The organism is Bradyrhizobium sp. Leaf396, from assembly GCF_001424605.1.
In the GTDB taxonomy this organism is placed as follows: Bacteria; Pseudomonadota; Alphaproteobacteria; order Rhizobiales; family Xanthobacteraceae; genus Bradyrhizobium; species Bradyrhizobium japonicum_C.
Map to the genome: position 1 here is coordinate 286684 of NZ_LMQJ01000034.1, position 57671 is coordinate 344354.

50 protein-coding genes and 1 pseudogene (2 of these 51 only partly in view) are annotated in these 57671 nt (G+C 64.8%); 20 read left to right on the forward strand and 31 right to left on the reverse strand.

Features of this window, described 5'->3' with window-relative positions; genetic code table 11:
* Positions 1-161 carry the beginning of a bifunctional diguanylate cyclase/phosphodiesterase gene (locus tag ASG57_RS26015; RefSeq protein ID WP_057198107.1) on the reverse strand. It extends 1534 nt beyond the left edge of the window, so 161 of the gene's 1695 nt are visible here — the first part of the coding sequence; its start codon is at positions 159-161; its stop codon lies off the left edge, out of view.
* Positions 162-382: 221 nt separating this feature from the next.
* Here ASG57_RS26015 and ASG57_RS26020 point away from each other — a divergent pair, with 221 nt between their 5' ends.
* A complete protein-coding gene (locus tag ASG57_RS26020) occupies positions 383-643 on the forward strand; it encodes a hypothetical protein (RefSeq protein ID WP_024336959.1) in 261 nt (86 codons plus the stop codon).
* Between the two features lie 6 nt (positions 644-649).
* On the opposite strand, the gene ASG57_RS26025 is transcribed toward ASG57_RS26020, so the two are convergent.
* The 3 genes from ASG57_RS26025 to mtgA all read right to left on the reverse strand — a co-directional run bounded on the left by ASG57_RS26025 (position 650) and on the right by mtgA (position 2475).
* On the reverse strand, positions 650-1309 hold the full coding sequence (locus ASG57_RS26025; protein WP_057198233.1) for a hypothetical protein: 660 nt from the start codon (positions 1307-1309) through the stop codon (positions 650-652).
* A 142-nt stretch (positions 1310-1451) separates the two neighbouring features.
* The gene (rpmF, locus tag ASG57_RS26030; protein WP_007598106.1) at positions 1452-1634 is read right to left on the reverse strand and encodes a 50S ribosomal protein L32; all 183 of its coding nucleotides are present in this window, start codon (positions 1632-1634) and stop codon (positions 1452-1454) included.
* 166 nt (positions 1635-1800) lie between these two features.
* On the reverse strand, positions 1801-2475 hold the full coding sequence (mtgA, locus tag ASG57_RS26035) for a monofunctional biosynthetic peptidoglycan transglycosylase (RefSeq protein ID WP_024336957.1): 675 nt from the start codon (positions 2473-2475) through the stop codon (positions 1801-1803).
* A 161-nt stretch (positions 2476-2636) separates the two neighbouring features.
* Here mtgA and ASG57_RS26040 point away from each other — a divergent pair, with 161 nt between their 5' ends.
* Both ASG57_RS26040 and ASG57_RS26045 read left to right on the forward strand, forming a co-directional pair.
* The gene (locus tag ASG57_RS26040) at positions 2637-3560 is read left to right on the forward strand and encodes a polyprenyl synthetase family protein (RefSeq protein WP_057198109.1); all 924 of its coding nucleotides are present in this window, start codon (positions 2637-2639) and stop codon (positions 3558-3560) included.
* A gap of 9 nt (positions 3561-3569) precedes the next feature.
* Positions 3570-4262 (forward strand): DUF1345 domain-containing protein, encoded by a 693-nt coding sequence (locus tag ASG57_RS26045; RefSeq protein WP_057198111.1) that lies wholly within the window; start codon positions 3570-3572, stop codon positions 4260-4262.
* A 43-nt stretch (positions 4263-4305) separates the two neighbouring features.
* On the opposite strand, the gene ASG57_RS26050 is transcribed toward ASG57_RS26045, so the two are convergent.
* Positions 4306-6120 carry a caspase family protein gene (locus ASG57_RS26050; RefSeq protein WP_057198113.1) on the reverse strand — a complete coding sequence of 605 codons (1815 nt, stop codon included), beginning with the start codon at positions 6118-6120 and terminating at the stop codon, positions 4306-4308.
* Between the two features lie 446 nt (positions 6121-6566).
* Here ASG57_RS26050 and ASG57_RS26055 point away from each other — a divergent pair, with 446 nt between their 5' ends.
* From ASG57_RS26055 to ASG57_RS26065, 3 genes are all read left to right on the forward strand, one after another.
* On the forward strand, positions 6567-6941 hold the full coding sequence (locus tag ASG57_RS26055; RefSeq protein WP_024336953.1) for a nuclear transport factor 2 family protein: 375 nt from the start codon (positions 6567-6569) through the stop codon (positions 6939-6941).
* Positions 6942-7097: 156 nt separating this feature from the next.
* Positions 7098-7955: a class A beta-lactamase gene (gene bla / locus ASG57_RS26060; RefSeq protein WP_024336952.1), complete on the forward strand. Its 858-nt coding sequence runs from the start codon at positions 7098-7100 to the stop codon at positions 7953-7955.
* A gap of 48 nt (positions 7956-8003) precedes the next feature.
* Complete coding sequence (locus tag ASG57_RS26065; RefSeq protein ID WP_057198115.1) at positions 8004-9611, forward strand: Na+/H+ antiporter; 1608 nt, start codon at positions 8004-8006, stop codon at positions 9609-9611.
* Positions 9612-9663: 52 nt separating this feature from the next.
* Here ASG57_RS26065 and ASG57_RS26070 read toward each other — a convergent pair whose 3' ends face one another.
* From ASG57_RS26070 to ASG57_RS26085, 4 genes are all read right to left on the reverse strand, one after another.
* Positions 9664-10476 carry an N-acetylmuramoyl-L-alanine amidase gene (locus ASG57_RS26070; protein WP_057198118.1) on the reverse strand — a complete coding sequence of 271 codons (813 nt, stop codon included), beginning with the start codon at positions 10474-10476 and terminating at the stop codon, positions 9664-9666.
* A 276-nt stretch (positions 10477-10752) separates the two neighbouring features.
* Positions 10753-12036, reverse strand: a complete 1284-nt coding sequence (gene ispG / locus ASG57_RS26075; protein ID WP_024336949.1) for a flavodoxin-dependent (E)-4-hydroxy-3-methylbut-2-enyl-diphosphate synthase — start codon at positions 12034-12036, stop codon at positions 10753-10755.
* A 13-nt stretch (positions 12037-12049) separates the two neighbouring features.
* On the reverse strand, positions 12050-13003 hold the full coding sequence (locus ASG57_RS26080; protein WP_024336948.1) for a DMT family transporter: 954 nt from the start codon (positions 13001-13003) through the stop codon (positions 12050-12052).
* Positions 13004-13038: 35 nt separating this feature from the next.
* Entirely contained in the window at positions 13039-13533 is a 495-nt protein-coding gene (locus ASG57_RS26085) for a Fur family transcriptional regulator (RefSeq protein ID WP_024336947.1), read from the reverse strand.
* Between the two features lie 156 nt (positions 13534-13689).
* Between ASG57_RS26085 and ASG57_RS26090 the strand changes: the two genes are divergently transcribed.
* From ASG57_RS26090 to ASG57_RS26100, 3 genes are read left to right on the forward strand one after another with little or no spacing between them, the layout of a single operon-like run.
* Complete coding sequence (locus ASG57_RS26090) at positions 13690-14172, forward strand: MarR family winged helix-turn-helix transcriptional regulator (RefSeq protein WP_024336946.1); 483 nt, start codon at positions 13690-13692, stop codon at positions 14170-14172.
* Positions 14165-15334 carry an HlyD family secretion protein gene (locus tag ASG57_RS26095; protein ID WP_024336945.1) on the forward strand — a complete coding sequence of 390 codons (1170 nt, stop codon included), beginning with the start codon at positions 14165-14167 and terminating at the stop codon, positions 15332-15334. Before ASG57_RS26090 ends, ASG57_RS26095 begins: the two co-directional genes overlap by 8 nt.
* Positions 15335-15361: 27 nt before the next feature.
* Positions 15362-16918 (forward strand): MDR family MFS transporter, encoded by a 1557-nt coding sequence (locus ASG57_RS26100; RefSeq protein WP_057198120.1) that lies wholly within the window; start codon positions 15362-15364, stop codon positions 16916-16918.
* 167 nt (positions 16919-17085) lie between these two features.
* On the opposite strand, the gene ASG57_RS26105 is transcribed toward ASG57_RS26100, so the two are convergent.
* The 5 genes from ASG57_RS26105 to pcaF form a co-directional block, all read right to left on the reverse strand.
* On the reverse strand, positions 17086-18150 hold the full coding sequence (locus ASG57_RS26105; RefSeq protein ID WP_028145798.1) for a phosphotransferase: 1065 nt from the start codon (positions 18148-18150) through the stop codon (positions 17086-17088).
* Between the two features lie 76 nt (positions 18151-18226).
* Positions 18227-19915, reverse strand: a complete 1689-nt coding sequence (locus ASG57_RS26110) for a methyl-accepting chemotaxis protein (RefSeq protein ID WP_024336943.1) — start codon at positions 19913-19915, stop codon at positions 18227-18229.
* A gap of 243 nt (positions 19916-20158) precedes the next feature.
* Positions 20159-20761, reverse strand: a complete 603-nt coding sequence (gene pcaG / locus ASG57_RS26115; RefSeq protein WP_156402821.1) for a protocatechuate 3,4-dioxygenase subunit alpha — start codon at positions 20759-20761, stop codon at positions 20159-20161.
* The gene (gene pcaH / locus ASG57_RS26120) at positions 20762-21463 is read right to left on the reverse strand and encodes a protocatechuate 3,4-dioxygenase subunit beta (protein WP_057198237.1); all 702 of its coding nucleotides are present in this window, start codon (positions 21461-21463) and stop codon (positions 20762-20764) included.
* Positions 21464-21692: 229 nt separating this feature from the next.
* Positions 21693-22901, reverse strand: a complete 1209-nt coding sequence (gene pcaF / locus ASG57_RS26125; protein WP_057198122.1) for a 3-oxoadipyl-CoA thiolase — start codon at positions 22899-22901, stop codon at positions 21693-21695.
* 215 nt (positions 22902-23116) lie between these two features.
* Between pcaF and mutS the strand changes: the two genes are divergently transcribed.
* The gene (mutS, locus tag ASG57_RS26130; protein ID WP_057198124.1) at positions 23117-25855 is read left to right on the forward strand and encodes a DNA mismatch repair protein MutS; all 2739 of its coding nucleotides are present in this window, start codon (positions 23117-23119) and stop codon (positions 25853-25855) included.
* A gap of 86 nt (positions 25856-25941) precedes the next feature.
* Here mutS and ASG57_RS26135 read toward each other — a convergent pair.
* The 6 genes and pseudogenes from ASG57_RS26135 to ASG57_RS26160 all read right to left on the reverse strand — a co-directional run bounded on the left by ASG57_RS26135 (position 25942) and on the right by ASG57_RS26160 (position 32119).
* A pseudogene (locus tag ASG57_RS26135) lies at positions 25942-27553 on the reverse strand (methyl-accepting chemotaxis protein).
* A 186-nt stretch (positions 27554-27739) separates the two neighbouring features.
* Entirely contained in the window at positions 27740-28519 is a 780-nt protein-coding gene (locus ASG57_RS26140; protein ID WP_057198126.1) for a hypothetical protein, read from the reverse strand.
* Positions 28520-28706: 187 nt separating this feature from the next.
* Positions 28707-29216 (reverse strand): OsmC family protein, encoded by a 510-nt coding sequence (locus tag ASG57_RS26145; protein ID WP_024336937.1) that lies wholly within the window; start codon positions 29214-29216, stop codon positions 28707-28709.
* Positions 29217-29270: 54 nt separating this feature from the next.
* The gene (locus ASG57_RS26150; protein WP_024336936.1) at positions 29271-30056 is read right to left on the reverse strand and encodes an ABC transporter ATP-binding protein; all 786 of its coding nucleotides are present in this window, start codon (positions 30054-30056) and stop codon (positions 29271-29273) included.
* A gap of 4 nt (positions 30057-30060) precedes the next feature.
* Positions 30061-30906: an ABC transporter permease gene (locus tag ASG57_RS26155; protein WP_024336935.1), complete on the reverse strand. Its 846-nt coding sequence runs from the start codon at positions 30904-30906 to the stop codon at positions 30061-30063.
* A 241-nt stretch (positions 30907-31147) separates the two neighbouring features.
* Positions 31148-32119, reverse strand: a complete 972-nt coding sequence (locus ASG57_RS26160) for an aliphatic sulfonate ABC transporter substrate-binding protein (RefSeq protein WP_057198239.1) — start codon at positions 32117-32119, stop codon at positions 31148-31150.
* 187 nt (positions 32120-32306) lie between these two features.
* Here ASG57_RS26160 and ASG57_RS26165 point away from each other — a divergent pair, with 187 nt between their 5' ends.
* Positions 32307-35096, forward strand: a complete 2790-nt coding sequence (locus tag ASG57_RS26165) for a [protein-PII] uridylyltransferase (RefSeq protein ID WP_024336933.1) — start codon at positions 32307-32309, stop codon at positions 35094-35096.
* Between the two features lie 121 nt (positions 35097-35217).
* Here ASG57_RS26165 and ASG57_RS26170 read toward each other — a convergent pair whose 3' ends face one another.
* Complete coding sequence (locus ASG57_RS26170) at positions 35218-35748, reverse strand: methylated-DNA--[protein]-cysteine S-methyltransferase (protein ID WP_057198241.1); 531 nt, start codon at positions 35746-35748, stop codon at positions 35218-35220.
* A gap of 98 nt (positions 35749-35846) precedes the next feature.
* Between ASG57_RS26170 and ASG57_RS26175 the strand changes: the two genes are divergently transcribed.
* Complete coding sequence (locus ASG57_RS26175; RefSeq protein WP_200948587.1) at positions 35847-36203, forward strand: DUF1304 domain-containing protein; 357 nt, start codon at positions 35847-35849, stop codon at positions 36201-36203.
* A gap of 134 nt (positions 36204-36337) precedes the next feature.
* Positions 36338-37561, forward strand: coding sequence for an ABC transporter substrate-binding protein (locus ASG57_RS26180; protein WP_024336930.1), 1224 nt, complete (start codon positions 36338-36340; stop codon positions 37559-37561).
* A 95-nt stretch (positions 37562-37656) separates the two neighbouring features.
* Here ASG57_RS26180 and ASG57_RS26185 read toward each other — a convergent pair whose 3' ends face one another.
* Positions 37657-38082, reverse strand: a complete 426-nt coding sequence (locus ASG57_RS26185) for a DUF1330 domain-containing protein (RefSeq protein WP_057198131.1) — start codon at positions 38080-38082, stop codon at positions 37657-37659.
* Between the two features lie 184 nt (positions 38083-38266).
* Here ASG57_RS26185 and ASG57_RS26190 point away from each other — a divergent pair, with 184 nt between their 5' ends.
* Positions 38267-40483 (forward strand): transglycosylase domain-containing protein, encoded by a 2217-nt coding sequence (locus tag ASG57_RS26190; protein ID WP_024336928.1) that lies wholly within the window; start codon positions 38267-38269, stop codon positions 40481-40483.
* Positions 40484-40651: 168 nt separating this feature from the next.
* Here the strand turns inward: ASG57_RS26190 and ASG57_RS26195 are convergent, their stop codons facing one another.
* The 4 genes from ASG57_RS26195 to ASG57_RS26210 all read right to left on the reverse strand — a co-directional run bounded on the left by ASG57_RS26195 (position 40652) and on the right by ASG57_RS26210 (position 44819).
* A complete protein-coding gene (locus ASG57_RS26195; protein WP_024336927.1) occupies positions 40652-41491 on the reverse strand; it encodes a M48 family metallopeptidase in 840 nt (279 codons plus the stop codon).
* 217 nt (positions 41492-41708) lie between these two features.
* A complete protein-coding gene (locus ASG57_RS26200) occupies positions 41709-43037 on the reverse strand; it encodes a polyhydroxyalkanoate depolymerase (protein ID WP_024336926.1) in 1329 nt (442 codons plus the stop codon).
* 121 nt (positions 43038-43158) lie between these two features.
* Entirely contained in the window at positions 43159-43977 is an 819-nt protein-coding gene (locus tag ASG57_RS26205; protein WP_024336925.1) for an ABC transporter permease, read from the reverse strand.
* A 38-nt stretch (positions 43978-44015) separates the two neighbouring features.
* Positions 44016-44819 carry an ABC transporter ATP-binding protein gene (locus tag ASG57_RS26210; RefSeq protein WP_057198133.1) on the reverse strand — a complete coding sequence of 268 codons (804 nt, stop codon included), beginning with the start codon at positions 44817-44819 and terminating at the stop codon, positions 44016-44018.
* A gap of 107 nt (positions 44820-44926) precedes the next feature.
* On the opposite strand from ASG57_RS26210, the gene ASG57_RS26215 reads away from it, so the two are divergent.
* The 3 genes from ASG57_RS26215 to ASG57_RS26225 all read left to right on the forward strand — a co-directional run bounded on the left by ASG57_RS26215 (position 44927) and on the right by ASG57_RS26225 (position 48251).
* Positions 44927-46249 (forward strand): ActS/PrrB/RegB family redox-sensitive histidine kinase, encoded by a 1323-nt coding sequence (locus ASG57_RS26215; RefSeq protein WP_024336923.1) that lies wholly within the window; start codon positions 44927-44929, stop codon positions 46247-46249.
* Between the two features lie 102 nt (positions 46250-46351).
* A complete protein-coding gene (locus tag ASG57_RS26220; RefSeq protein WP_024336922.1) occupies positions 46352-46906 on the forward strand; it encodes an ActR/PrrA/RegA family redox response regulator transcription factor in 555 nt (184 codons plus the stop codon).
* A 355-nt stretch (positions 46907-47261) separates the two neighbouring features.
* Positions 47262-48251: a c-type cytochrome gene (locus ASG57_RS26225; protein WP_024336921.1), complete on the forward strand. Its 990-nt coding sequence runs from the start codon at positions 47262-47264 to the stop codon at positions 48249-48251.
* A gap of 74 nt (positions 48252-48325) precedes the next feature.
* Here the strand turns inward: ASG57_RS26225 and ASG57_RS26230 are convergent, their stop codons facing one another.
* Both ASG57_RS26230 and ASG57_RS26235 read right to left on the reverse strand, forming a co-directional pair.
* On the reverse strand, positions 48326-48817 hold the full coding sequence (locus ASG57_RS26230; protein WP_057198243.1) for an MmcB family DNA repair protein: 492 nt from the start codon (positions 48815-48817) through the stop codon (positions 48326-48328).
* Between the two features lie 113 nt (positions 48818-48930).
* Positions 48931-50532: an alpha-amylase family glycosyl hydrolase gene (locus ASG57_RS26235; protein ID WP_057198136.1), complete on the reverse strand. Its 1602-nt coding sequence runs from the start codon at positions 50530-50532 to the stop codon at positions 48931-48933.
* A gap of 157 nt (positions 50533-50689) precedes the next feature.
* Here ASG57_RS26235 and ASG57_RS26240 point away from each other — a divergent pair, with 157 nt between their 5' ends.
* On the forward strand, positions 50690-51358 hold the full coding sequence (locus ASG57_RS26240; protein ID WP_024336918.1) for an MBL fold metallo-hydrolase: 669 nt from the start codon (positions 50690-50692) through the stop codon (positions 51356-51358).
* Between the two features lie 68 nt (positions 51359-51426).
* On the opposite strand, the gene ASG57_RS26245 is transcribed toward ASG57_RS26240, so the two are convergent.
* Together ASG57_RS26245 and ASG57_RS26250 are read right to left on the reverse strand one after the other, a co-directional pair.
* Positions 51427-52611: an extracellular catalytic domain type 1 short-chain-length polyhydroxyalkanoate depolymerase gene (locus ASG57_RS26245; RefSeq protein WP_024336917.1), complete on the reverse strand. Its 1185-nt coding sequence runs from the start codon at positions 52609-52611 to the stop codon at positions 51427-51429.
* A gap of 140 nt (positions 52612-52751) precedes the next feature.
* Positions 52752-54164, reverse strand: a complete 1413-nt coding sequence (locus ASG57_RS26250) for an MFS transporter (protein ID WP_057198137.1) — start codon at positions 54162-54164, stop codon at positions 52752-52754.
* 191 nt (positions 54165-54355) lie between these two features.
* Between ASG57_RS26250 and ASG57_RS26255 the strand changes: the two genes are divergently transcribed.
* Both ASG57_RS26255 and ASG57_RS26260 read left to right on the forward strand, forming a co-directional pair.
* Positions 54356-55591: an LLM class flavin-dependent oxidoreductase gene (locus ASG57_RS26255; protein WP_057198139.1), complete on the forward strand. Its 1236-nt coding sequence runs from the start codon at positions 54356-54358 to the stop codon at positions 55589-55591.
* Positions 55592-55726: 135 nt separating this feature from the next.
* Positions 55727-57103, forward strand: coding sequence for a cytochrome P450 (locus tag ASG57_RS26260; protein WP_057198141.1), 1377 nt, complete (start codon positions 55727-55729; stop codon positions 57101-57103).
* Between the two features lie 120 nt (positions 57104-57223).
* Here the strand turns inward: ASG57_RS26260 and ASG57_RS26265 are convergent, their stop codons facing one another.
* Positions 57224-57671 carry the 3' portion of an SDR family NAD(P)-dependent oxidoreductase gene (locus ASG57_RS26265; RefSeq protein WP_057198143.1) on the reverse strand. 392 nt of this gene lie beyond the right edge of the window, so only the last 448 of its 840 coding nucleotides appear in the window; its start codon lies off the right edge, out of view — the gene reads right to left on this strand; it ends in the stop codon at positions 57224-57226.

A 57671-nucleotide genomic window follows, 5' to 3' on the forward strand; every position in this document is an offset into this window, starting at 1 on the left:
GCGAATTCGGCGCCGGTCGCCAGCCGCTCGGCCGGAATACCGGGAAAGATGCTGGTGACCTGCTCGCCCCAGGCGATGGAATCGCTGGCGATGTCCCAGGCGAACACGGCCTGGCCAAGCGCGGCCAGGATGTCTGAGGCTTGCGGCAGTGTGGGGATCAAAATCGCCTCGTTTCGGGACAGTGGAGAAGTCCTGAGCCGGCACAGGATAGAGCCAGATTCGCCCCCGACCCTAGGCAAAGTTGATAAACAATTTGGAAACCACGTTTCCCTGGCGTGGGGAACCAAGCCGGCCCGGCCGGCATAGGCCTTGCGAGTACAGGACTCGCACCGGCGCTCGCGTCCCGAAACGCGACAATCTCGCCGGGTCAACGGTGAATGCGATGTTGAGTACCGATGGGTCTGACGCGGCGGACAACGGCACGGGCACGGCTCTGGTGGCGGTGATGCCGACGTTGCAATGGGTTCACAAGGCGCCCCTGCCGCGGCCCGACCCCAGCTTCATCACTCAGCTCATCGCCAACGCCGAATGTCCGCCCCAGACGAGCCGATTCCGCCGTGCCTCTTCCGAGGATGCGCGGACGGCATATGGCAGCAAGCGTCCGCTCGGAAGCGTCGCCGCACGAACACGGCAGGTGGCCTGAGGCCGATCAGCGCGGCGGCGTATCAGACGCGGGTGGCGTACCGTTGCCCGGCTGAAGATGGGGCGAGGGTATTTCCGGCGAGGGAGCGCCCTGCGCCGGCTTCGGTGCGGGATGATCCATCAGCACGGACTCGGCGACGGATTGCGCCGAGGGGGCGGGCGGCTCTACCGGTGCCGGCGCCGGTTGCGGCGCGATCACCGGCTCGAACTTGGAGGGAGCCTCCGCATCATCCGCCGGCGTCTCCGCCTTGCGCTTGACCTTGCGTGGCGCGGGTACTGTCGTCTCGGCGACATAGGTGACGCGCCGGCGCGTACGCTGGGCAATGCCGCCGAGGAAGTCGGCCATCGCCAGCAGCACCAGCAGGAAAAAGGTGGAGTTGCTGAATTTGGGCCACATCACGAATTCGGCCGCAGCAGCACCGAACACGATCAGCGACAGCAAGTGATCCATCAGGAATTTCGAGCCCGGCCGCGCGCCCTTGACCACTTCGAGCAGCAGCAACACCACGCCCAGTGCGAGCAGGAGGTCGGCGAGTGTGACCGGCCAGACCTCGCCGGACATCATCGGCACCGTGAACAGCACGTCCGTAAAGGACACGGTCGGCATCAGGAAGGCGATGATGTTGTAGACCGCAAGCGGAATCAGAAGCAGCGGGAAACCGACCATCGGCGAGATGCCTTCTCGATCAAGATATCCGGACAGAGCAATGCAGCGGCGAAGCATTCGCTCCGCCGCCGTCACCGTCTAGCTCATGGGTTGGCCAAAATCAGGCGGGCCCAATCCTCCCGCCTGAAGAAAGATCCTGCCCTCAGGACTCTTTCTTCTTCAGGACCTGACGGCCCTTGTACATGCCGGTCTTGAGGTCGAGATGGTGCGGACGACGGAGCTCGCCGGAGTCCTTGTCTTCCACATAGGTCGGCTTCTTGATGGCGTCTGCCGAGCGGCGCATGCCACGGCGCGACGGCGAGGTTTTTCTTCTCGGAACGGCCATTTCAATATCCTCTAGGGATTGGTGTTCAGGGCATCGTCCGCGAAGGACGGCTCAGCACCCGCAATACGAGGCGAGCTGAATGCCGATCAAGGCCGGGCTTATAGAGGAAGGCAGGCCGTAAAGCTAGGCTCTTGGGCCGGAAAATACGCCCGGAATGGGTCCGAAATCAGCGATTTTCCCGCCAGCAGGTCGCAAGCGAGCTTGCCTGCCCCCGCGCCATATAGGTGGCCGCCAGCCGCCGGACACCTGGGCCAGGGCTCCGGGCACTGCGTTTGACGGGATTCGGCAGGATCGAGGCCAGAAGCGCGGCCTCGCGTGGAGAGAGGCTTCCGGCCGACTTGCCGAAGGCATAGGCGCTGGCCGCCTCGACACCAAATTGCCCCTGCGGGCCCAACTCGGCGATGTTGAGGTAAATTTCGAGAATCCGCGGCTTGGGGAGGACGAGATCGATCCAGAGCGCCAGCGGGAATTCCAGTGCTTTGCGGACGAAATCCCGCCCCTGCCAGAGGAACAGGTTTTTTGCGACCTGCTGGGTTATGGTGGAGGCGCCCCGGAACGGGGTGCCGTCCTCCTGCGCATCGTCGATCGCCTCGCGCAGCGCACCCCAGTCGATGCCGTGATGCTTGCAGAAATGGGCGTCTTCGGCCGCCACCACGGCGCGCGGCAGGTAGGGCGACATGTTCGCCAGATCGATCCACTCTCGGTGCATCGGCGCGCCGCGAAGCGCGCGCCAGGCCATCAGCGTCGAAACGGGATGCCCGGTGCGGTAGAACGGCGCAATGACATAGGGCGCAAGAGCTGCGACTGCGAGCACCAGGAGAAGGATCTTGACGATGCGCAAATCGACCTTTCCGGCGCTCGATGAAACGCGGCCATGGGCTGAGCCATTAAGTCTGTGATAATCCGGACCTTTTCCAGCACTTTTTAGGCCTTCCAAACGATTGACTGGGGCCGGTTCATAAAGGATTGTCCCGCCGAATTTTAGTTCTGGAGCCTTTCTTGATGACCGGCACGTCCCCGTCCGATTTCGCCAAACGTCTGGACAAGACCGCTGATGACACCGAAGCCCTGCTCGGGCGCCTGCTGTCTGACGACATCCTGCACGACGAGATCGCCCGGCCCAAGCGACTGATGGACGCAATGCGCTATTCGACCCTGAATGGCGGGAAACGCCTGCGGCCGTTCCTGGTGGTCGAGAGTGCCGCGGTGTTCAGTGTGCCGCGCGAGGCGGCCCTGCTGGTGGGCGCCGCGCTCGAATGCATCCACTGCTATTCGCTGATTCATGACGATCTGCCGGCAATGGACAATTCCGACCTGCGTCGCGGTCGCCCGACGTTGCATAAGAAGACCGATGATGCCACCGCGATCCTCGCCGGCGACGGCCTCCTGACGCTCGCCTTCGACATCATCACCCGCGACGAGGTCCATCGCGACGCCAATGTGCGGCTGTTGCTGACGCGCGCGCTGGCGCGCTGCGCCGGCATCGGCGGCATGGTAGGCGGGCAGATCCTCGATCTCGCCGGCGAGGGCCGCTTCGGCGGAAACGAGCCGATCGATGTCGCCCGCATTCAGCAGATGAAGACCGGCGCGCTGCTGCGCTACGGCTGCATCGCGGGCGCCATCCTCGGGCAGGCCTCGCAGAAGGAATATCAGGCGCTCGACGATTACGGCCGCGCGCTGGGCGAGGCCTTCCAGATCGCCGACGATCTGCTCGACGTCGAGGGCGATGCGGCCGCGCTGGGCAAGCCCTCCGGCCAGGACGCAGCGCTCGGCAAGACCACCTTCGTCACCCAGCTCGGCATCGAAGGCGCCAAGCAGCGCGTGCGCGATCTGCTCGCGCGGGCGGACAGCGCCGTGTCGATCTTCGGCGACCGCGCCGGGGTACTGCAGGCTGCGGCGCGCTTCGTCGCCGAACGGAAGAACTGACGCGCGACGATGGCGGCCGGCGGCAAAGAGGATCCCGTCCTCGTCCGCTTCCGCCAGATGTCGCGGCCGGTGCGGCTGATCTATGCGCGGCCGCGGACCTTCGTCGCACTCGCTGTCGGCATCCTGGTCTGCCTGCTGTTGCCGGGGACGTACCGGCTGGTGACACGGCTCCTGCTCGGCTGGAATGCGCTGATCGCGGTCTATCTCGTGCTGGTCTACGCCATGATGGTCTGCAATGACCACCAGCACATCCGCCGCGCCGCCGCGATGCAGGACGACGGCCGCTTCGTGATCCTGCTCGTGACGGCGACCGGCGCCTTCGCCAGCATCGCGGCGATCGTCTCCGAGCTCGGCATCCCGCATCGGGGAGTCCTGGAGCTCACGATCGCGATCACCACAATCGCGTTGTCGTGGGCTGCCGTGCACACGACCTTCGCGCTGCATTACGCGCATGACTATTACCGCAACGCCAAGCCGGGCGGCCTGCAATTTCCGAGCGGCGACGAGAAAGACCACGCCGACTATTGGGACTTCGTCTATTTCTCGTTCGTGATCGGCATGACCGCGCAAGTCTCCGACGTAGGCATCACGGACAAGACAATCCGCCGCACCGCTACGGCGCATGGGATCGTGTCGTTCATCTACAACACCGCGTTGCTCGCGCTGACGGTCAATATCGCGGCCAGCGCGATCCCAAACTGATCCAGTCGTCCCGGCCGACGCCGGGACGTCATTCGAGGGCGCTTCAGTAGCAGACCTCGGCATTGGCGTCGTTGCCGGGGCCGCCGCCGCCGCGATATTCGAGACGGCAACCGCGGTGGACCGGACGACAGCCGGTGCTGTTGCAGAAAATCTGCCCGCCACTCGAGGCGCGGCTGCCGCCAGCGGCAGCGGCGATGCCGGCAGCAGCACCATAGCCACCTGCAGCGCCAGCAGCCGCACCGCCGGCCTGACGACGCTGCCGTGCAGGACGCTCATCACGGTCGTCGCGCTTGGCCGACGCGGGCTTGGCCGGCTTGGCCGCACGCTGCTTTTCGCACTCATTGTCGTCGTTGACGGCATAGCCCTGGCGGCAGACGATTTTCGTGCACTTGTCGCCGTCAGCCTTGAAGCCATGCTCGCAGACCAGCGGACAGACGCGCGACGGCTTCGATTTGACCGCATCGAGCGCATCGGTGCTCGCCACCTTCACGTCGAGCTTGGTGCCGGCGTAGCGATTGAACTGCGACAGCGATCGCTGCGCGGACGTATTCCAATTGCCGTCGGCTTGGCCGGAGAAGCAGCCTACGCGGCCGAGTTCGGCCTGCACCGAGCGGTTGAGATCGGCTGGTGCGATCGCCGGGGTCAGAGAGGCCACGCTGGTGCCTGCGGGGCTCGCTGTGCTGGCCGGTGCAGCACTCGGCGCCGCGGCGGCGAGGTTGACACGCTGCTGCTCGGCCGCAGCCGCCTGCTGCTGCGCCTGCTCCTTGGCCTTCTGCGCGGCAAGCTGCGCCTGTTCGGCGGCCTTCGCATCGGCCGCGGCCTTGGCCTGCGCTTCCTTCTGGGCGCCGAGCGCGGCAAGACGATCGCGCTCCGCCTCGGCCTGCTTCGCCTTCGCGATGGCTGCCGCATGGGCCTGTTCGGCGCTGATCTTCTCGATCTGAAGCCTGGCAAGGCTCGCATAGAAGCCGTCGGGATGCTGGGCGAGGAAGGCTTCCCACGCCGGCCTGCTGCCAACCTGAAGCGCAAGCTCGTAGTCCCGCCGGATATCGGCTTGGGGATTCGCCGGCGCTATAGCGGCCACCTTGACCGGCACCAGCGGCATGTCCTCGCCGCCGAGGGAACCGTAGACGAACGGCTCCTGCTTGTTGCCCGTCGACCTGAGCACCTCATCGCGCACGAAGCCGAAGGCACGGCGGACGTCGAGACCGGGTGTTGTCAGATGCTTCGAAAGCGCAACCGTGAATGGACTGTTGACACCGTCGCCATCCTGCGCCGTGAAGCCGGCCTTGGCCGAATAGGCAATCAACGTGTTGGGGCTGGTCGGCTCGACCTGGGCGAGGCCCCGGCCGAAGCCACGCGATGCAATCGTGCGCTTCATCCGCTTGCCGAACGGATTGTCGCGGCAGGCATCCAGGATCACCAGACGAAGCTGCTTTGCAGGCTCGACCGCGACCAGGACACGGTCGAGCGAGAGCGCCTCGTCGTAGACGTCGGTATCGCGCTCGAGCTTGGCATCCACCGGAATCAGGTAGTTCGAGCCCTCGACCTCGATGCCATGGCCGGCATAGTAGACCACGGCGATATCGGCATCGCGGGTCGCGTCGGCGAAGTCGCGCAGCACGCGCCGCGTGTCCTGCGCCGACAGATCGTGCCGGGAATCGACGACGTCGAAGCCGGCCTCCTTCAGCGTCCTGGCCATCACGGATCCGTCGTTGACGGGGTTGGCGAGCGACGGCGCGTGCTGATAGGCCGAATTGGCGAGCACCAGAGCGACGCGCTTCCCGGCAAGGGCGGGCCCGGCGCCGACCAGCAGCCCGAGGGCGACGAAAAGCGGACAAAGTCTGAGCAAAATGCGCATGACACCACTTCCGATAGTTCCGGGCCGGCTGGGCCCCTTGGACCGCTTTAGCAGCATCCGCCGCAGGCGCTTGTGATGGAGGTCACGAAGGCCACCGACGACGGGCCGACAGCCCCTTTTTGGTTTGTCGCGCCAGTGCTGTCGCGGTTCGCCGGCAGATGCGGGCGAGCGGGTTCCCCTCAGACAACCCCGATGTGCTCCCGATATTGCGGCAGTTCGTCCGCAATTTCATGCCAGAGCGGCTTTGAGTCCACGAAAATGTGGGCATCCGTGGCGGATCGAGGGGAGAATCGAGCAGGGCTCCATACGACAGGGACCGCCCCTCCTTCACGGGCCAGGAATAGGGCAACGAGCCGGACGACGACAATGGGCATCGCGGGTGGTGTCGTCGCATCTTGATGTGTACGACTAGGACTGCCCGAAGCCATCATGCAAAGGAATGACCCATGAGCCCAAACCGGTCGAGCGTCGAAGCCGTCGTGCAATCCTATTTTGACGGACTTTATGAGGGCGACGCCGAAAAGCTCGGCGCCATCTTCCATCCCTCCGCCGATCTGCGCTGGGTCGAGAAGGGCGAGCTCCAGGTTCTGACGGTGCCTGACTGGCTCGATCGCGTCCGCAAGCGCGCCTCGGCCAAGGCAGAAGGCAAGCCACGCGAGGATTTCATTGTCACGATCGACCGGTCGGACGACAAGACCGCCTTCATCAAGGTCAGATGCCAGCTTCCGCCGCGGTATTTCACCGACTATCTGGTCGCGATGAAGCTCGCCGACGGCTGGCAGATCGTGTCGAAATCGTACCGGTATGACCTGAGGGAGTGAAAAGGCTCGACCTTTAGCTGCCCGAAATCGGACGCACTCGCTGTCCATTTTCCGTCATTGCGCGCGAAGCGACGCAATCCAGAGTCTTTCCGCGGAGACAGGCTGGATTGCTTCGTCGCTCCGCTCCCTCGCAATCACGATGTCTGAAAACTCTCCATGATTCTCGACCGCCGTTCCCTGCTCGCCTCACTCTGCTGGATGGCTGCCGCCCCCGTGCTGGCCGCGGACGCGCCGCCGGAGCTCGAAGCCTACGAGCGCGAGAGCGGCGGGCGGGTTGGGCTCTATGCGGAGAATCTTGCAACTGGCAGAAAGCTCGCCTGGCGCGCCGACGAGCGGTTCGTGATGTGCTCGACCTTCAAGGCCTCGCTTGCGGCCTGCGTGCTGGCGCGGGTCGATCGGGGCGAGGAGCAGCTTGCGGCCATGATCCCTTTTGGCCAGACCGACCTGCTCGATTACGCACCGGTGGCGAGGCAAAACCTCGCGGCCGGCGAGATGTCCGTCGCTGAAATGTGCAAGGCGATCGTCGAGCTCAGCGACAACACTTGCGCCAATCTGCTGCTGGCGCGGATCGGCGGCCCTTCCGCCCTGACCGCATTCTGGCGATCGATCGGTGACACCATTTCACGCCTCGACCACGACGAGCCTGAACTCAACCGTTCACCGCCCGGCAATCCCCAGGACACCACGACGCCAACAGCGATGGCGGGCAATTTGCGGCGGCTGGTGACGGGCGCGGCGCTGTCGCCAGGCTCGCGTGCCCAGCTCACCGACTGGATGGTGAACTGCAAGACCGGGGCAAACCGGCTGCGTGGCGGGCTCCCCGCGAGCTGGAAGATCGGCGACAAGACCGGCTACAACGGCAAGGACGCGGCGGGCGACGTCGCGGTGGCTTGGCCGAAGCCCGAGACGCCGATCCTGATCGCGGCCTATGTCCAAGGCGGCTCGCCGACCGCGGAGCAGATCGCGGCCGTGTTCGCACGAATGGGGCGCATGGTGACGGAACGGCTCGCGTAAGCCACGCGGATTGACGTTGCGATCGCTTCCGGGTGAAGACAGACCGTCATGGAAGCGAAATTTCAGACTTTCCTCATCCTGCTGACCGTGCTGGCAGGTACCGCTCTCGTCGCGCGCCGCTTCAACATCGCGCCTGCCATTCTGCTGATGCTCTCCGGCGTGGGGCTCGCTTTCGTGCCGGGCATGCCCCCGGTGGAATTGCCGCCGGAGCTGGTGCTCTTGATGGTGCTGCCGCCGCTGATCTACTCGGCAAGCGTCGCCATGAGCTGGCGCGAATTCAGGAACAATCTGCGCCCTATCGTCCTGCTCGCTGTCGGCGCGGTCATCTTCACCGCGGCGCTGGTGGCGGCCGCAACACACTACATGATCGGCCTGCCCTGGACCGTCGCCTTCCTGCTCGGGGCCATCGTCGCGCCGCCCGACGTGGTGGCACCGCTCGCGATCGCGCGCCGGCTCAACATGCCGCGCCGGCTCCTGGTCATCCTCGAGGGTGAAGGGCTCGCCAACGATGCCACTGCGCTGATCCTCTACCGCTTCGCGCTCGCGGCGATCATGGTCGGGAATTTCTCCCTGCCGCTCGCGGCCGGCGAGTTCCTGCTCATCATCGCCAGCGAGATCGCCTTCGGTGTCGGGGTCGGCTGGCTCTCATTGCGCTTCCGCAAATGGTCCGGAGATCCGCAGGTCGAGCTGACGCTGTCGCTGATCACACCTTACGTCTCCTACTGGTTGCCCGAACACGTCGGCGGCTCCGGCGTGATCGCGACCGTCGCCTGCGGCCTCTATGTGAGCTGGAACGGGCCATTGCTGATCTCGTCCGCAACGCGCCTGCAAGGCATCTTCTTCTGGGATCTCGTGATCTACCTGATCGAAGGCATGCTGTTCCTGCTGACCGGCTTCCAGATGCGCGCGCTCTACGAAAAATCGAAGACCTTCCCGCTCGACGACATCCTCATCGCGACGGCCGTGGTCCTGGTCATCGTCGTGGTCGCGCGCTTCGCATGGCTCTATCCCGCAACTTATCTGCCGCGGATGCTCAGCAAATCGCTGCGCAAGCGCGACCCGTCGCCACCATGGCAATGGCCGTTCGTGCTCGCCTTCACCGGCGTGCGCGGCGCGGTGTCGCTGGCGGCCGCGCTGGCGCTGCCGTTCACATTGCCGGACGGCGAGGCCTTTCCATATCGCGACTTGATCCTGTTCGTCGCCTTCGGTGTCATCTTCGTCACGCTGATCGGCGTCGGCCTGACGCTGCCGCCGGTCGTGCGCTGGCTGGGCGTCGCCGAAGCCGGCCGGCATGAGCATGCCGCCGAGCACGACGCCGAGATTGCCGCACGCCGTCAGGCGCTCGATGCCGCGCTGAAATCGCTCGACGCGTTGACCGAGCAGAAGGACGTCTCCGACGAAGTGATGCGGCTGCTGCGCGCTCGCCACGAGATACGCTTGAACCAGCTTCCCGACGCGCTCGATCCCAACCATCACGACATCTCGGCCGCCGGTACCGCGCTGACACGGGAACTGATCGCCGCCGAGAGAGCATTCATCCACAATCTCCTGCGGAGAGGCCAGATCACCGACGAGACGCGACGACGGATCGAGCGCGATCTCGATCTGGAGGAGGCGAGTCTGGCGAACCGGGAATATCGCGAGGCGCTCCTGTAGCTTCTCGTTGTTGCTTCGCTCGCAATGATTGCTGTTGAACCGGCAGATCAAACTACCGCCTCGCGCAAAACTCCCTCATTGCAGCCGCGACGGCTCCGGCGACCGCCTCGTGCCGCTCCGGCGAGTTCATCTCCATTTCCTCGTCGCGATTGATGATCGAGCCGGCCTCGAGCAGCACCGCGGCGCTCCTCGTCCGCGACAGCACGACGAGCCCATCATAGCGATAGACGCCCACGTCCTTGTCGAGCAGCTGGCGCCGGTAGCGGCCCATGACCGGCAGGGTGTATTGGCTGGCATAGCGCAGGCCCTGCTCCTTCAACTGCCTGCCAATGATCCGGGCCAGCATCAGGCTGGTGGCGAAGTGCTGATTCTGTCGCGAGACGAACAGCGAATGACCCGAAAAGCGGTCGCTGAAATAGCTCTTGGCCCCGTCGAATTCCCAGGTCTCGAGCAGCTTGTCCGGCACCGAATCATGATGGACCGACAGGAACAGATCGGCCTTGCCTTCGTTCGCGGCGCTGACGCGCTTGAACAGGCTCGGCCGCGCTTTGCCGTCCGTGACGAGCAGGCGTGTCGCGGCAAATCCTTCGGACTTGAGCTTCGTCGTGATCAGTCTGGCGAGGCGGAAGTTGAAGCCGAACTCCGGATCATTGCGCGCACTCAACGCGCCGTAGGAGTCCGGAGTGTGTCCGACATCGACGACGATTCGAAACTTCGGGATTTCGCATTTGGCAGGTGACAGCTGCTTGGCCTTGGGTCCAACGACCTTTCGCGCGGGAACTGCCTCGCTGCTGCCAACGACCGCAAGCGACGACAGCGGGATCGCCGTGAGCAGCCCGACGATGAAGCTCCGCAGGTGCCTCAAGCGCTACTCCGCCGCTGCGACCTGGGACGATCGACGAAGCCGGCAACGTCCGCCGAAGCGTTCCGGGATCCCCGCAAGCAGGTCCCTCGAGTTGCTGGGACCCTGCTTGCCGGCGAGCAATCTCATGGCGTGCCCCGATCATTGTTGATCGGGCGCATCGTAGCGCGCGACGACAGATACGCAATCTGCGCTGCAAAGCCGTCGTCCCGGACCTGCGCTACGGCCCGCTGCGCTTGTCGGGACGACGGAGGTGTGTGGTGCGCTAGCGGGGTGAGATCACTCCGCCGCAGAGACCGGCACCTTGGCGCCCTGGCCGTAGCGCTGGTCGATGTAGTCGATCACCAGCGCCTTGAAGTCGGCCGAGATGGTCGGACCGCGCAGCGTTCGGAACTTCTTGCCGTCGACGAACACGGGCGCGGCCGGGGCTTCGCCGGTGCCGGGCAGCGAGATGCCGATATTGGCATGCTTGGATTCACCGGGGCCGTTGACGATGCAGCCCATCACCGCGACGTTGAGTTCTTCCACGCCGGGATATTTCGTTTTCCAGGTCGGCATCTCGTCGCGGATGAAATCCTGGATCGAGCGGGCCAGCTCCTGGAAGGTGGTCGAGGTGGTGCGGCCGCAGCCGGGGCACGCCGCAACCAGCGGCACGAAGGTGCGGAAACCCATGGTCTGCAGCAGCTCCTGGCCGACCTGCACCTCACGGGTGCGGTCGCCGCCGGGCTCCGGCGTCAGCGAGATGCGGATGGTGTCGCCGATGCCCTGCTGCAGCAGGATGCCGAGCGCCGCCGAGGACGCCACGATGCCCTTCGAGCCCATGCCGGCTTCGGTCAGGCCGAGGTGGATGGCGTAATCCGAACGGCGGGCCAGATCCTGGTAGACCGCGATCAGATCCTGCACCGCCGAGACTTTTGCCGAGAGGATGATGCGATCCTTCGGCATGCCGAGCTCCTCGGCGCGCGCGGCCGAGAGCAACGCCGACTGCACCATGGCCTCGCGCGTCACCGCGCGCACGTCGCGCGGATTCGGCGAGGCGGCGTTCTCGTCCATCAGCTTGGTCAGGAGCTCCTGGTCGAGCGAGCCCCAGTTGGCTCCGATGCGCACCGGCTTGCTGTTCTTGTTCGCGATCTCGATGATGTCGGCGAACTGGGTGTCGCGCTTGTCCTTGAAGCCGACATTACCGGGATTGATGCGGTACTTGGCGAGCGCCTCGGCGCAGGCCGGATAGGCCGCGAGCAGCTTGTGGCCGATGTAATGGAAGTCGCCGATCAGGGGCGTGGTGATGCCGCGCTTGGCGAGGCCGTCGCGGATATAAGGAACGGCGGCTGCTGCCTCCTCGCGGTCCACGGTAATGCGGACCATTTCGGAGCCGGCGCGCGCGAGCGCTGCGACCTGGGCGATGGTGCTATCGACATCGGCGGTGTCGGTGTTGGTCATCGACTGCACGACGATCGGTGCTCCGCCACCGACGGCGACGTCGCCGACCTTGACCTGGGTGGTCCGATGCCGGGGCGCCGGGCCCGCAATGTCGGAATCGAGAGGGTTTTCGAGCTTGTTCATGGGGGTCCAAATATCAGGTTTTGGTGACGTTCAGCAATGCATCACGCGGCGCCGCGGCGCCTTGGCTCGGACGGTTAACTAGAAAAAGCCCAGCAATTACAAGGAGGGCAGCAGCCCCGAACGCCAGGCTTAGGGTGTCGTGCATGATGAAATAGCTACCGACGACGCCAAACAAAGGGGTGATGAAGGTGAAAGCGGACAATTTGCTGGCGGAGTAAGCCTTCACCAGCGCGAACCAAAGCGTGAACGTGGTTCCAACCACCCAGATCGCCTGGAACGCCATCAGGCCGAGCGACAGCGGGCTGGGCGTGTGCGTGATGGATTCGCCAAACAGCCAGGCCGCCGCTCCCAGAATCGGGATCGAGGTGGCAACCTGGTAGCCCAGCGCCTTCTCCGGCGCGGCGAAGCGCAGCCGCGTGCCCTTGGCGACCAGCGTGGTCGCAGCCCACAGCGCGGCACCGCCGACGATCATGAGGTCGCCGAGCAGAACATGCGCATCGACATTGGGCTGCGGCACGCCGATAGCGAGCGCGACGCCCGCAAAGCTGATGGCCAATCCCAGCCATTGCGAGGCGCCAAGACGTTCGCCAAGCACTTGATAGGAGCCGAGCGCCACGAAGAACGGCGCCGTGTAGAGGAATACCACCGCGCGCGAAGCGGACGTGAAGCGCAGGCCCTGGAAGATCAGCACAAACTCGATGCCGAACATCAGCCCGGCGATCAGGCCGGGCTTCCAGGTGCCGTCACGTTCGAAGAAATTGACGCCACGCAGGGTGCCAATGATGAACAGCACCGGCAGCGCGCCCATCGAGCGGATGGTGGCCTGGAGCATCGGCGGAATGTCGGGCAGCACCAGCTTCACCGCGATCTGGTTGAACCCCCAGGTCAGGCACAGCATGAGCATCAGGGCGATGGCGCCGGCACTGAGGGGACGTGCGGCGGACGTTAGGGCTTGTGGCGAGGGCATGTCTTCCCGAAATCCGGCTTCGCGCCGTTGTTGCTCTAGTCAGTTTTCTGGCAATGCGTGCAGACGCCCGTGATCTCCACCACGGACAATTTGGGAGCGAAGCCTGAACTGCGCGCGGCGGCGTTGAGGTCCTTGGCGAAGGGCGCCGACGAGATCTCGCCGACCAGGCCACAGCGCTCGCAGATCAGGAACGCCACCGCCGAGGTCGTGTCGTGGTCGTGGGCAGCGCAGGCGAGGTAGGCGTTGCGGCTTTCGATGCGGTGCACAAGGCCGTTGGCCATCAGGAAGTCGAGGGCACGGTAGACCGTGATCGGCGCCGGCCGCGCCATCGACTTGGCGAGTTCGTCGATCACCTCATAGGCGCCGAGCGGCCGGTGGCTGGAGAGCAGCGCCCCCAGCACCTGACGGCGAATTGGCGTGAATTTCTGCGCACGCTGCTCGCACACCGCCTCGGCATGCGCCAGTGCATCCGCGGTGCAGCGGCGGTGATCGTGATCGGGCGCGGGAAATGCCGGCTTTGCGAGGGTCATGTGGCCGACTTCTAGCATTTCATCCGGGGAACCCAAAGCACCACCCTGGCAGCGGCTGCCAGCCATGCCGGCATTGCGGGACAGCCACCTGCTAATCAGCCATGAAAAAATCATAAGCTTGCTTATGATATTCGTTGCTTATTGGAGATGAAGCTCATGACCCGAGGGTCGGTCGACCAGAACTTCCTGTTCACGCTCGGTGAGCTCTACCGTCTGCTGCGCGTCTATGCGGACAAGGAGGCCTCGCGCTTCGGCATCACCCGCGCGCAATGGGCGGTGCTCGCCAAGGTCGAGCGCAGCGAGGGCATGAAGCAATCCGAGCTCGCCGATTTGCTCGAAATGCAGCCGATCACGCTGACGCGGCTGATCGACAAGCTCTGCGACAATGACTGGATCGAGCGCCGCAGCGATGCTTCGGACCGCCGCGTCAAGCGCCTCTATCTCAAGAAGGCCGGCCGCCAATTGCTTGGCCGGATGAGCGGGCTGAAGTCCGAGCTTACGGCCAACGCGCTCGACGGCATTACGCCGGCCGACGCCCATCGCCTTCTCACTCAGCTCGAAGCCATCAAGGAAAACGTGCGGACCGCAATCCAGACCAGCGGTGCGGAACAGGCGCGCAAGGAGCAGCGCTATGGCTGATCAAGTCCTCAAGTTCCAGACCGAACAGAAGACCGACAACGCCAAACCAGCCAAGAAGGCGGGCACCGATCCGCGCCGCCGCCTCGTCGCGGGCCTGCGGCGTTACCGCCGCTTCCTGCTCCTGGTGGTGCTACCAATCGTCGTCGCCACCGGCGGCCTCGCGTTTTATCTCAATGGTGGACGCTATGTCGGCACCGACGATGCCTATGTCGGCGCGCAGAAGGTGCTGGTGACGCCGGACATCTCCGGCAAGGTCCTGAAGGTCGTCGTGAAGGAAGGCCAGTCGGTCAAGCGGGGAGACGAACTGTTCGAGATCGACCCAGTTCCGTTCCGCCTGGCGGTGGAGGAGGCCAAGGCACAGCTGGCACAGGCGCGCACGACCTATGACAACCTGGTCGCCAACATCAAGATCTACGGCGACATGCTCAATCTGGCCCAGCAGGGCATCGATCTGAAGCAGCGCGACGTCGAGCGCAAGCAGGCGCTGGTGAAGAACAATTTCGGCTCGCAGCTCGATCTCGACAACGCATCGAATGCACTGGTCACCGCCGGGGCGCAGGCGCAATACATCAGGCAGCAGCTCTCCAACGCCAAAACACAACTGCTCGGCAACCCTGACCTGCCGCTCGAGCAATTCCCGGCCTACGCTCAGGCGAAAGCCAAGCTGGATGACGCGCAGCGCAACCTGGACCACACCGTCTTGCGCGCGCCGATGGATGGCGTGGCGACGCAGGTCGAGCAGATTCAGCTCGGGCGCTATGTGCCCGCCGGCACGCCGGTGTTCTCCATCATCGACGTCGCCCATCCCTGGGTCGACGCCAATCCGAAGGAGAGCGATCTCACTTACGTAACCGAGGGACAGCCGGTGACGCTCGTCGTGGACGCGTTCCCGAACCACGTCTTCAAGGGCAAGATCGGCTCGCTCTCGCCCGGCACCGGCGCGCAATTCGCGATCCTGCCGCCGCAGAACGCCACGGGCAATTTCGTCAAGGTGGTGCAGCGCGTGCCGATCCGCATCTATTTCGACGAGACCGACAGGCATGTGCGGAAGCTGAAGGCCGGCATGAGCGTCTACGCCACCATCGACACCGGCCACAAGCGCTCGCTGGCGGGCCTGTTCGGCCTGTCGGCGACCGCGGGCCAGGACGGCGACAAAGACTGAGCCAGAGACTGCGACAGGACCGATCCGATGTCCGACGCCAAAGCCAGCCTGATGGTCCCCGGCCTGCGCCGCAACATGGTGACGATCTGCGCCATGACCGCGACCATCATGCAGGCGCTCGACACGACCATCGCCAATGTCGCCCTCCCCTACATGCAGGGCACGCTGTCCGCCTCGCAGGACCAGATCAACTGGGTGCTGACCTCCTACATCGTCGCCGCCGCGATCATGACGGCGCCGGTCGGCTGGATCGCCAATCGCTTCGGCCGCAAGCGCATCTTCATCATCTGCTCGGCCGGCTTCACCATGGCGTCGGTGCTGTGCGGCCTCGCGCAGGACATCAACCAGATGGTGCTGTTCCGCCTGCTGCAGGGCGTGTTCGGCGCGGCGCTGGTGCCGCTGTCGCAATCGGTCATGCTCGACTATTACACGCTCCAGGAACGCGCCAAGGCGATGGCGATCTGGGGCATGGGCGTGATGATGGGTCCGATCATGGGACCGTCGCTGGGAGCCTGGCTCACCGAGACCTATTCCTGGCACTGGGTGTTCTTCGTCAACCTGCCGTTCGGCATCATCACCGTGCTCGGGCTGATCGTCTTCATGGACGAGACCAGGAAGGATTTCAGCCTCAAATTCGACTGGTTCGGCTTCGCCGCGCTGGCGGTCGCGATCGGCGCGCTACAGCTCGCGCTCGACCGAGGCGAGCAATTGGGCTGGCTGGACTCCAACGAGATCGTGGCGGAGTTCATCGTCTCGGCCGCCGCCTTCTATTTCTTCCTCGCGCACTCCTTCACGACCTCGACCCCGTTCATCCGCTTCGCGCTGTTCCGGGATCGCAATTTCGTCACCGGCTGCGTGTTCATGATCGTGATGGGGCTCGTGCTGTTCTCGACCATGGCGCTGGCCTCGCCCTATATGCAGAACGTGATCGGCTATCCCATCATCACCGCCGGCCTTCTGCTGGCGAGCCGGGGGCTCGGCACCTTCTTCGCCATGATGCTGGTCGGCCGCATGATGCGTTATTTCGAGGCGCGCACGCTGATCGTCGCCGGGCTGACGCTGACCGCGGGCTCGCTGTTTCAGATGACCGGCTGGACCGACCTGACCCAGGTGCCGGAGATCGTCACCGTCAGCGTCATCCAGGGCTTCGGCTTCGGCCTCGTCTTCGTGCCGCTCTCGACGGTGGCGTTCCTGACCCTGTCGAACGAACTCCGGACCGACGGCACCGCGATGTTGACCCTGATGCGCAACGTCGCAAGCTCGGTCGGCATTTCCATCGTGATCGCGCAACTGACGCAGGGCACGCGGTGGACCTACGCGATCCTGTCCGAGCACATCAACCCCTTCAACCACGCACTCCAGATGCCCGGCGTCAGCGGCCTGATCAATCTGTCCACCGACACCGGCCGCGCCATGGCCGACAAGATGGTCAACGTGCAGGCGCAGATCATCGCCTTCTCCCACGATTACCAGCTGGTGATGATCTTCGTCCTCTGCACCCTGCCGCTCGCCTTGCTGATCGGCTCGACCAAGGCCACCCTGCGCAAGCAGGCGGCGGGACCGGAGCACGCGGTGATCGAGTAGGCAGGCTTCGCGCGGCCTGGTGTCGCGGACACGGCGCAGCGCGTAGCGATGCGCCGCAGGACCGACACGCATTCTGCTGTTGAGTCCAGGCCCCGGCTCAGCAGGGCATCACACCGGACGATGCTTGGCATCGCCGGGAGTGCTGCGCAACGTCCGGGCACGATGGATCAGCCCAGCATCTCCTCGCAGCCTAGATCGTCCACTGCCGCAAACACCCTCTCCAGATTATTCCACCAGATCCCCGGCGGGATGTTGATGCTCCACTGCCAGACCGGCCGCGTGATCTGCCAAAGCACCGCCCAGCGATAATCGCGATCGAGCGCGCCGCGCGTATAGCCGGTGATGCCGCTCTCGATCAGCGTGTCATGGTAGAGACTGAGCAGCGGGCGTTCGAGCGCCTGCCGGCGCTCCGGATACCAATGCATCGCGATCATGTAAGCGAGGTCGTGGGTCGGAACGTTGATGCTCCAGAGATCGAAGTCGAAGATCCGCACGGTGTCGGCAACACCTGCGCGTGGCAGCAGGAAGTTCCAGACATGGGCATCGCCATGGGTGATGCTGAGATGACGGCGTGAGTGGTAGCGCTGGGACAGCCCGTCCGATCGATCGATGAGACGTCGGTAGAGGATGCGGCGTTCTTCGCTGAGGCGATCGCCGAGCAGGTCGGCGAAACGATCGTAGTGGCCGGCGAAGGCCTCCATGCGCTCCGCGCTGTCCCCGGCGCTCGCAAACGTGCCGACGGTGTCGCCGAGGTCGGGATGGTCCCACCATGCCGCATGCCAGCGTGCGAGCGTGGTGACGATCGCGACCGCCTGATCGCGCGACGGCGGCAGCGGCCATTGCCCCGCGGTCGCATGGCTGTCGGTGAGATCTTCGAGCAGGAGATGCCAGGCGAGGTTCTGCTCGTCGAAATGTCCGTCGAAGCAGCGCGGCACGAGCCCAGGCGGCATTCTTGGTGCGAGCCGGGTGTAGTAGTCCACCTCGCGCCGGCCGCCATCTGCGAGCGTCTGCGCGAACGCGGAATTGGGGATTTTCACGATCAGCGAATGCGGGGCGCCGGCGGATTCGCCGACATAGCGCAGGCCGAGACGGATGATGTGTGAGACGACGGTGTCGCGTTGATGCAGCACCTTCACCTCGCGCACGGCGCCTGCGTCCAGCACGCCGCCCCTGCGCAGGGCGGCCGTCAGTTGGGCGGGCTCAACGACCGCCGGCAATTGTGGAGATGTCATGAACCATGATGCCCCTGTCCCTCGCCATACTGCACAATCACGCTCCCGGGCACCAGCGGCCGAGTTGCCGCCGGGCTCAGGCCGCCGCGGTCGAGTCGCGCACGGTACTGACGACGACCGACCGCAGCTGTTCGAGATTGGCCGCCATCCCGGCGATCGCCTGCCTGACCTCCGCGGCGCGCTCGTTGACGGAGGCAGCATCGCGGCTGACATCGCCGATCTTGGCCGAGACCTCTTTGGCAGCGGACGCCGATTCGGAAATCGACCGCGTGATCTCCCGCGTCGCGGCGTCCTGCTCCTCCATCGCGGCGGCGACCGAGGTCGCGACACCGTCGATCTCGACGATGTGGCCTCCCATGGCCTCCACGGCGTCGACTGCGGCCTGCGTCGAGGTCTGGATCTCGGCAATCAGCCGCCCGATCTCCTCGGTGGATTTGGCGGTCTGGTCGGACAGGGATTTCACCTCGGCGGCAACCACCGCGAAACCGCGGCCCGCTTCGCCGGCGCGCGCCGCCTCGATCGTGGCGTTGAGCGCGAGGAGGTTGGTCTGGCCTGCGATGCCGCCGATCAGGTCGGAAACCTCCGCGATCCTCTTCACCGATCCCGCCAGCGCCTGAATGGTCGAGCGCGCCTGCTCGCGCCCGGCGACCGCCGATTTGGTGACGGTGCTGGTCCGTGCGACCTGGCTTGCGATCTCGCGGATCGAGGCGCTCAATTCCTCGGCCGCCGCCGAGACGGCTTGCGAGCTGCCGAGGGCCTGCGTCGAGGCCGCCGCGACCGCCTGCGACTGCGCCGAGAGCGATTTCGCAATCTCGGACAGGCTGGACGCGGCCCGCTCGACGCCTTGCGTCGCCGCGCCCGCAGTGTCGACCGAGCGGCCGGTCTCGCGCTCCACGGTTTCGGCCATCTGGTGCAGGGCGGCGCGCTTGGCAAGCGCCGCCTCCTGCTCCTGCCGCAACTGTTCCTGGCGCAGGCGGGAATTCTCGATAGCCGCCTGCTTGAACACCAGGAGCGCGCCCGCCATCGAGCCGACCTCGTCCTGGCGGCGCGCGAATGGAATGTCGGCGGCGAGATCGCCGGTCGCAAGCTTCTGCATCGTGTCGGTCATTCGCACGATCGGGCGCACGACACCGAGGGCAACGCCGAGCAGGCCAGCGGCAATGAAGCCGAGGACGGCTACGGAGACGCCAAGGAGGATATAGAGCATCGAGCTGTCGCGGTCCGCGGCCAGCTTCTCCATGGCGGCATTCCGCTTGTTGGCGCTCTCGACGATGCTGTCGATCACGGCGCGATGCGCAGTGTAGGCGTCCTTGAGCTGGGCATAGATGCGCTCGGACGCAGCCGCGTCCTTGGCCTTGAGCGCCGGCAGCAGCTGGTCGGATGCTTTCCAGAATTTCTGCACCTGCTCATCGGACTTCGACACCAGCGTGGTCTTGAGGTCCTCCGTGAGACTGGAGGAGACCCAGAACGCCTTGCGCTCGTCGTAATCCTTGCGGAGCTGGACCAGGCGCTCGCCATGCGCGGCCAGTTGATCCGGCTCACGCATCGCGAGGGTGGCCTCGAGGTAAGCCTCGATGATGTATTCCGGCGGCGGCAGGATGTCGGCGATGAGGTCGTTGCCGAGCTTGATGTCGGAATAGAGCGGGCCGCCGACCTTGAGTTCTTTCAAGGTGTAAAGGCTGGTGGAGACCACGGCCGCGAAACCGAGGGCCAGAACGATGCCGAATGCAATGATCGCAGAGGACAACGAGAGACGAAACTTCATGAAATATTCCAGGGCTCGCGCCGAAACCGCGAGGAGCCTAGATCAACATCGTAAATACGGGATTGCCCTTTCGAAAGGACGTCGACGAAAAGCTCCGCAAAACTACGGGCAGCAAAGCACTGAACGATCGCTGTTTGGTCAGCAAGGCTGACACACAGACGAGAGCACAGAGGGGATGCCTGCCACGCGCACTGCGCTGGAAGCGCGCGTGCCCGCCGACTCGCGTCAGCGGTACGCGACGAGTTACACGTCGAAGAACACCGTCTCGTTGTCGCCCTGGAGTCGCAGGTCGAGCCGGTAGACCGGCTTGCCAGCCTCGCGCATCGCAGTGAGCGTGGCCCGGCGGTCAGTCGGCACCAGCGCCAGCACGGGATCGGCAGCGTTGCCGGCCTCGTCGCTGAAATAGATGCGGGTGTAGAGATGCCTGAGCATGCCGCGGCCGAACACCGCAAGCAGAATATGCGGCGCCTGCGGCTTGCCGTCGGAATCCGGCACAGCGCCCGGCTTGATGGTCTCGAACGCGTAGTTGCCATCCTTGTCGGTGCCGCAGCGGGCAAAGCCGCGGAAGCTCGCATTCGGCAGCGCACGCTTGTCCTGGGGATCGGCGAAGCGACCCTGCGCATCCGGCTGCCAGATCTCCAGCATGCAATCCGGCACGGCGACGCCGTCGCCGTCGAACACACGGCCCTCGATGCGGATGCGGTCGCCTGAGACGTCCGGGGTCAGCGTTGAATTGGTGAACGCGTCGTTCCACGCGTATTCGCCGTTGGGCGTCAGGCCGTACTTGAAGAACGGACCGACCGTCTGCGATGGGGTGATCCCGTCGGGCTTCACAGACTCCTGCACTTAGTGATTCTCCATGGGGGTGGCGTTCTTGCCGCGCAGCACGATGTCAAAGCGGTAGCACAGCGCCCATTCGGGCTTGGTGTTCTCGAGATCGAACGAAGAGACCATCCGCGCCCGCGCCTTCTCATCCGGGACCGAATTGAAGATCGGGTCGAAGGGGAACAAGGGATCGTTCGGGAAATACATCTGCGTCACGAGCCGCGTGACGAAGGAATAGCCGAACACCGAGAGATGGATGTGTGCGGGCCGCCAGGCGTTGTGGTGATTGCCCCAGGGGTAGGCGCCGGGCTTGATGGTGACGAAGCGGTAGTAGCCGGAAGCATCGCTCACGGTACGGCCCGCCCCGGTGAAGTTCGGATCGAGCGGCGCCGGATGCTGGTCACGGACATGGACATAGCGGCCGCAGGAATTGGCCTGCCAGATCTCGACCAACGAGTGCGGCACGCCGCGGCCATCCTCGTCGCGGACATGGCCATGGACGATGATGCGCTCACCCAGCGGCTCGCCCGCGTGCTGGCGGGTGAGGTCGTTGTCGCCGTCGCGCACGGTCTCGTGGCCGTAGACCGGGCCGGTCAGCTCTGACAGCGTGTGGCGCATCGGGATCAGGGGCTTGTTCGGCGCGCGCTTGATCGAGCTCTTGTACTCGGGCGACAGCGGCAGCGGATGCGCCTTGTTGCTGTCTGTGGGGTAGATGAAGGTCATGGCGAACTCCTCCCCGGCCATTGTGATCCAGCCGGTCAGCGCTTTCGCCGATCATTATAGGATATAACTAATTGGGGGAAGCGGGTTTCGAGCGCGTCGGTTCCCTGCTTCAGTCATGGCCGGGCTTGTCCGGCCATATCCACGATGTTCCCGGGGCGCCGAGAACGTGCATGCCCGGGACAAGCCCGGGCATGACGTCAGATGGACGGGGCGGACGCTTCGCGCCCGGTCAGTTCAGCTTCTCGATCGCGACCGCGACGCCCTGGCCCACGCCGACGCACATGGTGGCGAGCGCCAGCTTGCCGCCACGCTTTTCCATGCCGTGAACCGCCGTGAGGGCGAGCCGCGCGCCGCTCATGCCGAGCGGATGGCCGAGCGCGATGGCGCCGCCATGCGGATTGACGAAATCGGCATCGTCCTTGACGCCGAGCTGGCGCAGGCAGGCGATACCCTGCGAGGCGAAGGCTTCGTTAAGCTCGATCAGGTCGAAATCGCTGATTTTCTTGCCGAGGCGCTCCATCAGCTTGCGGGTGGCCGGCACGGGGCCGATGCCCATGATGCGCGGCGGCACGCCGGCCGAGGCAAGGCCAAGAATGCGCGCGCGCGGCGTCAGGCCGTGCTTCTTCACCGCAGCTTCGGACGCGAGGATCATCGCGGCGGCGCCGTCATTGACGCCGGAGGCGTTGCCGGCGGTGACCGTGCCGGGATTGCGCACGATCGGCTTCAGCTTGGCGAGGCCTTCCAGCGTGGTCTCGGGACGCGGATGCTCATCCTTGTCGATGGTGATGGGGCCGGCCTTGCCGCCGGGGATCGTGATCGGCGTGATCTCCTCGGCGAAATAGCCGGCCGTGATCGCCGCACCCGCGCGCTGCTGCGAGCGGATGGCGAAGGCATCCTGGTCGGCGCGGGAAACCTGGAATTCCTCGGCGACGTTCTCCCCGGTCTCCGGCATCGCGTCGACGCCGTATTGCGCCTTCAGCAGCGGATTGATGAAGCGCCAGCCGATGGTGGTGTCGAAGATCTCAGCCGAACGCGAGAAAGCTTCCTGCGCCTTGCCCATCACGAAGGGAGCGCGGGTCATCGACTCGACGCCGCCCGCGATCGCGAGCTCGATCTCGCCGGAGCGGATCGCGCGCCCCGCAGCGCCGACGGCATCGAGGCCGGAGGCGCAGAGCCGGTTCAGGGTCTGGCCGGGAACTGAATCCGGCAGACCTGCGAGCAGGAGCGCCATGCGCGCGACGTTGCGGTTGTCCTCGCCGGCCTGGTTGGCGCAGCCGAAGAACACCTCGTCCACCTGCGCCCAGTCGAGGTTGGGGTGCTTGGCCATCAGCGCCTTGATCGGGGCTGCGGCGAGATCGTCGGCCCGCACCTTGGCGAGCGAGCCGCCGAAGCGGCCGATCGGGGTCCGGACGGCATCGCAGATAAAGACGTCACGCATCGTTGTTCTCCCTGAATGCCGCGGTTCGGCCAAATTCTTCAATGTCGGCGGAGTTTTAGGAGGGTGCCCGCGGCAGGTCAATTGACTGATGCCCGCATGTTCCGGGGGACGCGCACACAGGCCGCGCATACCGCGATGCGGACAACGTGGAAAACCTCCCCTTGCCGGCCAAAGCGATAGGAGCAGGTGGCGAAATTTTGTAGGTTGCGCCGCTCATGACGATACAGCAGCCCATCTCCGCCCAAGAGGCCGAATCCGCGCCCGCGCCGCAGGCCGAAGCAGCCGCGCGCGTCACGCCGATGATGGAACAGTACCTGGAGATCAAGGCGGCGCATCAGGGCCTCCTCTTGTTTTACCGGATGGGCGACTTCTACGAGCTGTTCTTCGAGGACGCCGAGATCGCCTCGAAGACGCTCGGCATCGTATTGACCAAGCGCGGCAAGCATCAGGGCGCCGACATTCCGATGTGCGGCGTGCCGGTCGAGCGCTCCGAGGATTATCTGCACCGCCTGATCTCGGCCGGTCACCGCGTCGCCGTCTGCGAGCAGACCGAGGATCCGGCCGCGGCGAAAGCGCGCGGCAACAAGAGCGTCGTGCGCCGCGGCGTGGTGCGGCTGGTCACGCCGGGCACGCTGACCGAGGACACGCTGCTCGACGCGCGCGCCAACAATTATCTGCTGGCGATCGCGCGCGCCCGTTCCTCGGCCGGCGGCGACCGCTTTGGCCTCGCCTGGATCGACATATCGACCGCCGAATTCATGGTCACCGAATGCTCCAGCGGCGAGCTTGCGGCGACGCTGGCGCGCATCAACCCGAACGAGGCGATCGTCACCGACGCGCTCTACAACGACAACGAGATCGGCCAGACGTTGCGCGAGCTGCCGGCGGTGACGCCGTTGACCCGCGACGTCTTCGACGGTGCGACGGCTGAGAAGCGGCTGTGCGACTACTTCGCCGTCGCAACCATGGACGGGCTCTCCCAGCTCACGCGCCTGGAAGCCACCGCCGCGGCCGCCGCCGTCACCTACGTCGATCGTACCCAGGTCGGCAAGCATCCGCCGCTGTCGCCGCCCGCGCGCGAAGCCTCGGGCGCGACCATGGCGATCGACCCGGCCACCCGCGCCAATCTCGAGCTGACGCGGACCCTCGCCGGCGAGCGCCGTGGTTCGCTGCTCGACGCGATCGACTGCACGGTGACCTCGGCCGGCTCGCGCCTGCTGGCCCAGCGCCTGGCGGCCCCGCTGACGGATGCGCCGGCGATCGCGCGGAGGCTCGACGCGGTCAGGGCCTTCGTGGCCGATTCCGCCGCGCGCGAGGACATTCGCAGCATCCTGCGCGGCGCACCCGACATTTCGCGCGCGCTGGCCCGGCTCTCGGTCGGCCGCGGCGGACCACGCGACCTCGCCGGCATTCGCGACGGCATCATCGCTGCGGACCAGGTCCTGGCCCGGCTCTCCGAACTGGATCGACCGCCGCAGGAGATCGCAGCGGTGATGGCGGCGCTGCAGAGGCCGTCGCGCGCTCTCGCATCCGAATTCGCCGGCGCACTCGACGAGCAGCTGCCGCTGATCAAGCGCGACGGCGGCTTCGTGCGCCAGGGCTACGAACCGGCACTGGATGAGGCGCGCAACCTGCGCGACGCCTCGCGCCTGGTGGTGGCCTCGATGCAGGCGCGCTACGCCGACGACACCGGCGTGAAGGGCCTCAAGATCCGCCACAACAACGTGCTCGGCTATTTCGTCGAGGTCACCGCCCAGCATGGCGACAAGCTGATGTCGGCGCCGCTGAACGCCACCTTCATCCACCGCCAGACCCTGGCGGGACAGGTGCGCTTCACCACCTCCGAGCTCGGCGAGATCGAGGCCAAGATCGCCAATGCCGGCGACCGCGCGCTCGGGCTCGAGCTCGAGATCTTCGAGCGGCTCTGCGGCAGGGCGCTCGCGATCAGCGACGATCTGCGCGCGGCGGCACAAGGGTTTGCGCTGCTCGACGTCGCGACCTCGCTGGCCAAGCTGGCAGTCGACGAGAACTATGTGCGGCCCGAGGTCGATGGCTCGCTCAGCTTCGCCATCGAAGCCGGCCGTCATCCGGTGGTGGAGCAGGCCCTGAAGCGCAACGGCGAGCCGTTCATTGCCAATGCCTGCGATCTGTCGCCTGCGCCAGCGCAGAAGTCCGGTCAGCTCTGGCTGCTGACCGGTCCGAACATGGCGGGTAAGTCGACCTTCCTGCGCCAGAATGCGCTGATTGCCTTGATGGCTCAGATCGGCAGCTTCGTGCCGGCCACCCGCGCGCGGATCGGCATCGTCGATCGCCTGTTCTCGCGCGTCGGCGCCGCCGACGATCTCGCCCGCGGCCGTTCGACCTTCATGGTGGAGATGGTCGAGACCGCGGCCATCCTCAACCAGGCCGGCGAGCGCTCGCTCGTGATCCTCGACGAGATCGGCCGCGGCACCGCTACCTTCGACGGCCTTTCGATCGCGTGGGCCGCAATCGAGCATCTGCACGAGAGCAATCGCTGCCGCACATTGTTCGCCACGCATTATCACGAGCTAACCGCGCTGGCGGCCAAGCTGCCGCGGATGTTCAACGCCACCGTGCGCGTCAAGGAATGGCAGGGGAACGTCGTGTTCCTGCACGAGGTGCTGCCGGGCTCGGCCGACCGCTCCTACGGCATCCAGGTCGCCAAGCTCGCCGGCCTGCCGCCGGCGGTGATCACGCGTGCCAAATCGGTGCTGTCCAAGCTGGAGGCACAGGATCGCGGCCAGACCGCGCGCGCGCTGGTGGACGACCTGCCGCTGTTCGCAGTCCCCTCGCGCGCCGCCGCGGAGGCCGCGCCGCCGAGCGAAGCCGAGCAGCTCATGGAGGCGGTGAAGGCGCTTCACCCCGACGAGATGTCGCCGCGCGAGGCGCTCGATGCGCTCTATGCCCTGAAGGCCAAGCTGCCGAAGCCGTAATCGTGCTGAAGCCCGGATGAGGGCAACGACATCCGGGAGGTTTGTTCCCGCATGTCGCTTCGCTCATGCGGGCTACCTATGCAAGGTCAAGCCCGCGCCGCCATCGCCGCGGCTTCCGCGGCGGCGCGCTGCATGCTGGTCGACATCTCGTTCGTCACAGTGCTCTGTTCCTCGATCGCCGCGGCCGTCGACGTCACGTACTCGCTGACATTGTTGATCGCCTGCTTGATCGAACCAAGCGCGCTGACGACATCGCCGGAAATGCTGTTGAGGCTGCCGATCTCCTCGCCGATCTTGTCGGTGGCCTGCTTGGCCTGGTTGGCGAGGCTCTTCACCTCGGATGCGACCACGGCAAAGCCGCGGCCTGCTTCGCCGGCGCGCGCGGACTCGATCGTGGCGTTGAGCGCGAGCAGGTTGATCTGCCCCGTGATGTTGTTGATCATCTCGACGATGCCGCTCATCGCCTGCGGTTTCGCGCGATTTGGTCATCGCCTCGGAAATCTCCCGTACCGACGCATTGAGCTCCTCGGAGCCGGCAGCAACCGATTCCATCATGCCGCGGACGCGTTCGTTGCCCATGCGGACAAGGACCTGTTTGGTCACGTCGGTGGCGTATTTCACCACCTTGAACGGCTTGCCGTTGAGATCGAGGATCGGATTGTAGGAGGCCTGGATGTAGACCTCCTTGCCGCCCTTGCCGATGCGCTTGTATTCGGCCGCCTGGTACTCGCCGCGATTGAGTGCGGCCCAGAACTCGCGATAGCGGGAACCGTCGCGCTCTGAGGCCTCGACGAACATGCTGTGATGCTTGCCCTTGATCTCGGCCAGCGAATAGCCGAGCGCGCCGAGGAAATTGGCGTTGGCGGTGATGATCGTGCCGTCCATGTTGAATTCGATGACGGCCTGGGCCTTGTCGATGGCCGCGATCTGACCGGCGAGATCGGCGTTCTTCAGCTTCTGCGCGGAGACATCGGTCGCGAACTTCACGACCTTGAAGGGCTTGCCCTTCTCGTCGAAGACCGGATTGTATGAGGCCTGGATCCAGACTTCCCTGCCGCCCTTGCCGATACGCTTGTATTCGGCAGCCTGGTATTCACCGCGGTTGAGCGCGGCCCAGAACTCGCGGTAGGCGGCACCGTCGCGCTCCCTGGGCTCGACGAACATGCTGTGGTGCTTGCCCTTGATCTCGTCGAGCGAATAGCCGAGCGCGCCGAGGAAGTTGGCGTTGGCGGTGATGATCGTGCCGTCCATGTTGAACTCGATGACCGCCTGCGAACGGCTCGCAGCTGCCACCTGCGCGCCAAAGTCGAGGTTCCGGAGGCGGATCGAGGCATCGGACCATTCCACCACGATTCCGGCGCGGCTGCCGTCGTCGTTCTTCACGGGCGTTGCGACGAGATCGAACTTCCGTTCACCGATCTGGATCATCGCACGATGCGCCGTGCTGAGGCTCGCGAGCATCCGGCGCTGATGTTGGGGGTTCTTGTGGAACACGTCGATGTTGGTGCCGACGAGCGTGTTCACATTGAAATGCGGCAGCTCCTTCTTGAGATCTGTCTCCGCCTCGCGGAGCAAATCCGTGACGGCATTGTTCATGTAGACGATGTTGAGGTCGTTATCCGCGACCATCACATTGGCACTCACCACCTTGGTCGCCATCAACGTCAATGCGTCGGAATTCGACTTGCGCTTGAACATAGTATCTCCGTATCAACCCGGTTGTGCAAAGGCGCTCCGTAGACTTACGGACCGCAAACGGACGTACTGAACGCTGGACGGGAATTGCCAAGGTCAATGTAAGCAACAAGTTCGAATAAACTTCTAACATCCTCATCGGATATCAGCTGCGCGGGCCTCGCCGAGTGAGTCGGTCGCACGCAACGATCAGCGACTCCTCGCCCACAGCGTCAAATTCCAGATGACGCAGGTCGCGAGCGCGAGGCACAACCCGACGGCGGAGCCGAACCATACGACTGCAACGTGCAGCACAGCGATGGCCATGCCGAATCCGAGCAGGCCCCAGGCGGAGTTGGCAAGCACGGCGGCGGTCGGCCGTCCGCCGATGCGCGGATGCAGGATCACCATGATACTGGAGAACACCACTGGATACAGTGCGATGATGCCGCTGATGCGGGGACCAACCCAGCTCGATGTCGAGACCACGATGGCAACGAGAGTTGCGACCAGCGCAGCGCGCATCGGCACATCGTACCAACGGCGCGTCACCAGCGGCATCTTCACATGACGATAGCCCGCGAGCAGCGGTATGCAGACGCCGAACGCGATCAGATTGGCCGCAAGCCCCGCGGCGAGGGACCAGTCGAATTGGCGGATGATCGATGCAAGCACGATCCAGACCGCGACTGCGCATCCACAACTGACGAGAAGGCCATGTCGCTGCGCCAGCACGACATAGGTGAGTGCGAGAACGATCGTCGCGGCATTGACCGGCAGGCTCGCCAGCGCACTCTGCGCGATGAAGGCCGCGTCGTGATCGAGCGCGAGGAAAACGTAGGAGGGACCGGCCGAAACCGGCAGGGTCGCGACCAGCGCGCCGATCACAGGACCGAAGCGCTCGGCGACGACCGACGCCGTCACCACGAAAGCCGCCGCAACCGCCATGCGCAGGAGAAGAAAGAGAAGGAAGTGGAGGTCGAGGGACATTCTGTCTGTCATTCCGGGACGCTCGAAGCGCGCGCCCGGAATCCATGACCACAGGCCGCCGTGGTTCGAGAGCTGGGAGCAACGACCGTCCCGAAATCGCGACGGCCTGCGCTCATGGCGTCCCGGGCTCGCGCCAAGAGGCATGCCCCCGGGACGACACCAATTGCTGGGATGATGACTTGCGCCCTTACATCCGCTGCATCGACACTGACACCTTCGGGCCGTTCTTGATGGTCTGATAGACCACGCAATAGCGCTCGGTGAGCTTGAGCAGGAGATCGAGCTTGTCCTGCGGCGCGTCGGTGTCGACCTCGAAGCGCAAACGGATCTCGGCAAAGCCGACCGGCGCTTCCTTGTCGATGCCGAGCGTGCCGCGGAAGTCGAGATCGCCCTCGGCATAGACGTTGCCAGTCTTGAGCGGCACCTCGATCGCCGTCGCAACCGATTTCAACGTGACGCCAGCACAGGCAACCAGGGCTTCAAGCAGCATGTCGCCGGAGCAGAGCTCGAGGCCGGAGCCGCCGGTGCCCGGATGCAGGCCGGCCATCGCGATGGCGCGCCCTGTCTCGATCTTGCAGGCGATGCCTTCGCTGGCGGTGGAGCCCTTGGCCTTCAGCGTGATCAACGCAGCCTTGGGATCGGTCTTGTAGCGCTCCTTGATTGGGGCTTGCATCTGGCGCAGTTGCACAGCGTCCATCTTGTTCTCTCCCGGGACATGATACCTCCGATGTACCGGCTCGCAGCAAGATTGTCACCACCACATGGCCCGCCCGGGACCCTCTGTTGCGTCGCGGTCGGGCACGCTGCGGTCGAGCGATCGGTCGAGTGAGGTCAGCACGCTGCGCTTGAAATTCTCGAACAGGGGCGAGTTGCGGTCGCGGGGCCGGCCGAGATTGATCCCGATCTGGTCGAACAGCCTGCCCGGTCGCGGTCGCATTACCAGCACGCGGTCGGCCAGCACCACGGCCTCGTCGACGTCGTGAGTGACGAGGATCAAGGTCGGCCGCGTGTCGGCCCAGAGGTCGAGCAGATGATCCTGGAGATCCCTGCGGGTGAAAGCGTCGAGCGCGGAGAACGGCTCGTCGAGCAGCAGCACCTCCGGCTGCGGCACCAGCGCCCGCGCAATCGCAACCCGCTGCGCCTGCCCGCCGGAGAGCTCGCGCGGCCAGGCCTGCGCCTTGTCGGCGAGCCCGACGCGCTCGAGCGCGCGCGCCACCTTCTCGCGACGCTGGATCGCGGGCAAATCGGCGAGCCCAAAGCCGATGTTGTCGGCGACGCTGAGCCACGGCAGCAGCCGAGGCTCCTGGAAGATGATGCCTATCTTGGCGTGCGGCGAGGTGATGACCTCATCGTCGAGCGTCACCGAGCCTGAGCTGGCACGGTCGAGGCCGGCGATGGCGCGCAACAATGTGGATTTGCCGCAGCCGGAGCCGCCGATGATGGCGATAATCTCGCCTTGCCTGATTTCGGCCGAGAAGCGCGCCAGCGCCTCGACGCCGTTGGGATAGGTCTTGCTGACCCGGTCGAGCGCCAGCATTGCCTCAAGCTCCCGCCGCGCGCGAGAAGGCGTCCTGCCAGCGCAGGAAGGGCGCGGACCCGATCTCGATCAGCCAGTCCGTGAGCTTGCCGAGGACGGCGAAGATCACGATGGCGGCGAGGATCTGCGATGGTTTGCCGAGCTGCTGGCCATCGAGCAGGAGATAGCCGAGGCCTTCGGCGGCGCCGATCAGCTCGGCCGCGACCACGAACATCCAGCCGAGCCCAAGTCCGACGCGCAAGGACACGACATAGGCGGGCAGCACCGCAGGCAACAGGATGCGGCGGATCATGGCGAACCCGGACAGGCGAAAGGTGCGACCGACCTCGACGATCTTGCGATCGACCGACAGGATCGCGCCCATCACGCCCAGGTAGACCGGAAAGAACACACCGACCGCGATCAGTGCGTTCTTCGAGGTCTCCAAGATACCGAGCCAGAGAATGAACAGCGGCACCCAGGCGAGCGAGGGAATCGCACGCAGTGCCTGCACGGTCGGATCGAGCAGCCGGCGCGCCAGCGACCAATAGCCGGAGATGGCGCCGAGCAGCGTGCCCGCAACCACGCCGAACAGGAAGCCGAGGCCGACGCGCCAGAGCGTCGCCGTGATGTGGCGGACCAGCTCCCCGGAGTGGGCGAGCTCGGCGATTTCGACCAGGACGCGCGAGGGCGGCGGCACCAGCCGGCCGTTGGACCAGCCAAACCAGACCACGAGCTCCCAGCCAAGCGCCAGCGAGGCCGGCAGCAGCACACCCAGCATGGGCCGCCCAAAGCGCGACAGCGCCGATGTTGCGGCGGCACGCTCGGCTGTATCAGAGGATTGTCGAAGAACTGGCGCGTCGGAGATCATGGCCATTAGCAAGCGTGTCTGGTGAAGGAATGCAAGGGCGCGCGACATTCTCCGCCGTCGCCCCGGACAAGCGAAGCGCAGATCGAGGCCCATAACCCCAGGACGATGTGGTTACGGGGACCCGGAGTGACGTCTTCCGCGCCAAACGAGTCCCCTTGATTACGGGTCCCGGGTCTGCGCTCACGCTTGCCCGGGACGACAGCGGAGACTGCTGCGCTTGTCCGCCTCTTCTCTGCCGACCTCAATTCGTCGGCAGCGGGACCTGGTCGTCGATCAGGGCGTCCAGCGTCGCCTTGACGTCGACCTTGGGATCGACGACGCCGGCTTGCTGGAGTGCGAGACCGGCGGCGAGGATCGACTCGCGCTGGGGGGCGCCAATGCGGCTGTGGGTGAGCTCGGTGCGGTCCTTCAACTGCTTGTCGACGACCGCCTCGGGGAGTTTCGTGACGGCGATGAAGGTCCTCTTCAGCTCGTCGTAGTTCGCCAGCGAGTACTTCCGCGCTTCCTCGTAAATCGAGAGGACGCGGCGGACGGCCTCGGGATAATCCTTCAAGAACTGCTCGCGCACATTGAGGATGCCCCAGGTGTTGGCGTCGGCCTTGCGGTGGAACAGCCTTGCGCCCTCCTCGACCTCCGCTTGCGCCATCACGGGATCGAGACCGGCCCAGGCGTCGACGTCGCCGCGGATCAGCGCGGTCTTGCCATCGGCATGCTGAAGGAGCACGGGCGTGATGTCTTTCTCCGTCAGGCCGGCGCCGAGCAGCGCACGCACCAGAAAGATGTGCGGATCGGTGCCGCGCGTCACCGCGACGCGCTTGCCCTTGAGATCGGCAACAGCAGCGATCCTGGAGTCCTTGCCTGTCACCAGCGCGGTCCATTCGGGGCGTGAATAGACATAGATCGACTTGATCGGATTGCCGTTGATGCGGGCGACAAGCGCCGCCGAGCCCGCGGTCGAGCCGAAATCGATCGAGCCGGCGTTGAGGAATTCGAGCGCCTTGTTGGATCCGGCCGACTGAACCCAGGTGACCTTGATGCCGTCCTTGGCGAACTCTTTCTCCAGAAGACCCTTTTGCTTCAGGACCATCGATACCGGATTGTAGGTCGCCCAATCGATGCGGATCTCCTTGAGCGGATCCGCCGCCCGTGCCGCGGGGGTCACGGCGAGCGCCACCGCGCCTGCCAACAGAATGCGTCGTGTAATCCTGGTCACGCTCAGCCTCCTCCAAAACTTCATTGTTTTTCAATGAGTTACATCTAGAGGTCAATGAGAAATCTGTCCCTCCAAAGTACCCGAGCTGAGGACAGATTTGCCCGAAGCCGCGCGTTTCCAGCATGGAACGACTATTGCCAGAGATTGGCGGGTGACAGCGCCTTTCACCTCTTATATCCGGAGAGACATGGACAGCATCGCGACTGAGCAGAAGGCCGGGGCGGACGATCGCTTCGATACCGCGCGGATCACCGCCGCGGTCGATGCGCTTGCCGAAAAGCATCAGGGACGCGAGGACGCGTTCCGCACGGCGATGGCGCAACTGCTCAAGGCGGAGCTGATCGCCGCGCGCGCCGCCGCACAGGCGATCCTCCTGAAGGACCGCCACGGCCGCCGCTGCGCCGAGCGGCTGTGCCACGTGCAGGACGAGATCATCCGTATCCTGTACTCTGCCGCGACGCGCCATCTGTACCGCTCGCCGATCCCGAGCGGCGCCGAGCGCATGGCGGTGGTGGCGACCGGCGGCTACGGCCGCGGCCTGATGGCGCCGGAATCGGACATCGATCTGCTCTTCATCCTGCCCTACAAGCAGACCGCCTGGGGCGAGCAGGTCGCCGAAGCGATTCTCTATTGTCTCTGGGACATGGGGCTGAAGGTCGGACACGCCACGCGCTCGGTCGATGAATCGATCCGGCAGGCGCGCGGCGACATGACGATCCGCACCGCGATCCTGGAGACGCGCTTCCTCACCGGCGACAAGCCGCTCTATGACGAGCTGGTCGAGCGTTTCGACAAGGAGGTCGTGCAGGGCACCGCGTCTGAATTCGTCACCGCAAAGCTCGCCGAGCGCGAAGAGCGGCACCGCCGCGGCGGCCAGTCACGCTATCTGGTCGAGCCCAATGTCAAGGACGGCAAGGGGGGTTTGCGCGACCTGCACACGCTGTTCTGGATCGCCAAGTACGTCTACCGCGTCCGCGATACGAACGAGCTGGTCGTGCGCGGCGTGTTCGATGCGCAGGAATATCGCTCCTTCCGTCGCTGCGCGGATTTCCTCTGGTCGGTGCGCTGCAATCTGCATTTCCATTGCAACCGCGCCGAAGAGCGCCTCTCCTTCGACCTCCAGCGCGAGATCGCGGTGCGCCTCGGCTACACCTCGCATCCCGGGATGCAGGACGTCGAGCGCTTCATGAAGCACTACTTCCTGGTGGCCAAGGAGGTCGGCAACCTCACCGCCATCCTCTGCGCCAAGCTCGAGGACCAGCAGGCCAAGCCTGCGCCGGTGCTGAGCCGGATGATGGCGCGGCTGCGCCCCAGCACCGTGAAGCGGCGCGTCCCCGACAGCGACGACTTCATCGTCGACAACAACCGCATCAACGTCGCCGCGCCCGACATCTTCAAGCACGATCCGGTCAATCTGATCCGCATCTTCCGCTTGGCGCAAAAGAACAACCTCGCCTTCCACCCGGATGCCATGCGCGACGTGACGCGCTCGCTCGGCCTGATCAACGCCCAGCTTCGCGAGAATCCCGAGGCCAACCGGCTGTTCATGGAGATCCTGACCTCGGACAACGCGGAGATCGTGCTGCGGCGGATGAACGAGACCGGCGTGCTCGGCCACTTCATCCGCGCCTTCGGCAAGATCGTCTCGATGATGCAATTCAACATGTATCATCACTACACCGTCGACGAGCACCTGATCCGCTGCATCGGCTTCCTGCAGGACATCGAGCGCGGCGGCATCGAGGAGTTCGCGCTCGCCAGCGACCTCTTCCGCAAGATCCGGCCCGAGCACCGCGCCGTGATCTACATCGCGACCTTGCTGCACGACGTCGCCAAGGGCAGGCCCGAGGATCACTCGATCGCTGGCGCCAAGGTGGCCCGCCGGCTGTGCCCGCGGCTCGGCTTCAGTCCGGCCGACACCGAGCTCGTGGCCTGGCTGATCGAGGAGCATCTGACGATGTCCACGGTCGCGCAGTCGCGCGATCTTTCGGACCGCAAGACCATCGAGAATTTCGCCGCCGTGGTGCAGTCGGTCGAGCAGATGAAGCTCCTGACCATCCTGACCACGGCCGACATCCGGGGTGTCGGCCCAGGCGTGTGGAACGGCTGGAAGGCGCAGCTTCTGCGCTCGCTCTATTATGAAACCGAGCCGGTGCTCACGGGCGGCTTCTCGGAAGTCGATCGCGGCAAGCGCCTCACGGCCGCCTATGCCGAATTCCGCAACGCCTTTGCCGAATGGCCGGCGGAAGAGCTCGATGCCTATATCGGACGGCACTATCCGGCCTATTGGCTCAAGGTCGAGCTGCCGCGCAAGATCCGCCACGCCCGCTTCGTCCGCTCCAGCGAGCAGGCCGGCCACAAGCTCGCGATCAATGTCGGCTTCGACGAGGTGCGCGGCGTCACCGAGCTGACGATCTTCGCCGCCGACCATCCCTGGCTGCTGTCGATCATCGCCGGCGCCTGTGCCTCGGCCGGCGCCAACATCGTGGACGCCCAGATCTACACCACGACCGACGGCCGCGCGCTCGACACGATCTCGATCTCCCGGGAATACGATCGCGACGAGGACGAGGGAAGGCGCGCCACGCGCATCGGCGAGATGATCGAGGACGTGCTGGAGGGCAAGTTGCGCCTGCCCGAAGCCGTCGCGCGGCGCACCGTGCGCAGCAAGGCGAGGCCGTTCGTGATCGAGCCGGAAGTGACCATCAACAACCAATGGTCCGACCGCTACACCGTGGTCGAGGTCTCCGGCCTCGACCGGCCCGGCCTGCTCTACGAGCTGACCACGGCGATCTCCAAGCTAAACCTCAATATTGCGTCGGCCCATGTCGCGACCTTCGGCGAGCGCGCGCGCGACGTGTTCTACGTCACCGACCTCCTGGGCGCGCAGATCAACGCGCCGACGCGGCAGGCCGCGATCAAGAGCGCGCTGACTCATGTGATGGCTAGCGACAAGGCGGTTCAGCCGGCGGCGTGAGGCCTCTCGTCATTCCGGGGCGCCGCGATAGCGGCGAACCCGGTATCCATTGAGCCAACGGTTACGCGGATAGATGATCCGGGCTCGCGCCTCGCGCGCCCCGGAAGACGATGGGGGAGACCTAAACCTCCACGCCCTCATGCCGCAACAGCCAGCGCTTGCGCTCCAGTCCGCCGCCGTACTTCACCAACGAACCGTTCGCACCGATCAAGCGATGGCAGGGCAGCACCACGCTGATCGGATTTGAGCCGTTGGCATGACCAACGGCGCGGATCGCCCTGGGCATGGCGATCTTTGCCGCGAGCGCGCCATAGCTCATGGTGGTGCCGGCAGGAATCTGCGCGAGCGCAGTCCAGACCTTCTGCTGGAACGGCGTGCCGGCGATGCGCCACGCAATGCCTGCGATCTGACCGAGATCGCCGTCGAAATAGCGCTCCAGCGCAATCCGCATCGCCGTCGGCGCAGGCTGCTCGCGCAGATCCACCGTGCCGTAGTGGAGGCGCAACAGTTCACGCATGCGCTGCTCGTAGTCTTCCCAGTCGAGCGCGCGCAACACGCCTTCGGCATCGGTGACGAGCAGCGCGGTACCGATCGGCGTCGTCACGCGATCGAGGCCGAAGCGGTCGGGCGAGTTGGTTGAACGAGCGGGCATCGCGGCACCAGGCATCGAAACACACCCGTCGCACTTGCCATGCCGGCCGTGCTAACGTCCACCCGAAAGCTGACGCTTCAGGGGAGGTCAACTTGAACCTGATCGCCAATGTCCTGGTGGCGCTGGTCGCGGCACTGCACGTCTTCTTCCTGATCCTGGAGATGTTTCTCTGGGACAGGCCGCAGGGCCTCAAGGTGTTTCGCAACACGCCGGAGAAGGCCGAGATCACGAAGGTGCTGGCCGCCAATCAGGGCCTCTATAACGGCTTCCTCGCCGCCGGCCTGATCTGGGGGCTTGCGCAGGGCAACCCGACCTTCGCATTCCAGATCAAGGTCTTCTTCCTGCTTTGCGTGATCGTGGCCGGTGCTTATGGCGCCGCGACCGTCAGCACGCGGATTCTGATCGTGCAGGCGCTGCCCGCGGCCGTCGCCCTGGTCGCATTGTTTCTCGCCTGAGACGCTACGGCGCAGCGCCGCCATCCTTGCGTAGCGGCAAACCTTCCTCCACAATCTTCGGCAGCGATGGCGACCGTTGCAATCAACGGAGAAAGACCGTCGGCCGATAATTCCGTCAGGAGGAACGACCCAACATGAACAATCGCAGAGCCTTCATAGCTGCCGCAGCGGCGCTCGCCGTCGCGGTCTCCACCAGCCAGGCCCTCGCCCAGAAGAAATACGACACCGGCGCAACCGACACGGAGATCAAGATCGGCCAGACTGTGCCGTTCTCCGGCGCCTATTCGGTCTATGCCAACATCGGCAAGACCCAGGCCGCCTACTTCAAGATGATCAACGATCAGGGCGGCATCAACGGCCGCAAGATCAACCTGATCCAATATGACGACGCCTATTCGCCGCCGAAGACGGTCGAGCAGGTCCGCAAGCTGGTCGAAGGCGACGAGGTCCTGTTCACTTTCCAGCTGATCGGAACTGCCGCGAACGCCGCCGTGCAGAAATACCTCAACGGCAAGAAGATCCCGCAGCTCCTCGCCTCGACGGGTGCCGCGCGCTTCAACGACCCGCAGAACTACCCCTGGACCATGGCCTATAATCCCAATTACGTGTCCGAGGGACGGATCTACGCCAAGTACATTCTCGCCAATCACCCCAACGCCAAGATCGGCGTGCTCTACCAGAACGACGACATGGGCCGCGACTATCTCGCCGGCCTCAAGAGCGGCCTTGGCGACAAGGCCAACATGATCGTCGGCGAGGTGTCCTATGAGGTGACCGATCCGACCGTCGACTCCCAGGTGGTCAAGCTGAAGTCGATGGGCGTCGACCTGTTCTATGACGCCTCAACGCCCAAGTTCGCGGCGCAGGCCATCAAGAAGCTCGCCGACCTCGGCTGGACCCCGGTGCATATCCTCGACATCAACGCGAGCCCGGTGTCGGCGACGCTGAAGCCGGCCGGCCTCGACATTTCCAAAGGCATCATCTCGACGAACTACGGCAAGGACCCGGGCGATCCCCAATGGAAGGACGATCCAGGCGTGAAGGCCTTCTTCGCCTTCATGGACAAGTACTTCCCCGAAGGAGACAAGCTCAACACCATCAACACCTACGCCTATTCGGTGGCAGAACTGCTGGTGCAGGTGCTCAAGCAATGCGGCGACGACCTGACGCGCGAGAACGTCATGAAGCAGGCCGCCAACATCAAGGGCTTCACGCCGAGCCTTGCGCTGCCGGGTATCAAGATCAACACCGGCCCCAACGACTACCGCGTCAACAAGCAGATGCAGATGATGAAGTTCAACGGCGAACGCTGGGAGCTGTTCGGACCGATCATCGAGGACTCGGGCCCGTCGGGCTAGGCTTCGCGATCATTCCGGGATGGCGCGCAAGCGCCAGACCCGGAACCCCGCGATTCCGGGGTCGATGCCTTCGCGTCGCCCCGGAATGACGTTGTCTACTTCGGTATCTCCCCAAAGTTCTTCCCTACCGGCAGCACAGCGTGCCTGATCAGCCGGGAATCCTCCACCGCGGCCTGGCGATGCTTCACCGCCTCGCGGTAGACGGGGTCACGGATCATCTCGACGAAGGCAGCGACGCTCGGATATTCGGCGATGAAGCAATGGTCCCAGCGTTCCTCCTGGGGGCCGATCAGCATCAACTCGAATTTTCCCTGCCAGACGATTCGCCCGCCAAGGCGTTCGAACACCGGGCCGCTCTCGCGGCCATAGGCCGCATAGGCTTCCGCGCCGCTGGCCTTGCGGCCATCGGGGTAGGCCGCTTCTTTCCGCAAGCGCACAAGATTGAGCATGTGGATCGGGCCGGGGCGATCGTTCTCCCGGAATTGCGCGAAGATCTCCTTGGTCGGGTCGATGTGGCCCATTTGTGCTCCCTTCGTGAGGTTCCAAGTCTGCTTTGTGCCGGCGATCCTAGCGCTGCGGCGCTTCAAGCGGAACTGCGGCGGGTGAATGCCGCACCTCCTAATTGCGCGTTAAGGTCCGGGGTAACCGGGCCTTAAACAGCGACCGCTAGCGTGCGGCGGGGCGAGCTGACCGGGCGTATTGCGTATGGCGTGGGGAAAGAAGAAGGGTGCGCGGAAGGAGCCGCTGTTCGGCTTGCCCGCCGCGCTCGCCGATCTGCGCCTCACTCCGGCCGACCGCATTCCCGGCGGTGACGACAAGCCGAAGAAATCTTCCAAGACATCCGCCAAGCGCAAGAGCGACGATGCCGGCAACGAGCCGCCGCGCGAGCGCAAGGCACCCGCCGGTCGCAGCGGCGCCAAGCGCCGCACGAAGTCGCGTGGAGGCTTCGGCCTCGGCCGACTGGTCTATTGGGGCGCGGTGCTGAGCCTGTGGGGCGTCATCGCAGTGATCGGCGTCGTGATCTATGTCGGCGCCCATCTGCCGCCGATCCAGTCGCTGGAAATCCCCAAGCGCCCGCCGACGATCCAGATCGTCGGGATGGACGGCAGCATCCTGGCGCAGCGGGGCGAGATGGCCGGTGCCAATGTCGCGCTGAAGGATTTGCCGCCGTACCTGCCGAAGGCGTTCATCGCCATCGAGGACCGCCGCTTCTACTCGCATTTCGGCATCGATCCCGTCGGCATCCTGCGCGCGCTGGTCACCAACGTGCTCCATCGCGGCGTCTCGCAAGGCGGCTCGACGCTGACGCAGCAGCTCGCCAAGAATCTGTTCCTGACCCAGGAACGCACCATGCGGCGCAAGCTGCAGGAGGTGGAGCTCGCGATCTGGCTGGAGCGCAAGCATTCCAAGAACGAGATTCTGGAGCTCTATCTCAACCGCGTCTATTTCGGCTCCGGCGCCTACGGCGTCGAAGCGGCCGCGCAGAAATATTTCGGCAAGTCGGCCAAGAACGTCACCATTGCCGAGGCCGCGATGCTGGCCGGCCTCGTCAAGTCGCCGTCCCGCCTTGCGCCGAACCGCAACCCGGAAGGTGCCGAAGCGCGGGCGCAGATCGTGCTCGCTGCGATGGCGGATGCGCAGTTCATCACCGACGCGCAGGCGAAGGCCTCGATCGGCCACCCCTCCTACAACGTGAAGCCCGTCGGCGCCGGCACGGTGAACTACGTCGCGGACTGGATCGGCGAGGTGCTGGACGATCTGGTCGGCCAGATCGACGAGAGCATCAAGGTCGAGACCACGATTGATCCGAAGCTGCAGAGCGTTGCGGAAGCCGCGATCATCGACGAGCTCGCGGCCAAGAGCGTGAAGTTCAATGTCAGCCAGGGCGCACTGGTGGCGATGACGCCCGATGGCGCAGTGCGCGCCATGGTGGGCGGGCGAAACTATTCAGACAGCCAGTACAACCGCGCGGTCACCGCCAAGCGGCAGCCCGGCTCCTCGTTCAAGCCGTTCGTCTATCTGACCGCGCTCGAACAGGGGCTGACGCCCGACACCGTCCGCCAGGACGCTCCCATCGAGGTCAAGGGCTGGAAACCCGAGAACTACACCCACGAATATTTCGGAGCGGTGACGCTGACGCAGGCGCTGGCGATGTCGCTCAACACCGTCGCGATCCGTCTCGGGCTCGAGGTCGGGCCGAAGAATGTGGTGCGCACCGCGCACCGGCTCGGCATCTCCTCCAAGCTCGAGCCGAACGCCTCGATCGCGCTTGGAACGTCCGAAGTCTCCATGGTCGAGCTGGTCGGCGCCTACGCGCCGTTCGCCAATGGCGGCCTCGCGGTGGCGCCGCATGTCGTGACGAGGATCAGGACGCTCAGCGGCAAGCTGCTCTACATGCGCCAGCCGGAGGAGCGCAACCAGGTCATCGACACCCGCCATGTCGGCATGATGAACGCGATGATGCGGGAGACGCTGATATCAGGCACCGCCAAGAAGGCCGAGATCCCCGGCTGGCCGGCGGCCGGCAAGACCGGCACCAGTCAGGATTATCGCGACGCCTGGTTCATCGGCTACACTGCAAATCTCGTCACGGGCGTCTGGCTCGGCAACGACGACAACTCGCCGACCAAGAAAGCGACCGGCGGCGGCCTGCCGGTCGAAGTCTGGTCGCGCTTCATGAAGGCGGCGCATGAGGGCGTGCCCGTGGCGGCATTGCCGAGCGTGCCCGGTGGCTGGGGCCTGTCGAACCTCGCGCACGCGGCCTCGCAGGTGTCGCCGCCGACGCCGGCCGCGCCCGGACCAGCTCCGTCCAGCAACGGCGGCTATCGTCCGCCGCCCCCGACGCGCGCGAATGTGCGGCCCGAACCGGCGGCAGGGCTCGACGGGTGGCTGATGGATCGGCTGTTCGGCGGAAACCGATAGCTCGCACTGAGGTTCTGGGTACCTCACGGCGGCGGGTGCGAAAAACAACCCCATGCACAGTAGGCAGCGCTAGCAAGATCAACAGCTTGCGCAGACCACACTGCAGGTGAACCTCGCGCCGTCAGTCCGATGTCATTCGCGCCGCCAGATCTCGCCGTCGGCCTGGCCCTAATCCTCGACACCGTAGCGGTGCAGATCGTTCCCATACGTGTCGAGCCACTTCTTGGCGCGCTCCATCGACGGGCAGATCTTGCCGCACACGCGCCAGAACCGTGCCGAGTGGTTCATCTCGACGAGATGGGCGACCTCGTGGGCGGCGAGATAGTCGAGCACGAAGGGCGGTGCGAGGATCAGACGCCAGGAGAACGACAGCGAGCCGGCAGAGGTACAGGAGCCCCAGCGGCTGGACTGGTCGCGGATCGAAAGCCGCTTGACGCGAACGCCGAGTTCGGCGGCGTAGGCTTCGGCCGAGCGCTGCAGGTCGCGGCGCGCCTCGCGCTTGAGGAAGTCGCTGACGCGGCGGTCGACATGCTCGAGGCCGCCGGCGACGCAGAGGATGCGTTCACCGCTGTCACGCGTCTCGGTCCATACCGTGCCGCGCTGGCCGGCGCGATGAACAATGCGATGCGGCGTGCCGCGCAGCGGTATCACCGTGCCCGGTTGAAATGGTGCTGCCTTCGGCAAGCGGCCGAGACGGGCCGCGATCCACGCGCCGTGCCGTTGCGCAAAGTCCTTTGCCTCGGCCAAGGTGCCGCGCGGGGGCATCGTGAGGATGGCCTCGCGGTCACTTGGATGAATCCGGAGCGTGTAACGGCGCGCGCGGCGGTGCCGGCGCAATCGGATGGCAAAGAATTGCGATCCGTGGGTGATGACGAGGGTCTTCGGTTCGTGGGGCCGACGATAAAGAAGTGCGCGGGTGGCCATGTCTGTCAGTCCGGGGGGCAGGAGAACGCCCGGATTCTGCCATAACCGCCGCCATGGAAAGCGCTCGGCGCAAAAACAAATCATTTGCCCAATATACAGCGGTCAGGCGTCCGGGAGACCCTACAGACTGGGGTTGGAACCGGCTTTTTTCGCCCTCGCTGGACGCATGCGGCACCCCCAAGGGGTGAGGGAAGACTCACTCCTATAAAGCTACCTAAATACCGCGAATCTAGGGGCAATCTTTCCCTGCCGGAGCCTCCGGCAGCGACCCAAATTTCGGCGGGAAAGCCGAAATTGCTGCTTATTCGGCCGCGAGGGCCTGCAACGAGCTCGGATTCGCCGCCGAAACCATGAAGTCATGGATGCGGGGCACGATCTCCGACTTGAAGCGCGAGCCGTTGAACACGCCGTAATGTCCGACGCCCTTCTGGACGTAATGAACGCGGCGATGATCGGGAATCGCGGTGCACAATGTGTGCGTCGCTTCGGTCTGACCAAGACCGGAGATGTCGTCGTTCTCGCCTTCGACCGTCATCAACGCGACGCGCTTGACCTTGGAAGGATCGACGAGGGTTCCGCGATGAGTCATCTCGCCCTTCGGCAACGAGTGCTTCACGAAAACTGTGTCCACGGTCTGCAGGTAATACTCGGCCGAGAGATCCATCACCGCGAGATATTCGTCGTAGAAGTCGCGATGCTTGTCGACGAGATCGCCGTCACCCTTCACCAGATTGGCAAACAGCTGCTTGTGGGCATCCATGTGCCGGTCGAGATTCATGCTGATGAAGCCGTTGAGCTGCAGGAATCCCGGATAGACATCGCGCATCATGCCCGGATGCGGGAACGGCACCTTGGTGATGACGTGATTTCGGAACCAGTCGATGCCGCGCTCCTGGGCGAGATTGTTCACCGCGGTCGGATTGCGGCGGGTGTCGATCGGGCCGCCCATCAGCGTCATCGAGGTCGGCACGAACGGATCGCGCCGCGCTTCCATGATCGAGACGGCCGCGACGACGGGCACGGAAGGCTGGCACACCGCCATCACATGGGTGTTGCCGCCGAGGACGTGCAGCATCTCGATCACGTAGTCGATGTAGTCGTCGAGATCGAAGCGGCCTTCGCTCAAGGGCACCATGCGGGCATCGGCCCAGTCGGTGATGTAGACCTCATGCGCCGGCAGGAAAGCTTCCACCGTGCCCCGCAGCAGCGTCGCATAATGGCCGGACATCGGCGCCACGATCAGCACGCGCGGCTGCGGGCTGCGTAACGGACGGGCGAACTTGCGATCGAAGTAGAGCAGCTTGCAGAACGGCTTCTCCCACACCGAGCGGATCTCGACGGGGACGCGGATGCCGTTGACCTCGGTATCGTTGAGGCCCCATTCAGGCTTTCCATAGCGGCGCGTGGTGCGCTCGAACAATTCGCAGGCCGCGGCAACTGACTTGCCGACCTCGGTGCGCGTCCAGGGATTGAGGGGATTCTGAAACAACAGCTTGGTCGCGTCGGTGACCGCACGTGCCGGATTGAGAGCGGCATGAGCCATCTCGTACATCCAGTACATCGGCGTCGTCAGGACCGGACTGCCTTCTGCAGCCAGGGGCGGCGCGCCGCCAAACTCACCAATGGGCATCGCTATATTCCTCTTCGCATCGCAACATACTGCCGAATGCGTAATATTGCGTCAATGCATGGTTCCGTACATCTACGTAGCCGAAGCAGCCAAATCTGCCTGAATCCACGATAAAGTGACGTTATTCGCCGCCCGCCAGCAGCGAGCCGTGCTCCCTGGCGCTGCGCAAAAGGGCAAGGAATGCCCAAAAAGATGCACCCAAAAGCACTACATTGATGGCCAACGCCTCCAGCATCAGATCGGTTCGGAAGGTGTGCTCGATGAGGAGCGCGCGCATTCCCTCGAAGGCATAGGTCGGCGGCAATGCCCAGGCGACGTATTGCAGCCAGGCCGGCAGCACGCTGACCGGATAGTAGACGCAGGCGAGCGGAAGAATCGCGAACATCAGGGTCCAGACGATGCTCTCGGCGCCGAGGCCGTTTCGCAGCACGAGACCCGAGACGAAGATACCGACCGACCAGCTCGTGAAGATCAGGTTGCAGAAGAACGCGATCAGCGGCAGGCCGAGGGCATAGACGTTGAAGTGAAACAGGAACAGCGCAAGCAGCGTCATCGGAATCACGCCGATCGCGAGCCGGATCAGGCTCATGGCCATCAGCGACAGGAGAAACTCGATCGGCTTCAGCGGACTCATCATGAGATTGCCGAGGTTGCGCGCCCACATCTCCTCCAGGAAGGAGATGGAGAAGCCGAGCTGGCCACGGAACAGGATGTCCCAGAGGATCACGGCGCCGATCAGCGTACCGCCTGCGCGCGCGAAGAAACTGGCATTCTCGGCGATGTAGAGCTGGAGAAAGCCCCAGGTGATGACCTGCAGCGCCGGCCAGTACAAGAGTTCGAGCAGCCGCGGCCAGGACGACAGCAGCAGATACCAATAGCGCAGGATCATCGCGCCGATGCGATGGACGGAGATGCCGCGGTGGAGGGAGGTGTCGGTCATGGCACTCTCCCGCAGCCCGGATGGAGATTTGCTCCCCCTCACCGCGCCGCCTCCTTCGCGCCGTTCACCCGGCCGCGAGCGACGTCCAGAAACACCTCCTCCAGCGTGGTGCGGTTGTAGCGCGCCATGATCGCCTCCGGCGTATCGTCGTCCTCGACGCGGCCGCGCTTCATGATGATGACGCGGTCGCAAAGCCGCTCGACTTCGAGCATGTTGTGCGAGGCGAGGAGGATGGTGGCGTCGTTGTCCCGGCGATACCGCTCCAGATGCGCGCGCACCCAGTCCGCGGTATCGGGGTCGAGCGAAGCGGTCGGCTCGTCCAGGAGCAGCAGCTCAGGCTGGTTGATCAGCGCCTTCGCCAGCGCAACGCGGGTCTTCTGCCCGGCGGAGAGCTTGCCGTTGGCGCGGTCGATGAAGTCGGTGAGGTCGAGATCCTCGGCAAGCTCGGCGATGCGATCGGACAGGTTCTTCACCGCATAGAGCTTGCCGAACACGGTGAGGTTTTGCCGCACGGTGAGCCGCATCGGCATGTCGACATAGGGGCTCTCGAAATTCATCCGCCCCAGCACGGACGCGCTGTCCTCGGGCATCCGATGCCCGAGCACCTGCACGCGGCCGGAGGTCGGCAGCACCAGGCCCATGATCATGGCGATCGTCGTGGTCTTGCCGGCGCCGTTGCCGCCCAGAAGGCCGGTGATGCTGCCGCGCGGAAGCGAGAAGGAGATGTCGTCGACGGCGCGGGTCTGCTTGTAGACCTTGACGAGGTGATCGATCGCGATGGCCGCAGGCGGGCTGCGATCCGCGACAGTCGGCAGGCTTGAAGCCTCGTCATTCTCCGTCATGCTTGCCGTTCTTCTGCTATTGCAGCGAAGAGCGCAAGGCTTGTAATCCTGGATGGTTCCGCGAGCCGCGCGTTTGTGATCGAGAAGGGACCGCCGCATTGGCAGCCATGACCGAAATTGCCGCTTCCGACTTCCGCCACGCGCAGCGGAATATCCGGCTGGACACGATCCTGCGGCTGCGCTGGCTGGCCGTGCTGGGGCAGCTCGCTGCGATCTTCATCGTGGCACAGGGGCTCGAGTTCAACGTCGAGATCGTTCCCTGCGTCAGCATCATCTTTCTGTCGGCAGCGCTCAACCTGGCGCTCCAGACCGCAGCCAATCCCATGCAGCGGCTGGAGCCGATGCAGGCGGCCGGGCTGCTCGCGCTGAACATCGTGGAGCTGGCCGGCCTGTTGTACTTTACCGGCGGATTGCAGAACCCGTTCTCCTTCCTGTTCCTCGCGCCCGTGCTGATCTCCGCCACCGCGCTGCCGGCCCGCTTTACGTTCGGCCTCGGCGTGCTCGCGGTCGCCTGTGCCTCGATCCTGTTCTTCTTCCATTTTTCACTGCCCTGGGATTCCGACGATCCGCTGGTGCTGCCGCCGATCTATCTCGTCGGCGTCTGGCTCTCGATCGTGCTCGCGATCGGCGTCACCAGCCTCTACTCGTTCCAGGTCACCGAAGAGGCGCGCAAGCTCGTGGACGCGCTGGCTGCCACCGAGCTGGTGCTGACGCGCGAGCAGCATCTGACCCAGCTCGACGGCCTTGCTGCCGCGGCCGCGCACGAGCTCGGCACGCCACTCGCGACGATCTTCCTGATCTCGCGCGAGCTGGAAAAGACGGTGAAGGACCCGAGCATCGCCGCCGATCTGAAGACGCTCCGCGAACAGACCCAGCGCTGCCGCGACATCTTGAGCAAGATCACCCAGCTCTCCTCCACCGGCGCGCCGTTCGATCGCATGAAGCTGTCGGAGCTGATCGAGGAGGTGGTGGCCCCGCACCGCGATTTCGGCGTCGAGATCAAGGTGCGGATCGCGGTGACCGCCGCGGCCGAGCCGGTCGGCTCGCGCAATCCCGCGATCCTCTACGGGATCGGCAACATCGTCGAGAACGCGGTCGATTTCGCCCGCACGACAGTCGAGGTGAACGCCTGGTGGAACAAGGATCATATCGAACTCGTGATCTCGGACGACGGACCCGGTATTCCCCCTGATATTCTGAACCGGATCGGCGAGCCCTATCTGTCGCGGCGGCGCACCCAGGATGACGGCGGCAGCGTACGCCGCGGGCTCGGGCTCGGCGTCTTCATCGCGCGCACCCTGCTGGAGCGCACCGGCGCCAAGGTCTCGTTTACCAACCGGACGTTCCCGGACCACGGCGCGGTGGTCCAGATCACGTGGCCCAGGGAGCGTTTTGAGGCTATCGAGAGCCTCGAAGAAACAATAGGATAGGCGCGACCTTGCGTCGCATAACGGGTCAGATCGACGATTTGTCGCCTTGGCACCGCCCGGTCGCGACGCCATATGTCAACGCGCTGGAGAGAGGACAACACCTTGAACGCCATCGCCGAACTGAACGAACAGACCGACCGCTCGCTGCTCATCGTGGAAGACGACAAGCCGTTTCTGGAACGCCTGTCGCGCGCCATGGAGACCCGCGGCTTTTCAGTGACGTCATGCGATACCGTTTCGGACGGACTTGCGCAGATCGGCAAGTCGGCGCCGGCATTCGCCGTGGTGGACTTGCGGCTCGGCGACGGCAACGGCCTTGATGTGGTCTCGGCGCTGAAGAAGAAGCGCCCGGACGCCCGCGCGATCGTGCTGACCGGCTATGGCAACATCGCCACCGCCGTCACCGCGGTGAAGATGGGTGCAATCGATTATCTCTCCAAGCCTGCGGATGCCGACGACGTGGTCGCGGCACTGCTCTCGACCAATGCGGAGAAATCCGAGCTGCCGAGCAACCCGATGTCGGCCGACCGCGTCCGTTGGGAGCACATCCAGCGCATCTATGAAATGTGCAACCGCAACGTCTCGGAGACGGCGCGGCGGCTGAACATGCATCGCCGTACGCTGCAGCGGATTCTGGCCAAGCGCGCGCCGCGGTAATCCCACCCTCACTCTGGGAAGCGCAGATCTCCAGCCTTCATGGCTGAGGCGGAGATGCTCGACGGGGTCAAAGCGTTGCCGCTTTGGCCCGGCTTGGCCATTTGGCGATGGACATCGGCAGCCAGGCCGAATTTGCCCTTCAGGCCGATGAGCTGCCGGGCTTCGCAGCTCCCGGCGCGTACGCTCCTCGCTCAACACGCCTGAAGCCGGTCTGCGGCTGAACGTGCCGGCCCGATGTCCCCTGCGCCATATCGACAAGGCCGGGTGCTGGCGTCGTGCGCCCCTGAACCCGACGTTAACCTCAGGCGGCGGATCATCGCGCCGACCTGACGCGTCGAATAGTCTCGAGAGAACGATGGTTCACCCCACGCCACTGCTTGCATTGCTTTGCTTCTGGACCGTACGCGCGATTGCCGTCGCCGTCATCGCCGTAGCCGCACCGGGTGCGGGGCGCGCGCAGCAAGCCTCCCCGCCGGTCTGGACGGTGCCGGAAGTCGGCGCGCTGCCTGATGACGCTCATGGCCGGCTCGTGCGGCGCGGGCGCGACCTCATCACGGCGACTTACGCCCATATCGGGCCGGAGGTGCCGGACCCAGCCAAGCGTTATGCCGGCAACAATCTCGCCTGCAGCAACTGCCATCTCGAAGCTGGCACGAAAAAATTCGGCTTGCCGATCTTTGGATTGGTCGAGCTCTTCCCGCAATACAGTGCCCGCCTCGGCGCCGAGATCACGATCGAGGATCGTGTGAACTCGTGCATGGCGCGCAGCATGAATGGCCGCGCGCTGCCGCTCGACAGTCCGGAAATGCAGGCCTTCGTGGCTTACATCAAGTTCCTCTCGTCCGGCGTGCCGGCCGGCAAGGCATTGTCAGGACTCGGCACCGGATCGATGCCTGAGCTCGATCGGGCGGCCGACCCCGTTCGTGGCAAGGCGATCTATGCGAACGCTTGTCTCTCCTGTCACAACGAGGACGGCTCCGGAATACGCCGCAGCCTGCCGAGCGTCGATCTCGGCTACATGGTGCCGCCGCTCTGGGGCCCGGACAGTTTCAATGACGGTGCCGGCATGGCGCGGCTGATTACCGCGGCGAACTTCTTGCACTTCAATATGCCGCACGGCACGGACTACCTGAATCCGCAGCTCACGGTCGAGCAGGCGTGGGACGTGGCCGCCTATATGATCTCTCAACCGCGTCCGAGAAAGGCCGGTCTCGACAAGGACTATCCAGACCTGTCGAAGAAGCCGGTCGATACGCCTTACGGACCGTACGCCGATGGATTCGATCAGCAGCAGCACACATACGGACCCTTCGGTCCGATCCGGGCGGCGCACGCCAGGAAGTAGCCGCGACCGTTGGAAACCGGCGCCTCACGCATCACGAGGACTCCCGATTGCGCCGCGCTTCGATCAGCGCGCCCCTATTCCCAGAAATCCGCGTGACCTTGCGGATCGACCAACCGGTTGATCCGCAAGGCTGCGGCCATCGCAAAGCGCACCGTCATCTGCTTGCGCGTGGCGGCAGCGAGCTTGTGCTCGGGCGCCTCGCAATGCAGGTGCGCGCCATAGGCGTCGGCGATGATCAGGCCGGTGTCTTCAGGGAAGATCTCGCACGGCAGATCCTGCGTGAAGGCGAAGAACAGCCGGTCGCAATGGGCGCGGTATTCGTGCCATTTCTGATCGGCGCGCAGATCCTCCACCGAGGATTTGATCTCGACGATCCAGATTTCGCCGCGCTCGTTCAGCGCCACGAGATCGGCGCGCCGGCCTGAGGGCAGCGGCAATTCGCTGATACAGGAGAAGCCGAGCGACCTCAATAGCCGCGCCGTGCCGCGCGCGACCGCAAGCGCGGTCTCGGATTGACGGCGGTCCGGAGGCGGCACGAGCGAGATGTTGCGGGCGGTGTTGTCCATGGAGGCAGGATAACCGATTCCGTCGGCGCGCACACTGCTCGGTAAAGGGAGATCGCATCCTCCCTATCGCCCGGGCTGGAGCGTGATGGCGCACCAGGCGGCGCGCAGGACAGCTAGCTTGGCGGCGCCACCACCACGCCCTCATTGCCGCGCAGATCCAGCACGCCTTCGATTCGCTCATCTTCGCGATCCAGGAACGTCGACAGCAATATCCTGCTGCCGAAACGCATCGCGCTGGTGGTCACCGAAACCGGTTCAGGACCGAGATTGAGTGCCACGATCACCGCGCGACCTTCGGCCTCGCGGCGGTAGATCAGGAGATCGCCCTGCGCGGCGATCGGATGATAATCGCCGGCGACCAGCGGTGGACAGCCCTTCCGCAATGCGATCAGGCGCTTGTAGAGATTGAGAATCGACCGCGAATCGGCTTCCAGATTGGCGACATTCTCGCTGATATGATCCTCCGGCAGCGGCAGCCATGGCCGCACTTGGGAAAAACCGGCGAAGTTCGACGAATCCCATTGCATCGGCGTGCGGCAGCCGTCGCGGCCGACACCGATGCCGGGCACGTTCTTCTCGAATGGATCGCGCACGTCCTCGGGCGCGATCACGAGCTGATGCATGCCGATCTCATCGCCATAATAGAGTGTCGGCGTGCCGCGCAGCGTCAGCAGCAGCATCGCGGCGACACGGGCCTGCTCGGGACCGACGCGGCTCGCCACGCGCGGGCGATCATGATTGCCGAGCACCCAGTTCGGCCAGGCACCGCGCGGCAGCGCCTTCTCGTAATCCTCGATGATCTTCTCGATCGAGCGCGCGCTCCAGAAGGTCGAGAGCAGCGCGAAATTGAACGGCATCTGCGCGCCGGTGAGATCGTTGCCGTAATAGGCCATGAGGCGATGCAGCGGCAGATAGATCTCGCCGATCAGGACGCGCGCGCCATAGGAATCGGTGACACGCCGCATCTCGGCGATGACATCGTGCACCTCCGGCTGGTCGGTCGAGTACTGCGTCAGGATTCTTTCGTTCGGCGGCCGGCCCTCGACGTAATGCGGGTTCGGCGGGTTGTCGCGGAATTCGGCGTCCTTGATCAGGTGCCAGATCACGTCGACGCGAAAACCGTCGACGCCCTTGTCCAGCCAGAACCGCATCACGTCGTAGATGGCGGCGCGGACGTCCGGATTGCGCCAGTTCAGGTCCGGCTGCCGGGCGAGGAAGGCATGATAGTAATACTGACCCGTGGTCTCGTCGAACTGCCACGCACTGCCGCCGAACTCGGACAGCCAGTTGTTCGGCACGCCGCCGCCTTGTGCCGGATCGCGCCAGATGTACCAGTCGCGCCTGGGATTGTCGCGCGAGGACCGGCTTTCGACAAACCAGGGATGTTGGTCCGAGGTGTGGTTCGGCACGAGGTCGAGGATCAGCTTCAGGCCATTGTCATGAGCGGCCGCGAGCAACGCGTCGAAGTCGGCCATCGTGCCGAACAGCGGCTCGATGCCGATATAATCGGAGATGTCGTAGCCGAAATCGGCCATCGGCGAGGGAAAGATCGGCGACAGCCAGATCGCGTCGACGCCCAACGATTTCACGTAAGGCAGCCTACGCAGGATACCGGCGAGGTCGCCGACGCCATCACCGCCGGAGTCCTGAAACGAGCGCGGATAGATCTGATAGAAGATGCCGTCGCGCCACCAATTCTCGTTGCCGTGAGCCATAGACCACCCGAAATCTGCCGCCTTGCGCGAGAGAACGCCACAGCAACGCCCCGGTTCAAATTGCAGGGCCAATTGGGACGGCCCTGTGACATTTGTTCCGGAAGAGCGGTCCGAATCTTTTGCTTGGCGGCCCGGCAAAAATCGGCATTGTGAGGCCATGACCGAGCAAAACGACACCAAAGCCAAGGCGGGCGCGATCATCGTTCCCGTGACGCTGTTCGAGCAGAACTGCACCATCATCTGGGACGAGCCTTCCAAGAAGGCCGTGGTGATCGATCCAGGCGGGGACGTCCCGAAGATCCTGGACGCGATCAAGCAGACCGGCGTCACCGTGGAGAAGATCTGGCTCACCCACGGCCATATCGATCATGTCGGCGGCGCGGCCGAGCTGCGCGATGCGCTGGGGGTGCCGATCGAAGGTCCGCATGCCGCGGACAAGTTCCTGCTCGACAATGTCGTCGCGAGCGGAGCGCGCTTCGGCATGACCGGAGGGCGCGATTTCACGCCTGATCGCTGGCTCGACGAGGGCGACAGCGTGTCGATCGGCGGCCTGCAGTTCGACATCCTGCATTGCCCGGGTCATTCGCCCGGCAGCGTCGTGTTCTTCAACAAGGATTTGCGCTTTGCCCATGTCGGCGATGTCCTGTTCGCCGGCTCGGTCGGCCGCACCGATCTGCCCGGCGGCAGTCACGCCACGCTGATCAACTCGATTCTCACCAAGCTGCTGCCGCTCGGCGACGATGTCGGTTTCATCTGCGGCCACGGCGCCGGCTCGAGCATCGGCCAGGAGCGGATGACCAATCCGTTCATCACCGGCGAGATGTAAGCGCTACGCGATGGCGGCCACCGCGCGGCCGTCTCGAACTCCGCCGTCATTTCGGGGCGACCTCGGGGCTACTTCATCAAGCCCGCTGCCGTCAGCGCCCGCGTGATGATCTGACCGATATCCAAGCCGCCTGTCTTCTCGCGCTGCGGCTCGACCGGCGCTTCGGCAATCGTGGTGCGGATCGAGCGGGCGAGATGCGGCGCGGAGGTCAGCGCCGGCTTGGTTGCAGGCTTTGTCGCGGGTTTGGCTTCCGCCTTTGCGGCGTCGGCAATCCAGCCGGTGAGGCCGAAGAACTTTGCGATATGGTAGGATGAGGAAATGCCGGCCTCGATCAGGAATGCGCCTTCGACGCCGTAGCGCTGATCGTTGTCGGCAAGGCCAAGCGGCGTGCCGTGCGCCATGTCGGTGATGGCATAGGACTCGACCAGCGTCTCGCCGTCCCTGTCCCACCACGCCTGGCGCGGATAGCCGTCGACGATCGTCTCCGCCATCGGCGCGTCAACGGACAGATCGTGCAAATCCAGCCATTGCTTGACGATCTCATTGGCATTGCCGGGATTGACGGTGCGGTCGGCGCTGCCGTGCCAGACCGAGACCTTCGGCCAGGGCCCCCGATGATCGGAGGCGCTGCGCACGAGGTCGCCGAGCTCGCGCGCCGGACGCGCGGGCGAATGGAACATGCCGTCGAGCGCCTCGCGCAGATTGGAGGCGATGCCATAGGGCAGTCCGGCAATGACCGCGCCGGCCGCAAAGACTTCCGGATAGGTCGCGAGCATCACCGACGTCATGCCGCCGCCGGCCGACAGGCCGGTGATGAAGACGCGCTTGGGGTCGATGCGATGCGCTTTCACCATGTACGCGATCATCTCGCGGATCGAGCGCGGCTCGCCGCTGTCCCGCGCGGTGTCTTCAGGATTGAACCAGTTGAAGCAGGTGTTGGCGTTGTTGGCGCGCTGCTGCTGGGGCATCACCAGCGCAAAGCCATAGTGTCTTGCCAGCGTCGACCAGCCCGCGCCGAGGTCGTAAGCGGCCGCCGTCTGTCCGCAGCCATGCAGCACGACGACGAGCGCGCGCGGCTTCTGCCATTCGGCCGGCACGAACGCGAACATGCGCAAGGCGCCGGGATTGTCACCGAAATCCGTGACCTCTTGCAGCGGACTGGATGAATCCGGGCTGCGGCCTGGCCCGGCAAAACGCAGTCCGTCCAGCCTGGGCAGGCGTCTCAAGAGATCGATGTTCTTGGCTAGCGACACGGCGGCTTCCTGGTGGGCGACGTTCAACGTCCAGCCCAAGCAGATAGTTGCTGCGCTGCAAAATAAAAAGGCCGTGCGCGGTCAATCGCGGCGAAAAGCGCGGAAATGGCGCCGAATCTGCACGTATTAACCGCAATGCCTCAACTTCTTGCTCCGGCGCGGCGAGTCCACAGCAGAAACGTGGCGCAGATCATGATGAATGTCACAAAGAGGGCGAGCGATACCAGGAATCCCGCGCGCGCTGATTGCAGCGCTTCGCCCGCGAAGAACACCGCGCCGATTGCGGCCACACCGGCCGCATTTCCGATCTGCGCCGTCGTGCCGTACATGCCGGAGGCCGAGCCTGCGGCACCAGGTTTTACGGTCGAAAGCACGGCCCCGGACAGTGGCGCCATCACCAGACCCTGACCATAGCCGAAGATGATCATGGTAAGCGCCAGCGCAAGCGCCGTCGGCTGCTCGGCATGGACCGAAACGATCGCGAGCGCCGCGAGGCCTACGATCTGAAGTGCGCAGCCTTCGAGCAGAACCTTGGTGCCGCGATGGCGCGCCCGCACCCCGCTGTGGCGCGAAGCCGCGACGAATGCAATCGCGAGCGGAATGAATGCCATGCCGGCTGCGAGCGGCGGGATGTTCAGGCCACGCTGCATGAACAGCGTCATCACCAGATAGAACGAGAGATTGGCGAAGAAGAAAAAGAACACGGCGCCGAGACCGCGCATGAAGGCGGCGTCCGCCAGCAGCGCGAGATCGATCAGCGGCATGCCGCCGGCGCGTGCGACCGCCTGCTCCAGCTTCAGGAACGCAATGAGAATCAAGCCGCCGATGGCCATCATCGCCCAGAGCCAGGGCGCCCAGCCGACATCGTGCCCGAACAGCAACGGACCGATCAGGCACAACAGTCCCGCGAACAGCACCACGCTGCCCTTGATGTCGAGCTTCGTGTCGGCGCGGCGCGATGTCGATGGCATGATGCGCCAGGCCGCGGCCGCGATGACGAGGCCGCACGGCACGTTGATGAAGAATACCGAGCGCCAGCCGGTGCCGGCGAGATCGACCGTGAGCAGAAGGCCACCGAGCAGGAAGCCCGCGGCGCCGGCAAGCCCGAGCACGATGCCGTAAACGGCGAAGGCGCGATTGCGCGCCTCGTCAGTGAACAGCAGATGCAGCATCGCCAGCACCTGAGGCACCATCAGCGCCGCGGTGGCGCCCTGCGCCAGCCGCGCGATGATCAGTTCGAGGCCGGATTGCGCGAGGCCGCACCACAGCGAGGTCAGGGTGAAGCCGAGCACGCCCGCCAGGAACAGGTTCTTGGTGCCGTGAATGTCGCCGAGGCGGCCGCCGGTGACGACGAGGGTTGCATAGGCGATCAGATAGATCGCCACGACGGACTCGATCTCTGCCGACGTCGCGTGCAGGTCGATGGCGATTGTGGGAATGGCAACGTTGACCACGAAGGCATCGACGCCGAACATGAACTGGGCGGCCACGACGATGGCCAGCACCCACCAGCGGCAGGACGAATCGATTTGCCTTGTGACGATCTGGTGCATTGGCGCACGGCTCTGGAACCTGTCTGTTCTCAGGATTTCAGATCGCACAGGGTATCGCGATTACCTCGCAGGTAAGGACGCTGCACGCATGACCGCATTCCGCCGCACGGGACATCGCGCGATTGCGTTCGTGCCATGAGACACGTAGCCTCATCGGCTCAACAAACAGAAAATCAGCCGGAGAGAACCCCATGGCGCGCCTGAAGTTCGGAGCCTTCCTTGCCCCGCATCATCCGATCGGGGAGCATCCGATGCTGCAGTTCCGGCGCGATCTGGACCTCGTCGAGCAGCTGGACGCGCTCGGCTATGACGAGTTCTGGTGCGGCGAGCATCATTCCTCCGGCTGGGAGATGATCGCCTCGCCCGAGATGTTCCTGGCTGCGGCCGGCGAGCGCACCAAGCGAATCAAGCTTGGCACCGGCGTGGTGTCGCTGCCCTATCACCATCCCTTCAACGTCGCGCAGCGCATGGTGCAGCTCGACCACATGACCGGCGGCCGCGCCATCTTCGGCTCCGGACCGGGCGCACTCGCCTCGGATGCGCACACGCTCGGCATCGATCCGATGACGCAGCGCGACCGCCAGGACGAGGCCATCGGCATCATCCGCCGCCTCTTCAACGGCGAGCGCGTCACCGCCAAGAGCGACTGGTTCACGATGAACGACGCCGCGCTGCAGATCCTGCCCTTGCAGGAGGAGATGCCGTTCGTGGTCGCCTCGCAGATCTCGCCGTCGGGCATGACGCTGGCCGGAAAATACGGCATCGGCATCATCTCGCTGGGATCGATGACGACGCAGGGGCTGATGTCGCTGCAGCAGCAATGGCAGTTCGCCGAGGATGCCGCCAAGAAGCACGGCACCACGGTGAGCCGTGCCGACTGGCGCGTGCTGCTGACCTTCCACATCGCCGAGACCCGCGAACAGGCACGCAAGGAGGCGGGCGCCGGGCTGATGCGCTGGCACAACGAATATAACGTCGGCACGCTGCAGCGGCCGGGCCTCACGGCATTCTCCTCGCCCGACGAGGCCGTCGACAAGACCGCCTTCGTCGAAGGCGCGGCATCCACGATCGGCACGCCCGACGATCTCGTCAAGACGATCAAGAACGTGATGCAGGTTTCCGGCGGCGTCGGCGCCATCATCGGCTTCGTGCACGACTGGGCCAATCCGGAGAACACCCGCAGGAGCTGGGACATGGTGGCGCGCTATGTCGTGCCGGAGATCAACGGCTACATCGACGGCCTGCGCAGGTCGCAGAAATTCGTGATCGAGAACCGCGCGATCTTCGAACGCGCAGGGCAGGCCGTGATGGCGAAGATCATGGAGAACGAGAAGGCCGCCGAGGCACTGAAGGTCACCGGCCCCGGCCGTGTCGCCATTCCCGCCGTCAACGCGCCGGATCTGCAAAAGGAAGCGGCGAAGCGATAGGGAGAATGCCCGGTCGTCATCCCGGCAAAAGCCGGGACGACGATGGTGAGGTGACGTTATCGTACACGGGAGACCGCCGCGCCAGCCTGCCCGGATGTGCTATCCTGGCAAGGCCAGCCAACCGGAGCAATCGTCATGTCGATGCAGAATGTGGCCGCCCCTGCGTTTCCGTTCACCCCGCCGCGACGCAATGAGCTGACCCACATCCCCGGGGACGAAGGCTGGCCGATCATCGGCAAGACCTTTCAGGTGCTCGCCGATCCCAAGGGCCATGTCGAAGCGAACGGCGCCAAATACGGCCTGGTCTACCGCACTCACTTTTTCGGCGAGACCAATGTCGTGCTGCTCGGGCCCGAGGCCAACGAGCTCGTGCTGTTCGACCAGCAGAAGCTGTTCTCCTCGACGCACGGTTGGAACAAGGTTCTCGGCCTGCTGTTTCCGCGCGGATTGATGCTGCTCGACTTCGACGAGCACCGGCTGCATCGCAAGGCGCTGTCGGTCGCGTTCAAGTCGGGGCCGATGAAATCCTATCTCGGCGATCTCGATCGCGGCATTTCCGCGCGCGTCGCGAAGTGGAAGGCACGACCCGGCGAGATGCAGCTCTATCCGGCGATGAAGCAGCTCACGCTCGATCTCGCCGCGGCTTCGTTCCTCGGCACTGATATCGGGCCGGAGGTCGACGAGATCAACCGCGCCTTTGTCGATATGGTCGCCGCCTCCGTGTCGCCGGTCCGCCACCCCTTGCCCGGCACCCAGATGGCGCGAGGGGTGAAGGGACGCAAGCGCATCGTCGCCTATTTCCGGGAGCAGATTCCGCTGCGCCGCGGCAATCACGGCGGCGACGATCTGTTCTCGCAGCTCTGCCGCGCCACCCATGAGGATGGCGCGCTGCTCTCGGAGCAGGACATCATCGATCACATGAGCTTCCTGATGATGGCGGCGCACGACACGCTGACTTCGTCGCTGACTTCCTTCATCGGCGAGCTCGCCGCCAACCCTGAATGGCAAGACAAGTTGCGCGCGGAAGTGCTCGCGCTCGGCCTTGCGCCGGATGCGCCGAGCAGCTTCGACGATCTCGAAAAGATGCCGCTGACGGAGATGGCCTTCAAGGAAGCGCTGCGGATCAAGCCGCCGGTACCCTCGATGCCGCGGCGTGCGATGCGCGATTTCACCTTCAAGGGCTTCAAGGTGCCGGCCGGTACCGCCGTCGGCATCAATCCGCTCTATACACACCACATGAAGGACATCTGGCCGGAGCCGGAGCGCTTCGATCCGCTGCGATTCACCGAGGAAGCGCAACGCAACCGTCACCGCTTCGCTTTCGTCCCGTTCGGCGGCGGCGCGCACATGTGTCTCGGCCTGCACTTCGCCTATATGCAGGCGAAGTGCTTCGCGCGGCACTTTCTGCAGAACATGGAGGTGTCGCTCGCGCCCGGCTACAAGCCGGACTGGCAGATGTGGCCGATCCCGAAGCCTCGGGATGGGCTGCGGGTGAGCGTGAAGCCTGCTTGAGTCAACTCCGTCATTCTGCGGCGCACGAACTGCGAACCATGGTGCGCAATTGCGCACCTGAGAATCTCGAGGTTGCGGGTTCGATGCTTCGCATCGCCCCGGAATGACAGCAGATATCGACTACGCGCCCTGATCGAACGCCTTGCGCAGCGCCACGTAACCCTGCTGCTGCTGGCTCCAGTTGCGGCCGCCGGTCATGGCGCCGTCGACGACGAGGTCGTGGCCGTTGACGAAGCTGGACTCGTCGCTGGCCAGGAACACCGCGGCATGGGCGATGTCGTCGGGAAGGCCGGCACGCGGGATCGGCTGCGCGGTCTTGTAGACCTCGCGCATCACCGCCGGCGTCTTCTCCGCTGCATCGGTCGAGAGCCCCAGCGCCTTGCCGAAGATGCCTGTCGCAATCGCGCCGGGCGAGATCGAGTTGACGCGCACGTTGGACTCGCCAAGCTCCATGGCCACGCATTTGGTGAGATGGATCACCGCTGCCTTCGCCGCGCTGTAGACCATTGAGGACGAGAAGCCGGCGAGGCGGCCGGCGATGCTGCCATTGTTGATGATGCTGCCCGCC

Coding starts and splice junctions, on each gene's coding strand:
- ASG57_RS26020 (WP_024336959.1), top strand. CDS start 383: ATGTTGAGTACCGATGGGTCTGACGCGGCGGACAACGGCACGGGCACG.
- ASG57_RS26025 (WP_057198233.1), bottom strand. CDS start 1,309: ATGGTCGGTTTCCCGCTGCTTCTGATTCCGCTTGCGGTCTACAACATC.
- rpmF (WP_007598106.1), bottom strand. CDS start 1,634: ATGGCCGTTCCGAGAAGAAAAACCTCGCCGTCGCGCCGTGGCATGCGC.
- ASG57_RS26040 (WP_057198109.1), top strand. CDS start 2,637: ATGACCGGCACGTCCCCGTCCGATTTCGCCAAACGTCTGGACAAGACC.
- ASG57_RS26045 (WP_057198111.1), top strand. CDS start 3,570: ATGGCGGCCGGCGGCAAAGAGGATCCCGTCCTCGTCCGCTTCCGCCAG.
- ASG57_RS26050 (WP_057198113.1), bottom strand. CDS start 6,120: ATGCGCATTTTGCTCAGACTTTGTCCGCTTTTCGTCGCCCTCGGGCTG.
- ASG57_RS26055 (WP_024336953.1), top strand. CDS start 6,567: ATGAGCCCAAACCGGTCGAGCGTCGAAGCCGTCGTGCAATCCTATTTT.
- bla (WP_024336952.1), top strand. CDS start 7,098: ATGATTCTCGACCGCCGTTCCCTGCTCGCCTCACTCTGCTGGATGGCT.
- ASG57_RS26065 (WP_057198115.1), top strand. CDS start 8,004: ATGGAAGCGAAATTTCAGACTTTCCTCATCCTGCTGACCGTGCTGGCA.
- ispG (WP_024336949.1), bottom strand. CDS start 12,036: ATGAACAAGCTCGAAAACCCTCTCGATTCCGACATTGCGGGCCCGGCG.
- ASG57_RS26080 (WP_024336948.1), bottom strand. CDS start 13,003: ATGCCCTCGCCACAAGCCCTAACGTCCGCCGCACGTCCCCTCAGTGCC.
- ASG57_RS26085 (WP_024336947.1), bottom strand. CDS start 13,533: ATGACCCTCGCAAAGCCGGCATTTCCCGCGCCCGATCACGATCACCGC.
- ASG57_RS26090 (WP_024336946.1), top strand. CDS start 13,690: ATGACCCGAGGGTCGGTCGACCAGAACTTCCTGTTCACGCTCGGTGAG.
- ASG57_RS26095 (WP_024336945.1), top strand. CDS start 14,165: ATGGCTGATCAAGTCCTCAAGTTCCAGACCGAACAGAAGACCGACAAC.
- ASG57_RS26100 (WP_057198120.1), top strand. CDS start 15,362: ATGTCCGACGCCAAAGCCAGCCTGATGGTCCCCGGCCTGCGCCGCAAC.
- ASG57_RS26105 (WP_028145798.1), bottom strand. CDS start 18,150: ATGACATCTCCACAATTGCCGGCGGTCGTTGAGCCCGCCCAACTGACG.
- ASG57_RS26110 (WP_024336943.1), bottom strand. CDS start 19,915: ATGAAGTTTCGTCTCTCGTTGTCCTCTGCGATCATTGCATTCGGCATC.
- pcaH (WP_057198237.1), bottom strand. CDS start 21,463: ATGACCTTCATCTACCCCACAGACAGCAACAAGGCGCATCCGCTGCCG.
- pcaF (WP_057198122.1), bottom strand. CDS start 22,901: ATGCGTGACGTCTTTATCTGCGATGCCGTCCGGACCCCGATCGGCCGC.
- mutS (WP_057198124.1), top strand. CDS start 23,117: ATGACGATACAGCAGCCCATCTCCGCCCAAGAGGCCGAATCCGCGCCC.
- ASG57_RS26140 (WP_057198126.1), bottom strand. CDS start 28,519: ATGTCCCTCGACCTCCACTTCCTTCTCTTTCTTCTCCTGCGCATGGCG.
- ASG57_RS26145 (WP_024336937.1), bottom strand. CDS start 29,216: ATGGACGCTGTGCAACTGCGCCAGATGCAAGCCCCAATCAAGGAGCGC.
- ASG57_RS26150 (WP_024336936.1), bottom strand. CDS start 30,056: ATGCTGGCGCTCGACCGGGTCAGCAAGACCTATCCCAACGGCGTCGAG.
- ASG57_RS26155 (WP_024336935.1), bottom strand. CDS start 30,906: ATGATCTCCGACGCGCCAGTTCTTCGACAATCCTCTGATACAGCCGAG.
- ASG57_RS26165 (WP_024336933.1), top strand. CDS start 32,307: ATGGACAGCATCGCGACTGAGCAGAAGGCCGGGGCGGACGATCGCTTC.
- ASG57_RS26170 (WP_057198241.1), bottom strand. CDS start 35,748: ATGCCCGCTCGTTCAACCAACTCGCCCGACCGCTTCGGCCTCGATCGC.
- ASG57_RS26180 (WP_024336930.1), top strand. CDS start 36,338: ATGAACAATCGCAGAGCCTTCATAGCTGCCGCAGCGGCGCTCGCCGTC.
- ASG57_RS26185 (WP_057198131.1), bottom strand. CDS start 38,082: ATGGGCCACATCGACCCGACCAAGGAGATCTTCGCGCAATTCCGGGAG.
- ASG57_RS26190 (WP_024336928.1), top strand. CDS start 38,267: ATGGCGTGGGGAAAGAAGAAGGGTGCGCGGAAGGAGCCGCTGTTCGGC.
- ASG57_RS26195 (WP_024336927.1), bottom strand. CDS start 41,491: ATGATTTGTTTTTGCGCCGAGCGCTTTCCATGGCGGCGGTTATGGCAG.
- ASG57_RS26200 (WP_024336926.1), bottom strand. CDS start 43,037: ATGCCCATTGGTGAGTTTGGCGGCGCGCCGCCCCTGGCTGCAGAAGGC.
- ASG57_RS26205 (WP_024336925.1), bottom strand. CDS start 43,977: ATGACCGACACCTCCCTCCACCGCGGCATCTCCGTCCATCGCATCGGC.
- ASG57_RS26210 (WP_057198133.1), bottom strand. CDS start 44,819: ATGACGGAGAATGACGAGGCTTCAAGCCTGCCGACTGTCGCGGATCGC.
- ASG57_RS26215 (WP_024336923.1), top strand. CDS start 44,927: ATGACCGAAATTGCCGCTTCCGACTTCCGCCACGCGCAGCGGAATATC.
- ASG57_RS26225 (WP_024336921.1), top strand. CDS start 47,262: ATGGTTCACCCCACGCCACTGCTTGCATTGCTTTGCTTCTGGACCGTA.
- ASG57_RS26230 (WP_057198243.1), bottom strand. CDS start 48,817: ATGGACAACACCGCCCGCAACATCTCGCTCGTGCCGCCTCCGGACCGC.
- ASG57_RS26235 (WP_057198136.1), bottom strand. CDS start 50,532: ATGGCTCACGGCAACGAGAATTGGTGGCGCGACGGCATCTTCTATCAG.
- ASG57_RS26240 (WP_024336918.1), top strand. CDS start 50,690: ATGACCGAGCAAAACGACACCAAAGCCAAGGCGGGCGCGATCATCGTT.
- ASG57_RS26250 (WP_057198137.1), bottom strand. CDS start 54,164: ATGCACCAGATCGTCACAAGGCAAATCGATTCGTCCTGCCGCTGGTGG.
- ASG57_RS26255 (WP_057198139.1), top strand. CDS start 54,356: ATGGCGCGCCTGAAGTTCGGAGCCTTCCTTGCCCCGCATCATCCGATC.
- ASG57_RS26260 (WP_057198141.1), top strand. CDS start 55,727: ATGTCGATGCAGAATGTGGCCGCCCCTGCGTTTCCGTTCACCCCGCCG.